Annotated in this window: 54 protein-coding genes and 1 tRNA gene (2 of these 55 only partly in view); 17 read left to right on the plus strand and 38 right to left on the minus strand. The window is 69.0% G+C overall.

All coding sequences use genetic code 11. From position 1 onward, the window contains the following. The 3 genes from ACYQZ5_RS10835 to ACYQZ5_RS10845 all read right to left on the minus strand — a co-directional run. A protein-coding gene (locus tag ACYQZ5_RS10835) for a PINc/VapC family ATPase (RefSeq protein WP_379818109.1) crosses the window boundary here: on the minus strand, positions 1–1205 show its 5' portion. Its footprint begins 661 nt before the window's first position; the window shows 1205 of its 1866 coding nt (coding positions 1–1205); it begins with the start codon at positions 1203–1205; its stop codon lies beyond the left edge, outside the window. A gap of 312 nt (positions 1206–1517) precedes the next feature. Then, positions 1518–2966: a S8 family peptidase gene (locus tag ACYQZ5_RS10840; RefSeq protein ID WP_379731373.1), complete on the minus strand. Its 1449-nt coding sequence runs from the start codon at positions 2964–2966 to the stop codon at positions 1518–1520. A 135-nt stretch (positions 2967–3101) separates the two neighbouring features. Further along, positions 3102–3389, minus strand: a complete 288-nt coding sequence (locus ACYQZ5_RS10845) for a translation initiation factor eIF-1A (protein ID WP_379731374.1) — start codon at positions 3387–3389, stop codon at positions 3102–3104. A gap of 154 nt (positions 3390–3543) precedes the next feature. Between ACYQZ5_RS10845 and ACYQZ5_RS10850 the strand changes: the two genes are divergently transcribed. Further along, entirely contained in the window at positions 3544–4722 is a 1179-nt protein-coding gene (locus ACYQZ5_RS10850) for an aspartate kinase (protein ID WP_379731375.1), read from the plus strand. Between the two features lie 20 nt (positions 4723–4742). Here ACYQZ5_RS10850 and ACYQZ5_RS10855 read toward each other — a convergent pair whose 3' ends face one another. From ACYQZ5_RS10855 to ACYQZ5_RS10875, 5 genes are all read right to left on the minus strand, one after another. Further along, a complete protein-coding gene (locus ACYQZ5_RS10855; protein ID WP_379731376.1) occupies positions 4743–5192 on the minus strand; it encodes an acyl-CoA thioesterase in 450 nt (149 codons plus the stop codon). Further along, positions 5186–6181 carry a ribonucleotide-diphosphate reductase subunit beta gene (locus ACYQZ5_RS10860; RefSeq protein ID WP_379731377.1) on the minus strand — a complete coding sequence of 332 codons (996 nt, stop codon included), beginning with the start codon at positions 6179–6181 and terminating at the stop codon, positions 5186–5188. Before ACYQZ5_RS10860 ends, ACYQZ5_RS10855 begins: the two co-directional genes overlap by 7 nt. After that, entirely contained in the window at positions 6181–8619 is a 2439-nt protein-coding gene (locus ACYQZ5_RS10865) for a ribonucleoside-diphosphate reductase subunit alpha (RefSeq protein WP_459846157.1), read from the minus strand. The genes ACYQZ5_RS10860 and ACYQZ5_RS10865 overlap by 1 nt, the downstream gene beginning before the upstream one ends. 273 nt (positions 8620–8892) lie before the next feature. Then, the gene (locus ACYQZ5_RS10870) at positions 8893–9552 is read right to left on the minus strand and encodes a metallophosphoesterase family protein (protein ID WP_379730959.1); all 660 of its coding nucleotides are present in this window, start codon (positions 9550–9552) and stop codon (positions 8893–8895) included. A gap of 37 nt (positions 9553–9589) precedes the next feature. Continuing rightward, positions 9590–10171, minus strand: a complete 582-nt coding sequence (locus ACYQZ5_RS10875) for an IMP cyclohydrolase (RefSeq protein ID WP_379818112.1) — start codon at positions 10169–10171, stop codon at positions 9590–9592. A 127-nt stretch (positions 10172–10298) separates the two neighbouring features. Here ACYQZ5_RS10875 and ACYQZ5_RS10880 point away from each other — a divergent pair, with 127 nt between their 5' ends. Beyond that, positions 10299–10853: a DoxX family membrane protein gene (locus ACYQZ5_RS10880; RefSeq protein WP_379730957.1), complete on the plus strand. Its 555-nt coding sequence runs from the start codon at positions 10299–10301 to the stop codon at positions 10851–10853. A gap of 246 nt (positions 10854–11099) precedes the next feature. Then, positions 11100–11172, plus strand: a tRNA-Gln gene (locus ACYQZ5_RS10885). A gap of 44 nt (positions 11173–11216) precedes the next feature. Here the strand turns inward: ACYQZ5_RS10885 and ACYQZ5_RS10890 are convergent. The 13 genes from ACYQZ5_RS10890 to ACYQZ5_RS10950 form a co-directional block, all read right to left on the minus strand. Further along, positions 11217–11378, minus strand: coding sequence for a hypothetical protein (locus ACYQZ5_RS10890; protein WP_379730956.1), 162 nt, complete (start codon positions 11376–11378; stop codon positions 11217–11219). Positions 11379–11443: 65 nt separating this feature from the next. Further along, positions 11444–11947, minus strand: coding sequence for a KEOPS complex subunit Cgi121 (cgi121, locus tag ACYQZ5_RS10895; protein WP_379730955.1), 504 nt, complete (start codon positions 11945–11947; stop codon positions 11444–11446). After that, positions 11947–14343, minus strand: a complete 2397-nt coding sequence (locus tag ACYQZ5_RS10900; protein ID WP_379730954.1) for an ATP-dependent DNA helicase — start codon at positions 14341–14343, stop codon at positions 11947–11949. The genes cgi121 and ACYQZ5_RS10900 overlap by 1 nt, the downstream gene beginning before the upstream one ends. Positions 14344–14415: 72 nt before the next feature. Further along, positions 14416–15816: an amidohydrolase gene (locus ACYQZ5_RS10905; protein WP_379730953.1), complete on the minus strand. Its 1401-nt coding sequence runs from the start codon at positions 15814–15816 to the stop codon at positions 14416–14418. Positions 15817–15861: 45 nt separating this feature from the next. Continuing rightward, positions 15862–16098 (minus strand): hypothetical protein, encoded by a 237-nt coding sequence (locus ACYQZ5_RS10910; protein WP_379730952.1) that lies wholly within the window; start codon positions 16096–16098, stop codon positions 15862–15864. Between the two features lie 59 nt (positions 16099–16157). Continuing rightward, positions 16158–16445: a GYD domain-containing protein gene (locus ACYQZ5_RS10915; RefSeq protein ID WP_379730951.1), complete on the minus strand. Its 288-nt coding sequence runs from the start codon at positions 16443–16445 to the stop codon at positions 16158–16160. 39 nt (positions 16446–16484) lie between these two features. After that, a complete protein-coding gene (locus ACYQZ5_RS10920; RefSeq protein WP_379730950.1) occupies positions 16485–18410 on the minus strand; it encodes an ABC transporter ATP-binding protein in 1926 nt (641 codons plus the stop codon). A gap of 61 nt (positions 18411–18471) precedes the next feature. Continuing rightward, complete coding sequence (locus ACYQZ5_RS10925; RefSeq protein ID WP_459846162.1) at positions 18472–19239, minus strand: SAM hydrolase/SAM-dependent halogenase family protein; 768 nt, start codon at positions 19237–19239, stop codon at positions 18472–18474. A 38-nt stretch (positions 19240–19277) separates the two neighbouring features. Next, the gene (locus ACYQZ5_RS10930; protein WP_379731012.1) at positions 19278–20327 is read right to left on the minus strand and encodes an ABC transporter ATP-binding protein; all 1050 of its coding nucleotides are present in this window, start codon (positions 20325–20327) and stop codon (positions 19278–19280) included. Further along, positions 20328–22103, minus strand: coding sequence for an ABC transporter permease (locus tag ACYQZ5_RS10935; protein WP_379818117.1), 1776 nt, complete (start codon positions 22101–22103; stop codon positions 20328–20330). 1 nt (position 22104) lies between these two features. Next, positions 22105–23250, minus strand: coding sequence for a thiamine ABC transporter substrate-binding protein (locus ACYQZ5_RS10940; RefSeq protein WP_379731010.1), 1146 nt, complete (start codon positions 23248–23250; stop codon positions 22105–22107). An 80-nt stretch (positions 23251–23330) separates the two neighbouring features. Then, positions 23331–24467: an SPFH domain-containing protein gene (locus ACYQZ5_RS10945; RefSeq protein WP_379731009.1), complete on the minus strand. Its 1137-nt coding sequence runs from the start codon at positions 24465–24467 to the stop codon at positions 23331–23333. A 73-nt stretch (positions 24468–24540) separates the two neighbouring features. After that, a complete protein-coding gene (locus ACYQZ5_RS10950) occupies positions 24541–25209 on the minus strand; it encodes an NfeD family protein (protein ID WP_379731008.1) in 669 nt (222 codons plus the stop codon). A 163-nt stretch (positions 25210–25372) separates the two neighbouring features. On the opposite strand from ACYQZ5_RS10950, the gene secF reads away from it, so the two are divergent. From secF to ACYQZ5_RS10975, 5 genes are all read left to right on the plus strand, one after another. Continuing rightward, the gene (secF, locus tag ACYQZ5_RS10955; RefSeq protein WP_379731007.1) at positions 25373–26242 is read left to right on the plus strand and encodes a protein translocase subunit SecF; all 870 of its coding nucleotides are present in this window, start codon (positions 25373–25375) and stop codon (positions 26240–26242) included. Then, the gene (locus tag ACYQZ5_RS10960; RefSeq protein WP_379731006.1) at positions 26242–27843 is read left to right on the plus strand and encodes a preprotein translocase subunit SecD; all 1602 of its coding nucleotides are present in this window, start codon (positions 26242–26244) and stop codon (positions 27841–27843) included. The genes secF and ACYQZ5_RS10960 overlap by 1 nt, the downstream gene beginning before the upstream one ends. A gap of 41 nt (positions 27844–27884) precedes the next feature. Further along, entirely contained in the window at positions 27885–28148 is a 264-nt protein-coding gene (locus ACYQZ5_RS10965) for a hypothetical protein (RefSeq protein WP_379731005.1), read from the plus strand. Between the two features lie 43 nt (positions 28149–28191). After that, positions 28192–28596, plus strand: a complete 405-nt coding sequence (locus tag ACYQZ5_RS10970; RefSeq protein WP_379818118.1) for a methylated-DNA--[protein]-cysteine S-methyltransferase — start codon at positions 28192–28194, stop codon at positions 28594–28596. 87 nt (positions 28597–28683) lie between these two features. Beyond that, the gene (locus ACYQZ5_RS10975) at positions 28684–29211 is read left to right on the plus strand and encodes an NUDIX domain-containing protein (protein ID WP_379733067.1); all 528 of its coding nucleotides are present in this window, start codon (positions 28684–28686) and stop codon (positions 29209–29211) included. Here ACYQZ5_RS10975 and rnhB read toward each other — a convergent pair. From rnhB to ACYQZ5_RS10990, 3 genes are all read right to left on the minus strand, one after another. Then, positions 29208–29858 (minus strand): ribonuclease HII, encoded by a 651-nt coding sequence (gene rnhB / locus ACYQZ5_RS10980; protein WP_459846168.1) that lies wholly within the window; start codon positions 29856–29858, stop codon positions 29208–29210. The genes ACYQZ5_RS10975 and rnhB overlap by 4 nt on opposite strands. Then, a complete protein-coding gene (locus ACYQZ5_RS10985) occupies positions 29858–31141 on the minus strand; it encodes a tRNA pseudouridine(54/55) synthase Pus10 (RefSeq protein ID WP_379732623.1) in 1284 nt (427 codons plus the stop codon). Before ACYQZ5_RS10985 ends, rnhB begins: the two co-directional genes overlap by 1 nt. A gap of 138 nt (positions 31142–31279) precedes the next feature. Then, the gene (locus ACYQZ5_RS10990) at positions 31280–31588 is read right to left on the minus strand and encodes a hypothetical protein (protein WP_459846170.1); all 309 of its coding nucleotides are present in this window, start codon (positions 31586–31588) and stop codon (positions 31280–31282) included. 421 nt (positions 31589–32009) lie between these two features. Between ACYQZ5_RS10990 and ACYQZ5_RS10995 the strand changes: the two genes are divergently transcribed. The 3 genes from ACYQZ5_RS10995 to recJ all read left to right on the plus strand — a co-directional run bounded on the left by ACYQZ5_RS10995 (position 32010) and on the right by recJ (position 36008). Further along, positions 32010–33200 (plus strand): amidohydrolase, encoded by a 1191-nt coding sequence (locus ACYQZ5_RS10995; protein WP_459846172.1) that lies wholly within the window; start codon positions 32010–32012, stop codon positions 33198–33200. Positions 33201–33203: 3 nt separating this feature from the next. Beyond that, a complete protein-coding gene (locus ACYQZ5_RS11000; RefSeq protein WP_379732278.1) occupies positions 33204–34484 on the plus strand; it encodes an MFS transporter in 1281 nt (426 codons plus the stop codon). A gap of 87 nt (positions 34485–34571) precedes the next feature. Beyond that, positions 34572–36008, plus strand: a complete 1437-nt coding sequence (gene recJ, locus ACYQZ5_RS11005; protein WP_379818121.1) for a RecJ family nuclease — start codon at positions 34572–34574, stop codon at positions 36006–36008. On the opposite strand, the gene ACYQZ5_RS11010 is transcribed toward recJ, so the two are convergent. Further along, positions 36005–36616: a HalX domain-containing protein gene (locus tag ACYQZ5_RS11010; protein WP_379731320.1), complete on the minus strand. Its 612-nt coding sequence runs from the start codon at positions 36614–36616 to the stop codon at positions 36005–36007. The two genes, recJ and ACYQZ5_RS11010, sit on opposite strands and share 4 nt — an antisense overlap. A gap of 141 nt (positions 36617–36757) precedes the next feature. On the opposite strand from ACYQZ5_RS11010, the gene ACYQZ5_RS11015 reads away from it, so the two are divergent. Continuing rightward, positions 36758–37486 (plus strand): RAD55 family ATPase, encoded by a 729-nt coding sequence (locus ACYQZ5_RS11015; protein WP_379731321.1) that lies wholly within the window; start codon positions 36758–36760, stop codon positions 37484–37486. On the opposite strand, the gene ACYQZ5_RS11020 is transcribed toward ACYQZ5_RS11015, so the two are convergent. From ACYQZ5_RS11020 to ACYQZ5_RS11040, 5 genes are all read right to left on the minus strand, one after another. After that, a complete protein-coding gene (locus ACYQZ5_RS11020; RefSeq protein ID WP_379731322.1) occupies positions 37483–37818 on the minus strand; it encodes an ArsR/SmtB family transcription factor in 336 nt (111 codons plus the stop codon). The genes ACYQZ5_RS11015 and ACYQZ5_RS11020 overlap by 4 nt on opposite strands. A gap of 125 nt (positions 37819–37943) precedes the next feature. After that, the gene (locus ACYQZ5_RS11025) at positions 37944–38363 is read right to left on the minus strand and encodes an iron-sulfur cluster assembly scaffold protein (RefSeq protein ID WP_379731323.1); all 420 of its coding nucleotides are present in this window, start codon (positions 38361–38363) and stop codon (positions 37944–37946) included. A gap of 336 nt (positions 38364–38699) precedes the next feature. Beyond that, positions 38700–39974, minus strand: a complete 1275-nt coding sequence (locus ACYQZ5_RS11030; protein WP_379731325.1) for an aminotransferase class V-fold PLP-dependent enzyme — start codon at positions 39972–39974, stop codon at positions 38700–38702. A gap of 264 nt (positions 39975–40238) precedes the next feature. Then, positions 40239–40538, minus strand: a complete 300-nt coding sequence (locus ACYQZ5_RS11035) for a DUF424 domain-containing protein (RefSeq protein WP_379731326.1) — start codon at positions 40536–40538, stop codon at positions 40239–40241. Continuing rightward, positions 40538–41281, minus strand: a complete 744-nt coding sequence (locus ACYQZ5_RS11040; protein ID WP_379731327.1) for a tetratricopeptide repeat protein — start codon at positions 41279–41281, stop codon at positions 40538–40540. The genes ACYQZ5_RS11035 and ACYQZ5_RS11040 overlap by 1 nt, the downstream gene beginning before the upstream one ends. An 83-nt stretch (positions 41282–41364) precedes the next feature. On the opposite strand from ACYQZ5_RS11040, the gene thpR reads away from it, so the two are divergent. Next, entirely contained in the window at positions 41365–41940 is a 576-nt protein-coding gene (thpR, locus tag ACYQZ5_RS11045) for an RNA 2',3'-cyclic phosphodiesterase (RefSeq protein WP_379731328.1), read from the plus strand. A 73-nt stretch (positions 41941–42013) separates the two neighbouring features. Beyond that, a complete protein-coding gene (locus ACYQZ5_RS11050) occupies positions 42014–42292 on the plus strand; it encodes a hypothetical protein (RefSeq protein WP_379818122.1) in 279 nt (92 codons plus the stop codon). A gap of 46 nt (positions 42293–42338) precedes the next feature. Here the strand turns inward: ACYQZ5_RS11050 and ACYQZ5_RS11055 are convergent, their stop codons facing one another. Next, the gene (locus ACYQZ5_RS11055; RefSeq protein WP_379818123.1) at positions 42339–43097 is read right to left on the minus strand and encodes an NRDE family protein; all 759 of its coding nucleotides are present in this window, start codon (positions 43095–43097) and stop codon (positions 42339–42341) included. 55 nt (positions 43098–43152) lie between these two features. Here ACYQZ5_RS11055 and coaBC point away from each other — a divergent pair, with 55 nt between their 5' ends. Beyond that, positions 43153–44316 (plus strand): bifunctional phosphopantothenoylcysteine decarboxylase/phosphopantothenate--cysteine ligase CoaBC, encoded by a 1164-nt coding sequence (gene coaBC / locus ACYQZ5_RS11060; RefSeq protein ID WP_379732410.1) that lies wholly within the window; start codon positions 43153–43155, stop codon positions 44314–44316. Positions 44317–44389: 73 nt separating this feature from the next. On the opposite strand, the gene mutL is transcribed toward coaBC, so the two are convergent. The 5 genes from mutL to ACYQZ5_RS11085 all read right to left on the minus strand — a co-directional run bounded on the left by mutL (position 44390) and on the right by ACYQZ5_RS11085 (position 52099). Further along, on the minus strand, positions 44390–46672 hold the full coding sequence (mutL, locus tag ACYQZ5_RS11065; RefSeq protein ID WP_459846178.1) for a DNA mismatch repair endonuclease MutL: 2283 nt from the start codon (positions 46670–46672) through the stop codon (positions 44390–44392). Positions 46673–46674: 2 nt separating this feature from the next. Then, positions 46675–47061 (minus strand): NUDIX domain-containing protein, encoded by a 387-nt coding sequence (locus tag ACYQZ5_RS11070; RefSeq protein WP_379732227.1) that lies wholly within the window; start codon positions 47059–47061, stop codon positions 46675–46677. A 73-nt stretch (positions 47062–47134) separates the two neighbouring features. Continuing rightward, positions 47135–49819 carry a DNA mismatch repair protein MutS gene (mutS, locus tag ACYQZ5_RS11075; protein WP_459846180.1) on the minus strand — a complete coding sequence of 895 codons (2685 nt, stop codon included), beginning with the start codon at positions 49817–49819 and terminating at the stop codon, positions 47135–47137. A 231-nt stretch (positions 49820–50050) separates the two neighbouring features. Further along, entirely contained in the window at positions 50051–50701 is a 651-nt protein-coding gene (locus ACYQZ5_RS11080; RefSeq protein WP_379818424.1) for a DsbA family oxidoreductase, read from the minus strand. A gap of 51 nt (positions 50702–50752) precedes the next feature. After that, entirely contained in the window at positions 50753–52099 is a 1347-nt protein-coding gene (locus ACYQZ5_RS11085) for a GTPase (RefSeq protein WP_459846183.1), read from the minus strand. A gap of 87 nt (positions 52100–52186) precedes the next feature. Between ACYQZ5_RS11085 and ACYQZ5_RS11090 the strand changes: the two genes are divergently transcribed. Continuing rightward, the gene (locus ACYQZ5_RS11090; protein ID WP_459846185.1) at positions 52187–53650 is read left to right on the plus strand and encodes an amidohydrolase family protein; all 1464 of its coding nucleotides are present in this window, start codon (positions 52187–52189) and stop codon (positions 53648–53650) included. Between the two features lie 9 nt (positions 53651–53659). Here ACYQZ5_RS11090 and nikR read toward each other — a convergent pair whose 3' ends face one another. Beyond that, positions 53660–54163, minus strand: a complete 504-nt coding sequence (gene nikR / locus ACYQZ5_RS11095; RefSeq protein ID WP_379732206.1) for a nickel-responsive transcriptional regulator NikR — start codon at positions 54161–54163, stop codon at positions 53660–53662. 93 nt (positions 54164–54256) lie between these two features. Here nikR and ACYQZ5_RS11100 point away from each other — a divergent pair, with 93 nt between their 5' ends. Next, positions 54257–54562, plus strand: coding sequence for a putative quinol monooxygenase (locus ACYQZ5_RS11100; protein ID WP_379732207.1), 306 nt, complete (start codon positions 54257–54259; stop codon positions 54560–54562). A 24-nt stretch (positions 54563–54586) separates the two neighbouring features. Here the strand turns inward: ACYQZ5_RS11100 and ppsA are convergent, their stop codons facing one another. Then, positions 54587–55246: the final stretch of a pyruvate, water dikinase gene (gene ppsA, locus ACYQZ5_RS11105; RefSeq protein WP_379732208.1), read on the minus strand. It continues 1608 nt past the right edge of the window; only the last 660 of its 2268 coding nucleotides appear in the window; its start codon lies off the right edge, out of view; the stop codon is at positions 54587–54589.

Below are 55246 nucleotides of genomic sequence, written 5' to 3' on the forward strand. Positions count from 1 at the left end.
TGGATCTGCCCGGCCTCGATGTAGACGACGGTGTCGACGACCTGCGGGATCATCCCGAGTTCGACCCGGCCGACCAGTCGCTGGAGCGCGTCGATGGCACGGGTCGCGTGGACGACGCCGATCATGCCGACGCCGGCGAGTCGCATGTCCGCGAACGTCTCGAAGTCGCTGGACTTGCGGACCTCGTCGTAGACGGTGTAGTCCGGCCGGACCATCAGCAGCGAGTCGGCGGTGTTCTCCATCGAGCCGCCGAGCTCGGTGTACTGGGTGATCTCGGGGCCGACCTGCAGGTCGCGGGGCTTCTCCATCGTCTTGACCGCGAAGTCGTTGTCGTTGAGGTACTCCGCGACCGCCTGCGCGAACGTGGACTTCCCGGCGCCGGGCGAGCCGGAGATGAGCACGCCGCGCTGGCGCTCGGTGAAGCGCTGTTTGAGCTCGTCGGCCATCGCGTAGTCCTCGAACGTGGTCTTCGCGACCGGCCGGACGGCCGTGATCTCGATGGCGTCTGCGAAGGGGGGTCGGGCGACCGCGATCCGGTAGTTCTTGTACTGGACGATGTCCATCCCCTCCTCGCTGAGCTCGATGAACCCCTCGGAGGAGGCGCGGGCGGTCTCGATCACCTCGGTCGCCCACTCCTCCATCTGCTCGTCGCTGGTAGGCTCGTCGGCGATGTGCTCGTAGGACATCTCGCCGATGCTGCCCCGCTTCGCTTTCGGGCGCGTGTCCGAGCGGAGGTGGAGGCTCATCGTGTCCTCGGTGAAGAACTGCTCGATGGCCAGCCCCTCGCTCTCGGGCTCGGCGGATTCGGTGTCGACGACGGGCTCGACGTAGTCCACGTCGATCCCCTTCGCGCGGGCGACCTCGGCCTGCACGCCGTCGCTGGTCAGCAGCGTCGCGCCCTGCCCGGCGGCGATGTCGCGGATCAGCGCGTCGATGTCGCCCTCGCCGGCGCCCTCGGTCTCGGCGGCGTTGGGTCGGCGGCCGACGTACTCGACCTCGATCTCCCCCTCGGCGGCGTAGTCGGCGAGCCGCTGGAGCTCCTCCAGCCCCTTCCAGCCGGGGTCGTACCCGGCGTTGGCCTGGGCTTCGAGCTCGCCGACGACGGCTTCGGGGACGTAGACGGTGACACCCTCGTAGCGCCCGTCGGCGACGCGCTCGGAGACGCGGCCGTCGACGACGACGCTGGTGTCGGGAACGACGTTCACACGCGAGATAGACGGCGGAGGCTCAAAAGGGTGTATACCACGTTGGGGTGTCGCGCCGGGCGGCCAACACCGGCCGCCCGGCCGCTTCGACGTGCGTGCTCGGCGTCGCTGGGTCTAATCAGTCGGTCGCCGGTACGCCTCCCGTCCGCTACGACGGTAGTTCCCGTCGGAACCCGCCTCAACGGGGTTCACTTCCATGTTAGAGACTGTCACACAAAAATCTGGCGGTCGCTGGCACACCGCTCACGACTCCAGAGCGGACCGAACACCGCAGAAGGGACGCCGATCGCCGCGCGGGGACCGGAGTCGGGGTTACTTGGCCGTGCCGCTCGCGGCGTCGACCAGCGCCTGCAGGTCGAGGTGGCCGGCGCCGTGGTACGTCTCGCCCTCGTCGGGCATCGACGCGGTCTGCTTGATCAGCGACTCGACCTCCTCGACCGTCGCGTCGGGCTTCAGCGAGCGCACCAGCGCGACCGCGCCCGTGACCTGCGGGGCGGCCATCGAGGTGCCGGCCTTCCAGCCGTAGGAGGCGATCTGCTCGCCGTCGGGACCGGTGGTGTTGATCGTGGAGTAGACGAGGTCGTTGTACGCATCCAGATTCCCGCCCAAGATGGCCTCCAGATCGTAGTTCCCGCCGCCGGCGCTCACGTCGACGGCCGAGCCGTAGTTCGTGTACGGCGCGGGGTCGGTCGTCGGTTCGTCGAGGCGGTTGCCGGTGAGCCACTTGGCCTCGTTGTCGCTGTGCTTGCCGCCCCAGCCGTAGCCGAGTGGGCCGGTCGCGCTCACGCCGAAGACGCCGTCGGCCTCCGTCGGGAGGCTGAGCGTGTTCTCGGCGTCCATGTCCAGCGAACCGTTGCCGGCGGAGTTGACGATCACCGTCCCCTGCGAGCGGACGTACTCCGCGACCTGACTGATGATCTGCTCCAGCGCGATCAGGCTCGGGTACTTGACGGTGTCGGCGACCGTGTAGCCGACGCTGTAGTTGATCGCGTCACAGCCGATCTTTGCGGCGTACTCCCAGCCGGCGAGGCCGTCGCCGGCGTATCCTTCAAGCCCGGAGAACATCCGGACTGCGACGATCTCGGTGTCCGGCGCCGTCCCAAGCACACCGCCGGCAGGGCCGTCGTTGTCGTTCGTCGCGGCGATCGTGCCCGCGACGTGGGTGCCGTGACTGCCCGCGCCGTTGGGCCGGAAGTCGAACCCGTCGCCGGTGATGTTGATCGAGAGATCGGCGTTGACGACCCCTTCGAGGTCCGGATGGTCGTCGTACACCCCGGAGTCGACGACCGCGACGCGGGTGCCCTCGCCGGTCGTCGTGTCGTGGACGAACTTCCCGCCGCCGGGCTTGTCCGTGAGTTCGCCGCTGACCGCCTGTTCGCGCTTGTCCCACTGGTACTCGGTGTTGCTCGCCGCACCGTCGTGGTTGTGGCTCGCGGAACCGTCCGCGGCCGCCGGTCCCTCGGCTTCGAGCACCGCGCCGGCCTCGTCGTCGCTGCGGTCGATCTTCACGTCCGGCGCCGTCGCCGTCGCACCGCCGACCCGGGACTGGTCGCCACGGGCGACCAGCACGTCCGCCGCCGAGAGGTCGTGGACGATCTCCACGTCGTCGGGGATCTCGCTCCGGTCGACCTTCCGGAGGTTGATCAGGAACCGCCCCGTCTCGCCGTCGCCGGTCGCGACCGCGCTGCCAGTCGTCAGTACCGAACCGCCGATCACGCCCGCTGTGCCCTTGAGAAACGTCCGCCTGCTACTGTTTGGCATCCACACACTATGGTGGAACTAATCGCTAAAAGCTTACGTAAATCCTACTCGAATGGAAAACAGTTCACTCGGAGGACAGCAGTCGGCTCGGCGGGCGCTGTCGGTCGGCACTCAGAAGCCGCAGAGAACGGCAGATCAGTCGATGTGGCCTTCGCGGCGGAGCTGCTCGGCGTCCTGTTCGTCGTAGCGCCACTCGATGTTCCCCTTCTCGTCCTGCCAGTCCCAGGGCTCGAGGATGACCACGTCGTCCTCGTTGATCCACGTGCGGTACTTCATCCGACCCGGGATGCGCCCGAGTCGCGTCTCGCCGTCGGCACACCGAACCCGGACGTGGTTGCCGCCGAGGTGCTCGGTGACGACGCCGAACACCTGGTCGTCGTCCGGCATCCGGAGGTTCTTCCGGCCTGATGAATCGTCGCTCATACAGGTAGTACGGAACACCCACGGATAAGCCGTGGGATACGTCCCCGAAAGGGAGTCACACACCCCGATCGAAGCACCGAGAGAGACAGCGTTAACCCGCCCCTCCGAGAAGCGGGCGTATGAACGGAACGCACGACACCGGGGGTGTCCACCGGTGCGCGTAGTCGCGAAGTTCGGCGGCACCTCGCTGGGCTCGGGCGACCGGGTCGACCGGGCGGCCGACTCCGTCGCCGACGCCGTCGCGGCGGGCCACGAGATCGCCGTCGTCGCCAGCGCGATGGGCTCACAGACCGACGACCTGCTCGACGAGATCGCCTTCGACGCCAGCGACGAGGACCGCGCCGAGATCGTCTCGATGGGCGAACGCACCTCGGTCCGGATGCTGAAGGCCGCGCTCGCGGCCCGTGGCGTCGACGCGACGTTCTTCGAACCGGGGGACGAGGGCTGGCCGGTCGTCACCAACGAGCGCGGCGAGATCGACGCCGCGGCGACCAAACGGCGCGTCGACGCGCTCGCGGAGACGCTGGACGACACCGTCCCCGTGATCACCGGTTTCCTCGCGGAGGACCCCGAGGGCAACGTGACCACGCTCGGTCGCGGCGGGTCGGACACCACCGCGATGATGCTCGGGAACTACCTCGACGCCGACGAGGTGGTGATCGTCACCGACGTGGAGGGCGTCATGACCGGCGACCCCCGCGTGGTCGAGGGCGCGCGCAACGTCGGCTCCATCACCGTCGACGAACTGCGGAACCTCTCGTTCCGCGGCGCCGAAGTCGTGGCACCCTCCGCACTCGTCTACAAGGACGAGGACCTCGGCGTTCGAGTGGTCCACTACCAGCACGGCGACCTGCTCTCGGGCGGCACCAGCGTCGAGGGGAGCTTCGAGCACCTGATCGACATGGAGGAGGCGCCGCTGTCCTGTCTCACCGTCGCCGGGCGGGCGATCCGGAACCGACCGGGGATACTCGCGGAGGTCTCACAAAAACTCGGCGACGCCGGGATCAACATCGACGCCGTCGCCAGCGGGATGGACTCGCTGACGTACTACGTCGAAACCGAGGTCGCCGAAGAGGCCGAGGCGACGCTGCACGACGCCGTCGTCGAGGACGAGTCGCTCTCCTCGGTCACCGTCGAGGACGAGATCGCCGTGATCCGCGTCACCGGCGGCGAACTTCCGAACCAGCCGGGCGTGATCCGCTCGCTGGTCGACCCGCTGGCGGAGGCGGGGATCAACATCCACGACCTGATCACCTCCGCGACCTCCGTCGCGATCTTCGTCGCGTGGGAGGACCGCGAGGAGACGCTCGACATCGTCCACGAGCAGTTCTGATCGCGGGGGCGGCGCCTGCGTTACGGCACCGGCGACGACTCCGCGTCCATCGCCGCCTCCCGGAGCCGCCGTTCCTCGTCGGTCTCGACCGTGAGCTCCGGGACGGGCTGGACCGACTCCTCGCCGTCGATCGCGACGAACGTGAGGTGTGAGGAGGCGGTTTCGCGCTCGACGCCCTCGCTCGGGCGTTCCGCGGTCACGTCGACGCGCACCTGCATGCTCGTCTCGCCCGTGTCGTAGACGTAGGCGGTGAGCACCGCGATGTCGCCGAGGTCGATCGGCGCGTGGAAGTCGACGCGCTCGATGCTCGCGGTGACGACCTGCGAGCGGGCGAACCGCCGGGCGGCGACGACGCCCCCGAGGTCCATGCGGTGGAGCACCCAGCCGCCGAGCGCGCGGCCGAGGTTGTTGGTCGCGTCCGGCATCACCACCTCGCTGGTCTCGGTGTAGGAGTCGATCAGCCTCACCATTCGAGCGACCCCCCGGAGCGGTACTCCGTCACCTGCGTCTCGAAGAAGTTCTTCTCGCGGTTGAGGTCGGCGGCCTCCGAGAGCCACGGGAACGGGTTCTCGGTACCGTACGCCTCGTCCATGTCGAGTTGGGTGAGCCGCCGGTCGGCGACGTACTCGACGTACTCCGCGAACTGCGTCGGTCCCATGCCGAGGATCTCCTCGGGGCAGGCCTCGCGGGCGTACTGCTGTTCGAGGTCGACGGCCTCGAGGATCAGCTCCCGGATCTCGGCCTCGAACTCGTCAGTCCACGCGTCGGTCTCCCCCCGGATCGCGTCGATCAACTCGATCCCGAAGCCGAGATGCAGCGACTCGTCGCGCATGATGTACTCGAACTGCTGGCCGATCCCCTCCAGCTTCCCCTGCCGCTTGAGCCCGAGCATCATCGCGAAGCCGGCGTAGAAGAAGATCCCCTCCATGATGACGTAGAAGCCGATCAGGTCCCGGAGGAACGCCCGCACGTCGGCCTCGTCGTCGATCGTGAACTCGGGGTCGTCGACGACCCGGGTGAGGTCGACGACGAACTCGTCTTTGGCCTCGATCGCGGGGATGCGGTCGTACATCCCGTAGAGGTAGTCGGGTTCGAACCCCAGCGAGTCACAGCAGTAGATGAACGTGTCCGTGTGGACCGCCTCCTCGTACGCCTGCCGCAGGAGGTACTGCCGGCACTCCGGCGCCGTCACGTGGTCGTACACCGCGAGCACGATGTTGTTCGCGGTCAGCGACTCCGCCGTCGAGAAGAAGCCGAGGTTCCACTCGACCAGCTGTCGCTCGGCGTCGGTGAGTTCGTCGCCGTTCCACTGGGTCACGTCGTTGCCCATCGGAATCTCCTCGGGCACCCAGTTGTTGTCGACGCCCGCCTCGTAGTACTCGCGGGCCCACTCGTAGTCGATGGGCAGGATCTTGTTCGGGTCGTGCGTGTCGCTGTCGGAGAGGTAGTCGATCGGCATTACTGACAGGCCTCGCAGGTGGGGTCCTCGACGCTCGGTAGGTCCGAGCCGTCACTCACGTCGCAGGCGTCGCCGCCGTCGGCGGCCGCCTCGTTCTGGTCGTCGTCCGCGTCTCGTCGCTGTGTGCGCCCGTACTCCTCCATGTCCAGCGTCGACTTCTCGAACTGGCTGGCGCCGAGGGTACGGAGGTAGTACGTCGTCTTCAGCCCCAGCTCCCACGCCCGCTGGTACACGTCGTCCAGCAGCGTGCCGTCCGTCGACGGGAAGAACACGTTGTGGCTCTGGGACTGGTCGACCCAGATCGCCCGCCGGGCGGTGAGCTCGAGCTGGTGGCGCGGGTCGATCTCGAAGGCGCCGCGGTGGCGCTCCTGGATCGCCGGCGGGATCGACTCGATCTCCTGGATCGCGCCGTCGTGGAACTTGATCTCGTCCAGCATCTCGTCGGTCCAGAGCCCCAGTTCGTCCAGTTCCTCGACGAGATGTTCGTTGACGACCGTGAAGTCGCCGCTCATGTTCGACTTCACGTAGAGGTTCGAGTAGCGCGGCTCGATCGAGGGGGTGGTGCCGGCGATGGTCGAGATGGTCGCCGTCGGCGCCACCGCGGTGGTGTTGGAGTTGCGCATCCCGTGTTCGACGACGTGCTCGCGCACCTCGCTCCAGTCGAGGCGTTCCTCGGGCTCCACGTCGACTTCCTCGCCGCGTTCCTCCTCCAGTAGCTCGACGGTGTCCTGCGGGAGCAGCCCGCGGTCCCACTTCGACCCCTCGTAGGAGTCGTACGTGCCCCGTTCCTTCGCCAGCCGCGACGAATTGAGGATCGCGTGGTAGGCGACCTGCTCCATCGTCCGGTCGGCGATCTCGAGCGCCTCCTCGCTCGCCATCCCGACGCCCCGCTGGGTGAGCATCTCGTGGAACCCCATTACGCCGAGGCCCACGGGCCGGTGGCGCGTGTTCGCGCGCTCGGCGCGGTCGGTCGGGTAGAAGTTCAGGTCGACGACGTTGTCGAGCATCCGCATCGCCGTCTCGACGGTGTCCGCGAGCGCGTCGCCGTCGAGACCGTCGCCGTCGACGTGTTTCGCGAGGTTGACCGAGCCGAGGTTGCAGACCGCGGTCTCCTCCTGTGAGGTGTTGAGCGTGATCTCCGTACAGAGGTTCGAGCTGTTGATCGTGCCGTAGTGGTCCTGCGGGGAGCGGACGTTACAGGGGTCCTTGAACGTGATCCACGGGTGGCCCGTCTCGAACAGCCGGGTGAGCATCGTGCGCCAGAGCTCCTCGGCCTCGACGCGCTCGTACTGCCGGAGCTCGCCGTCGTCGGCCGCCTGCTCGTACTGCTCGTACAGCTCCTCGAACTCCTGGCCCGTCGCCTCGTGGAGGTCGGGCACCTCGTCGGGCGAGAACAGCGTCCACTGCTCGCCGGCGCGGACGCGCTTCATGAACAGGTCCGGCACCCACGCCGCGGTGTTCATCTCGTGGGTGCGCCGACGCTCGTCGCCGGTGTTCCGCTTCAGGTCGAGGAAGGCGGGGAAGTCGAGATGCCACGCCGCGAGGTAGGCACAGGCCGCGCCGCGGCGCTTTCCGGAGCGATTGATCGCGCCGGTCACGTCGTCGGAGATGTTGAGGAACGGGATCACGCCCGTCGACTCGACGCCGGTGGACTCGATCAGCGACCCCTCGGCGCGGACGTTGGTCCAGTCGTTGCCCAGCCCGCCGGACCACTTCGAGAGCTTCGCGTGGGCCTTGTAGGAGTCGAAGATGTCCTCCAGATCGTCCTGTACCGTCGTGAGGTAGCAGGAGGAGAGCTGTGGATGGGTCGTCCCGGCGTGGAACAGCGTCGGCGTCGAGTGGACGAACCGCAGCGTCGAGAGCGCGTCGTAGAACTCCACCGCTCTGGCCTCGCGGTCCTCGGGATCCTCCGCGAGGGCGACGCCCATCGCGACGCGCATCCAGAACGCCTGCGGGAGTTCGAGTGGCTCGTCCTCCTCGACGGTCCGGAGGAAGTACCGCTGGACCAGCGTCGAGACGGCCATGTAGCTGAACTGTTCGTCGCGGTCGGGCACGAGCGCGTGGGAGAGCGACTCCAGATCGTAGTCGGTCATTCGCTCGTCGAGCAGGCCGCGCTCGACGCCCGTCTCGATCGCCTCCACGAACGACGCGCGGTACGTCTCCCCCGAGAGCGGGCCGTCCGTGCCGGTCACGTTCCGGGCGTGGCGCCAGCGCGCGACCCGCGCGGCCGCCTGATCGTGGGCGGGGTCGCGCTCGGTGCGCGCGGTCAGCACGCCGATCAGCGCCTCGTCGATCTCGTCGGCGTCGGCGCCGTCGTAGCTGTCGCGCTCGGCCGCGCGGGCGAGCGCCTCGCGGTCGCTCGCGAGGTCGAGATCCGCCGTCGCCGCGGCGAGCCGCGATTCGATTCGGTCGGTCGTCGGTGGGTTTGCCTGAGTCATGTCCGCGGCGGACCCGCCGGGAGCGACCGACAGCGTTGCCACTCACGGCACCGCCCTCTGTCGGTTTCGGCTCGCTCCCGCGAACCGGGTCTCGCCGTGTGCCCGGTTTTCGGCGACGGGGTTAAGACTTTCCCAGTTAGATTGTAGTAGTACAATTGTAGTTTACTAACGCCGGATAGACGGGTCGACGCGTCGCTGTTCGACGGGTACTGGCGTGGGAAAACGATGGCAGCGAATCCGGAGAACGACGGCAGGGCGTCGGGTGAACGGCCCTCAGCGACCCTCTCGGAGCCGTTCCCCGATTTCGGGCGGGAGGTCGGCGTCCGCGACGGCGTCGACGACCCGATCGACGTCGTAGCTCACGCGGTGCTCCTCGACCGAGCGGTCCTCGAGGTCGACGACCGCGTACGCCGCGCCGGGGTCCCGATCCCGGGGCTGGCCGACGCTGCCGGGGTTGAGGACGATCCCCTCGTCGAACACGGCGTGGTGTTGGACGTGCGTGTGGCCCATGATCAGCAGCTCCTCGTCGTCGAGCAGGTCGGGCGCGAACTCCCGCGGGTACGTGTAGTGATCCGGATCGTCGGGGTGGCCGTGGACGATCTTCACCCGGCCGTCGGCCACGCGGCGCTCGGTCGGCAGCGCGCCCAGCCAGCCGATCGGTCCGGCGCCGAGCTGGTCTCGGGCGTAGTCGACGCCCGCCTTCGCCATCCCGTTGAAGCCGGCGGCGTCGCCGTTGGCGACCGCGCGGTCGTGGTTGCCCTGGACGGTCGGGATCCCGCGGTCCCGAACCGTGTCGACACACGCCGCCGGCCAGGGGTTGTAGCCGACCACGTCGCCGGCACAGACCAGCAGGTCGACCGACGGCATCGCCTCGAGCACCCGCTCCAGCGCGGGCAGATTGCCGTGAACGTCAGAGATGACCCCGAGTTGCACGGGGGGCGAAAACAGCGCGATCGGGAAAAGCGCCGCGCTACTCCCCGTTGTGGATCGCCGTCTCGATCCCCGCGGCGTCGACGCTCACGCCCGCCGCACAGACGGCGTGCTCGAACGAGTGGTCGTACAGTTCGCTGGCGGCTGCGGCGGCGCCGTCGGCGGCGAGCGCGAACGGCTCGGGGTCGTCCTTCTCGTAGGTCGCCACCAGCGTCGGCTCGTCGACTTCGCGGACGAGCAGCGCGTCCCGGCGGACGGTGCCGACGACCGCCGAGTCGGCGCCGACCACCGCGGCGATTCGGGGCGTGTCGTAGTCGTCCTTCTCGAAGTCCAGCGCGAACAGCGCGCTCACGAGCGCGTCCCGGGCGGGGTAGCCCAGTTCCAGTTTCTCCGCGACTGGATCGACGTGAGAGCCGTTGCCGACCACCGCGAGCTCGCGGTCGTCGACGGTCCGGACGCAGTTGTAGGAGACGTAGGGGTTGTCCGTTGGCTCGGCGTCGTCAGTCGGGACGACCGTGAGGCTGCCGTCCCGGTCGATGACCTTCCGGTTCGGGAACGAACGCGAGGAGACGCGGTAGGCTGCCAGTCCCGGGGCGGCGACGAGGAAGCGGCCGACGTACATACCGTTTCTGTGGCGTAGACCGGCAAGTAGGTGGTGATTCCTGCTCGGTGAGAACCGGGTTCACGCCGGTTCCCACGGGGCGGGAACCGCCATCGTGGCTAAGCCCGTACGGGTCGAACGTACAGATATGGCAACACAGGAAGTCGAACTCCGAAGCACAGTCGCAGGGTTCACCGCGGAGGGGAAGCTCCACACGCTCAGCGTGTGGTTCATCCTCGCGCTGCGGTTGATGATGGGGCTGGCGTTCCTCCAGAGCGGCCTCGATAAGGTGCTCAGCGGGAGCTTCTCGGCCGCGGGCTACCTCAACAACGCCCCGCGGGCCAACGGGAGCCCCGTCGCCGGCCTGTTCGAGGCGATGGGGTCCTCACAGCTGTTCCTCGACTTCGTGAACGTCGCCGTGCCGTGGGGTGAGGTGCTCATCGGGCTCGGCCTGCTCGTCGGTGGCCTCACCCGCCTCGCCGCGTTCTGGGGCGCGTTCATGATGCTCATGTTCTACCTGGGCAACTGGAGCGTCGACCACGGCTACATCAACGGCGACTTCGCGTACATGCTCGTGTTCCTCGCCGTCGCCGCGTTCGGCGCAGGTCGAATCCTCGGGCTGGATCAGTACATCGAGCAGTACGAGGTCGGCGGCCGGCCGTTGATCGAGCGCTACCCGTGGATGCGCTACCTGCTCGGGTAGCGTCGCGGACCTTTTTCGGAGAAGTCGGAAAGGAACGACAGTGATCCGCCTCATCTCGGTGGATACGGGACACCGTGAGCTACCGCGAGATATAGCGGTGTGGGGTCCCGTGTGCGACTGCCACCGGACCGGGTAGCACACCGACCGCCGGCACCGTGATCGACTCCGAAACACTCATACTTCCCAGCGGACTACCGTTGATTGCGAAGCGCGCCGCCGAACGAGGGGCGGCAAGCGTGGCAGAACAGTTCCATGGGGTAGCGGCCAATCCTGGAGCCTTCTGGGGGCTCCGACCCAGGTTCGAATCCTGGTGGAACTACTCACTTCTTCCGAACCGACTCGAAGAGCGACGGCGCCGTGAAGCTACTCCAACTCCACGAGTCGCTTCACTTTCGACCAGTGGCCATCGCCACAGCGCCACTCGTCCTCGACGCCCTCCGCTTGGGCCTCGACGAGGTCGACCTGTTTGCCACAGACGGGACACTTCGGGTTGCTGGCCTGGAGGATGACCGTCTCCTCGTCCATGGATGATCGTTCGGGGCTGCGTCGCAAAGTCGTTGTGGCAGTGCCGGAGACAGCGTGCTACGAGATTACTTCTCCACGTCCAGCAGCGCGACGCGTTCGAGCACGAGATCCGCGAGGTCGCCGTCGACGGCGCTGATTTCGGCGTCGGAGACGTCGAAGAACGCGCGAACGGTCCCCTCGTCGTACGCCCCCAGTACCGGCGCTTCCTCGACGTGGTCGCGGAGTCGTTCGACGGCCGCGGCCTCCGCCTCGTCGTCGCCCGCCGGCGAGTCCACGAGCACGATCACGCGGTTCTCGCCCTCCGAGACCCCCATTTCCAGCGCGCGGTTGATCTGTCGGCGCCCCGCCGCGTAGCAGAGTACCTCGACCGCACGCTCCCGGGCGACGTTCTCCCCGCGGGCGATCGCTCGGTCGGCGCGGTCGAGCGCCCGTTCGAGGTGCTCCGCGGAGACGACGTAGTCGGCGTCGAACGCCTGCACGGTCGTTCCGGTCGCTTCGGCCACGTCGTCCAGTGTCGCGAGGAACGTGTCGAGGTCGTCGACCGTCGCCGTGCCGTCGAGCAGCCGCATCAGAAATCACCCAGCGAGGCCTGCCCGCCCTCCTCCTCGCGGCCGGCACGTTCCGCGTCGGCGTCGGCGGTCACGCCGTCCATCGACGGGTCCTCGCGGCCGACGTTCTCGAGGATCGTCTCCGCGGTCTTCGTCCCGCGGAGCGCGCCAAGCACGACCGACTTGTCGGCATCGCGGAGATCCGCGCGGGACTCGATGCCGGCCTCGAACAGCCGCCGCGCGCGCTTGCGGCCGACCCCGCGGACGCCCGTGAGGTCGAGTAGCTCCTCCCGGACGCCGTCCTCGACGCGCTTCTTCGCCTCCCGGACAGCGACCACGTTCGAGAGATCGAGTTCGCCCGCCAGCCGCTCGGCGGCGTTGAGCAGCCACTCCGCGGTGTCGACCTTGCCGCGGATGTCGCCCGGGCCGATCCCGTAGCGCTCCGCGATACGGCCCTCGTCGACCTCGCTGGCCCAATCTTCGAGCATTCTGGCAGTTTTGAGCGCGGCGAGCCACTCCTCGAACGCCACGTCGTCGTACTCCGACGGCGTGCGCCCGAGCAGTTCCGTCTCGCGCTCGAACAGCACCTCCTCGTACTCCTCGCGGTCGCCGGACTTCAGGTAGAGCTGGTACATGTCCGGCGTGCGGGAGACGAGGTGGTAGAGGCCGAGCGCGGAGACGTCGTCGGCGTCGTCAGTCAGTTGGTCGTCCGGTTCGTCTCCCGCCTCACTGTCGGTGTCGGCCAGCGGGTCGTCGTCGAGCAGTTCGTTCCCGGAGACGAACCCGGCCGACTCGTCGGCGTCGCCGGCGTCCATGGCACCGCGAGAGCCGTACTGGCCGCCCGAACGGCCGCCCTCGGCGTCGCGCAGGCCATCGATTATCTCCGCGGCACTCATCGGGTCGAGGTAGAGCCGCGAGACGGTGTGCCCGATCTCGGTCGCGGTGATCGTCCCGTCCTCGCGCTCGACGAACTCGTTGGCCGCGAGGTAGTCGAGCACCGTGTCCGTCACCGACTCCAACTGGGCGCTGCCGGCGCTCTGGACGGCGTACAGCGTGTTGTCGAGGAACGAGAGCAGCTCCTCGCGCGTGTTCGCGAAGCCGGACGCGACGGTCGCGAGCAGGTGGGTTCGCAGCGCCGGCTCCGCGGCGAGCTTCGAGCGTACCGGCTCGGGCTCGCCGTGGACGTAGCGGTCGAACAGCTCCTCCTTCGTGTCGTTGTTCGACGCGAGCAGCACCGCCTCGCCGTAGGGGTCGAGTCCGGGCCGGCCCGCCCGGCCCATCATCTGGTGGACTTCGAGCGTGTCAAGCGGCTTCATGCCGCCGAACTCCGGGTCGTAGCGTCGCCAGTCCCGGACGATCACCCGGCGGGAGGGCGTGTTCACGCCGGCGGCGAGTGTCGGCGTCGCCGCGATCACCTTGATCAGCCGGTCGCGGAACGCGCCCTCAACGAGGTCGCGGTGTTCGCTCGAGAGGCCGGCGTGGTGGAACGCCGCGCCCTTCGCGACACACTCCGCGAGGTCGTCGCTGGTCGCGGTGTCGGAGACATCCCGGATCGCCGTCGCGAGTTCGCGGAGTTCGCCGCGCTCCTCGTCGGTGAGATGGTCGCTCGTGACGCCGCCGAGTCGGCTGGCCGCGGACTCGGCGTTCCGCCGGGAGTTGACGAACACCAGACTCGAACCGCCCTCGTCGAGCGTATCGTCGACGAGCGCGGGCGTCTGCTTGCCGCCGCTGTCGACGGGGACCTCGCGCTGGGAGCCGTCGGCGAAGTTGATGGCGTTCCCGAAGTGGACGCCCGTCTTCAGGTCGATCGGGCGCCAGTCGGAGTCGACGAGTTCGGCGTCGAGCCAGTCGGCGATCTCGCCGGCGTTGCCGACCGTCGCCGACAGCGCGACCGTCTGGAGGTTCGCGTTGATGCGCCGGAGCTTCGCGAGCGTGACCTCGAGCGTGGGGCCGCGCTCGCGGTCGTCGACGAGGTGGACCTCGTCGCTGACGACACAGGAGAGGTCGTCGATCCACGGCGCGCCGTTTCTGACGAGCGAGTCGACCTTCTCGCTGGTGGCGACGATGATGTCCCGCGAGCCCAGCCACTCGCCGTCGGATTCGTAGTTGCCCGTCGAGACGCCCACGTCGATTCCGTACTCCTCCCAGCGCTCGAACTCGGTCTTCTTCTCGCTGGCCAGCGCGCGCAGCGGGACGATGTACAGCGCGGTGCCGCCGCGTTCGACCGCCGACAGCATCGCGAGTTCAGCGATCAACGTCTTGCCGGAGGCGGTCGGCACCGCGGCGACGACGTTCTCGCCGTCGGTCACGCCGCGCTCGACGGCCTCGGCCTGTGGCGGGTAGAGCTCCTCGATGCCCTCGCCCTCGAGGTGGTCTGCGACGCCGTCGGGGAGTCCCGACAGCTCCGTCGGCTTCATTAGGTGAGAGTTGCCCGCTCTCGGGGTTAAGTTGTCGGGTCCCGGGCGGGCCGCGGGCGGCGGCCCCCCGTCTCACCGCTCGGCCAGCTCGTACGGGTCGGCGTCGGACGGCAGCGGCGACTCGTACTCGCGGTCGCCCTTGCGGTGTTCGTACTCCGCGCGGGCTTCGGCGAGCAGTTCCTCGTCGGTCAACAGGTCGTACAGCGAGCCAGCGACGACCTTCCCCGCGAACAGCATCCCCGCGGTGCCGAGATCCTTCCCGGCCGCGACGGCCTGCCACGAGTGCAGCGGCGTCCCCGCGGGCCACGTCGCCGCGCGGAACCGCCCGAGGGGAGCGTTCCACGACACGTCCCCGGAGTCGGTGGAGTAGGCGGCGGTCTCCCCCGCGTCGGGCGCGTCGATTGGGTCGGTAAACATCGCCGACTCGGTGGCCTCGTCGCGGTGTTCCGGTGGGACAGACTCGTACGAAGGATCGTCGAGCGTCGCTTTCAGGTCGGCCGCGAACGACGCCTGTTCGTCGGAAAGGGGGAACTCGGCGGCGTCCATGTTCTCGCGGATCGAGTCCGCGAGCGTGCCGTTGGGGAGGACGCCGTACATCCCGGTCGTCTGGGTCACGTCGGCGTCGGTCCCGGACATCAGCGCCGCGCCCTCGGCGGCGTCGCGCACGCGATCGGACACGCGCTCGACGGCCGCACGGTCGGGCGCGCGGACCATCACCTCCATCGCCGCCTCCTCCGGGACGACGTTGGCCGCCTCCCCGCCCTCGGTGACGACGTAGTGGATACGGACCGGGTCCGGGACGTGCTCGCGCATGTACTCGATCCCGGTGCCGAGCAGTTGGACGCCGTCGAGCGCGCTCCGGCCGGCTTCCGGCGACTTGGCGGCGTGGGCGCTCTCCCCCGTGAACTGCACGTCGAAGGCGTCCATCGCGAGCGTGGAGCACTCGTTGGGCGCGTTGTACCAGTCGGGGTGCCACGTGATCACGGCGTCGACATCCTCGAACGCGCCGGCCTGAATCATGTACACCTTGCCGGCGCCGACCTCCTCGGCGGGCGTGCCGAAGTAGACGACCGACCCCTCGCAGTCGCCGCGCTCGATCGCGCGCTTGACCGCGATCGCGCCCGCGAGGCTGCCGACGCCGAAGAGGTTGTGCCCGCAGCCATGGCCGGGCGCGCCCGCCTCGATCGGTTCGCGCTCGGCTGTCGCCGCCTGACTCATCCCCGGCAGCGCGTCGAACTCACCCATCGTGCCCACGACGGGGTCGTCGTCGCCGTAGCGTGCGACGAACGCGGTGTCGATACCGGCGACGTCGGACTCAACGGTGAACCCCTCCTCGCGGAGCGCGTCTTGGAGGGCGGCCGCGGAGTCATGTTCTTGCAGGGAGAGTTCGGGGTTCGCCCAGAGCTGTTCGGCGAGACCGGTCAGGCGGTCGGCGTCGTCGTCGATGTCGTCGAACAGGGCCTGTTTACTCACGGCCGTGCAGTGTCGGCGTAACGCGAAAAACGTTCCTTCGGGTCGCTACTCCTCGTCGCCGAGTTCGATCCGAACGTAGTCGTCGGTGACCTCGACGACCTGCTCGGCGTCGATCGCCAGCGCGTCCTCGTCGGGCGAGGCCGCCGCGTCCATCCGGGACTCCACGCCGGTCTCGGGCTCGAGGCGGGCCTCGCCGTCTTGGACGCCGGCGACGCGGCCGAGTCGTTCGCCCCGCGCGTCCACGACGGGCATGTTCGCGTGCTCCTGTGTGAAGTGCTGCATGTGTGCCGGGTGGAGCGCGTGAGTGAAAAGACTACTCGCCGTCGTCGCTGGGTTCCGGCTCAGATGTCCTGAACGAGCTCGCCGAGATCGTCGACCGGGATGAGCTCCATGGTCTGCGTGTCGAGACCGTAGCGTTCGATCGACACCGAGGTCTGGAACGCCTCGTCGCGGCCGTCGGCCTCGAAGATGACGAGGTAGTCGTGCTCGCCGAGGATCGCGTAGGCGTCGACAAGCTCCCCGCCCAGCGTCTCGATGTCACCGGTGAGGTCGCCCCAGACGGTCGCGAGGTCCTGCACGTTCTGGACGGTCTCGTCGGTCACGTCGACCAGCGCCATGTACGTACCCATAATTTCTCGATTTGGCGCCTCCCACCGAAAAGGTTCGGGCTACTCCGCCCCGAGGCTTCGCTCGACGAACTGCTGGGGCAGCGCCTCCATCTCGCCGACCTGGACGTGCCAGAGGTTCGCGTACAGCCCGTCGCCGTCGATCAGTTCGCCGTGGGTGCCCTGCTCGACGATCTCGCCGTCGTCCATCACGAGGATCTGGTCGGCGTCCCGCACCGTGGAAAGGCGGTGGGCGATCGCGAACACGGTCCGGTCCTCGGTCAGCGTCTCGAGGCTGTTCTGGATCACCGCCTCGGTCTCGTTGTCCACGTGGCTGGTCGCCTCGTCGAGCACGAGCACGTCCGGGTCCCGGAGGATCGTCCGGGCGAGCGCGATGCGCTGGCGCTGGCCGCCGGAGAGCTTCACGCCGCGCTCGCCCACCATCGTGTCGTAGCCGTCCTCGAGGTCGGCGACGAACTCGTGGGCACCGGCCTTCTCGGCGGCCTCGTGCATCGCCGCCTCGTCGTGGTCGGGGACGCCGTAGGCGATGTTCTCGGCGACGGTGCCGTAGAACAGGTACGGCTCCTGACTCACGTAGCCGACGTGTTCGCGGAGGCTCCGGAGGTCGAGATCCGCGAGGTCGTGGCCGTCGAGCGTGATCGTCCCCGAGTCGGGGTCGTAGAACCGCAACAGGAGCTTCATCGTCGTCGACTTGCCGGCGCCCGTTGGGCCGACGAGGCCGACGTAGTCGCCGGGATCGGCCTCGAAGCTGATCCCCCGAAGCACCGTCTCCTCGGCCTCGCCGTCCTCGTCGCGGTAGGCGAAGTTCACGTCGTCGAACTCGACGCGGCCGTCCACCGCCTCGAGTTCGGTTCCGTCGCTCTCGGCGCTGACTCGGGTGTCGTCGTCGAGCAGGCCGACGATCCGCTCGCCCGCGGCCTCGGCGTACTGGTAGCCGTTGATGATCTGGCCCATCTGGCGCATCGGGTAGACGAACCGCCGGGAGTAGTTCAGGAACAGCACGAGCGTCCCGGCGGTGAGCGTCGCGGTCGGGTCGCCGCCGGAGAAGAAGGGGTGGGGCGGCGTCCCCGTCACGACCCACCAGCCGCCGACGAAGAACACCGAGACGTAGGCGGCGGCGGTCGTTGCCTGCAGGCTGGGGAAGAACTTGATCCGGGTGGTGATCGCGTCCCACTGAGCGTCGAGATACTCCCGCGAGGAGTCCCGCACGCGGTCGGTCTCGAACGGCTCGGTGGTGAACGACTTCAGCGTCTCGATGCCGCCGATGTTGTTCTCCAGCCGGCTGTTGAGCTTCCCGACCGCCGAGCGCACCTCCTGGTACTTCGGGTGGATCGTCTCCACGAACCAGTAGCTCAGATAGCCCAGCGCGGGGATGGCGGCGACGGGGATCAGCGCCAGCCGCCAGTTGATCAGCAGCATCACCGCGCCCATCCCGCCGACGCGGACGACGATGGTGATGAGGCTGTTGAGGTTGTTCGTCAGGAACCCCTCGAGTTGGTTCACGTCGTTGTTCAGGATGCTCATCACCTCGCCCGTCTGGCGGTTGTCGAAGAACTCGACGCCCTGTCGCTGGAGCGCGTCGTACGTGTCCACGCGCACCGAGTGCTGGAACTGTTGGGAGAAACTGTTCCAGAGGTAGTTGTTCGCCCAACTGAAGATCGAACTCAGCGCGTAGGAGGTGGCGACCAGCCCGCCGGCGAGCAGGAACTGCGCCCCCTCGTTGCCCGGGATCCACGCGCCGGGAACGAGCGGCAGCGAGAACGCCCGGGTGTCGAAAAACAGCGAGTCGATCGCGATCGCGAGCACGAACGACGGGACGAGCGCCATCAGCATCTGGACGACCGCCGCGACGGCGCCGCCGACGAACGTCAGCAGGCGCTCGCGGCCGTACTCCAGAAACAGCCGGAGGATCGCGTTCCCCTCCTCGGCCCGCAGCTCCGCGAACTCGTCGTCCTCGTCCGGTGGCACGTCCCGTTACTCCGTCTCACGGGGTGAAAACTGTCCGGTGCCGGCGACCCGCGTGGGGTTCTCACCAGTCGATCGACACGTCGTCGCCGGCCGCGAGGCCGAACGCGTCGTCGCCGCGGCCCTGATTGACCGCGAACTCGACGTTGCCGTGGCTGCCGACAGTGACGAGGCGTTCGCCCGGCTCCATCTCGGCGTAGGCGTCCCGCACGGGCGCGGACTCGCCGTTCACCGTCACCGACGAGCGGCCGTCGAGGACGCGTCCGGGAACGTTGGTGATCGTGTTCCCGAAGTCGTCGACGACCAACACCTCGCCGGTCGCGCCGTCGTCCCCGATTTCGGGATCCGGGAACGCGAGATCGACCCACTCGTCGGTCGGGACGATCCGGTCGGCATCCGTGACCGCCTCAGCCTCGTGGACTCGCGCGGCGGCGGGCGCGAACACGTCCCGGCCGTGGAACGTGTTGCTCGCGGTCGTGTCGTCGTCGTACGCCACGTCGTACACCCGGATCTCGGGCGCCCCGTCCGCGCGGTCGGCCAGCCGTCGGGCCGCCGGGAGCGCGACACCGTTGTCCGGCGCGACGATCCGGTGGTCGCCGACTTCGACGACGACGGCGGCGCGGTCGGTGCCGACGCCGGGGTCGACGACGACGAGGTGGGTCGCCGGGGGGAACTCGGGCAGCACTTCCCGGAGCCAGAACGCCGCCGCGCGCACGTCCTGTCGAGGGAAGTCGTGTGCGATATCGACCAGTCGGGCGTCGGACTGCCGGAGGATGACGCCTTTCATCGCTGCGGGGTAGGGTGTGCCGAAGTCGGATGCGAGCGTGATCATACTGCTGGATCGTGCGGGCGTGGTCTGAAACTATCGGTTCAGAGGATCGTCGCCGCGGCCGGGTCGAACCCGACCGTGAGGGTGTCGTCTGCGGGCGGTTCGGGGAGTCTGAGCACCATCTCCCGGCCGGCCCACTCGCCGTAGAGCCGGGTGGTGCCGCCGAGATACTCCGCGGCGCCGAGCGCCATCCGGAAGCGGTTGTGGCTGGCGTCGGGGTCGAGGTGGGTCGGGCGGACACAGAACGTCACGTGGTCGCCGACGGCGTGGTCGGCGGGGTCGACGACGTGGAACTGGTGGTCCGCGGGCGCCTTCTCGTCGATCTCGATCGCCAGTTCGTCGCCGTCGCGGCCGACGACGACGCCGGAGAACACGTTGTTCTCGCCGACGAACGAGGCGACGAACTCCGTCGCGGGCTGTTCGTACACCTCGACGGGCGTGCCGACCTGTTCGACGCCGCCGTCGTGCATCACCGCGAGGCGGTCCGACACCGCCAGCGCCTCCTCCTGATCGTGGGTGACGTAGACGGTCGTGACGCCGAGTTCGCGCTGGATGCGCTTGATCTCGCGGCGGAGCTGCTCGCGCAGCCGGGCGTCGAGCGCGCTCATCGGCTCGTCGAGCAGCAGCACGTCCGGCTCGGGGGCGAGCGCCCGGGCGAGCGCGACCCGCTGCTGCTGTCCGCCGGAGAGTTCGTCCGGGTCGCGGTCGCCCATCTCCGGGAGGTCGACCAGTTCGAGCAGTTCCTCCACGCGCTCGTCGGCGGTGAGGCCGCGCGGCGGGTCGGTGAATCGCAGGCCGTAGCGGACGTTCTCCGCGACGGTCATGTGCGGGAACAGCGCGTAGCTCTGGAACACGACGCCGACGTTGCGGTCCTCGACGGGCGTGTCGCTCACGTCCTCGCCGTCGAAGCGGACCGTCCCGTCGGTGGGCGAGGAGAGCCCCGCGATCGTCCGGAGCGTCGTCGTCTTCCCACAGCCCGAGGGGCCGACCAGCGTGAAGAACTCCCCCTCCTCGACGGAGAGGGAGACGTCCTCCAGCGCGACGGCGTCGTCGAACGCTTTCCGCACCGAGTCGAGGTCGATGGCCACCATCTACATCCCCCTCCCTTCGCCGAGGCGGTCGATGACGAGGAAGCTGACGGCGGTGACGAACAGGAGGACACAGCCCATCGCCGTCGCGGGGCCGAGCCGTCGACCGAGGAAGCGTTCGATGGCGACCGGCATGGTGTAGGCCGAACTCCCGCTGGCCAAAATCACCGTCGAATCGAACTCCCCGATGCTGATGGCGAACGCGAAGGCCGCGCCCGCGACGACGCCGACGAACACCTGCGGGAGTTCGATGTCGAGCAGCACCCGGAACCGCGAGGCGCCGAGCGTTCGGGCGGACTCGACGACCGAGCGGTCGATCGTGGCCAGAAGCGGGGCGACGTTCCGAGTGACGAACGGGTACGCGCCGACGGCGTGGGCGGCGACGACCGCGACGGCGCCGGTGACGGTGAAGCGGTAGCCGAACGCGCTCGTGCCGAACACCAGCCCGCGGAGCAGGCCGAGGCCGACGACGACCCCCGAGACGGCAAAGGGCGCCATCGACAGCGTGTCGACCAGCTTGCTGCCCGGCACGTCACGGGTCGAGACGACCGCCAGCAACACGCCCATGGGGACGGCGATCACGAGGCTCGCGACCCCGTAGAGCAGCGAGTTCTGGACTGCGGTCAGCGGCTTGATCTGGAACGACGCCGCAGTCGCCTGCCGGTCGACGAGGAAGCGATAGTAGTCGAGCGTGAACCCGTTCGGGCCGGTGACGCTCTCGACGATCATGCTCGCCATCGGCGTGACGAACACGAGCAGCGCGACGGCGACGTACGCCCAGACGACCAGCCGGTCGAGGTCGAGTCGCCCGATCAACTGCTTCCGGGGCGCCGGCCGGGCGGCGCTCTCGGCGCGCTGGCGTGCCTCGTACCGGAGGTAGGCGTACGTCAACACGAGCGAGAACAGCATCTCGAGCGTCGCGAGCGCCGACGCGGTGGCGTAGTCGAGTTGGGACACCTTGTGGTACACCCACACCTCGACGGTCGCCAGCGAGAGGCCGCCCAGCGCGAGCACGATGGCGAAGGACATGAACGAGAAGATGAACGTCAGCAGCGCACCCGTGAGGATCGCCGGCAGCAGTTGGGGCAGCACCACGTCGAGGAACGCCCGTCGCGGCGAGGCACCGAGGCTCCGGGCGGTCTCGGCGGTGCCGGCGTCGACGCTCTCCCACGCCGTCGCCGTCACACGGGCCACCAGCGGCGCGTCGTAGAACGCGTGGGCGAGGACGATGATCGGCAGCGTGTACAGCAGTTCGATCCGGGGGAGTCCCAGTGCGGCCAGCGCGTCGTTGACGAACCCGTTCGCGCCGAACGTCGCGATGAAGCCGATCGCGACCATGATCGACGGCATCACGAACGGCACCGCGGTCAGCGAGCGCACCGTCTTCCGCCCGGGGAACTCGAAGCGTGCGAGCACGTACGCGCCCGGCAACCCGAGCGCGACGCTTGCGAGCGTCGACAGCAGCGCCTGATATGCAGTGAACCCGAACAGCCCCAGCCGGTAGTCCGGGAACGGAACCACGATAGGCCCGATTCGGTGGGGTTCGAAGGCGGTCCAGAGCACCGACGGGTTCTCGGCGGCCTGTGCGAGCACGCCGAAGAAAAAGGGGTCCGTGAGCACAGCCACCAGTGGCTCGACCGTGAGCCGTCCCTCGCGCAGCACGGCTTCGGAGAGCACTCGCCCCACCGGGTAGTAGAACAGCAGCGTCAGCAGCGCGAGCGTGGCGACCGCGGCCAGCGGGAGGGCGGCGGCCTCGAACCGTTCGCGGAGGACCGTCACGCTACTGTGATGCGACCTGTCGGGACCACTCGTCCAGCCACGTGTCCACGTTGCCGGAGAGTCGATCGTAGTCGAACGAGACCACCGTCTCGGGTTCCGGCGTCAGCTCGTCGAAGCTCTCGGGGAGTTCCGCGTTGTCGACGGCCGGCAGCGCGACGTTGCGCTGGGCGACCTCGGCCTGAATCTCGGGCCGGAGCATGAACGACATGAACGACTCGGCCAGTTCCGGCCGGTCGGTGTCCGAGAACCGCGCCATCGCTTCGAGGTAGGCGTACCCCTCGCCGTTGAGGAAGCCGATCTGGTGTTCCGCCATGTCGGCGCCGGACATATCGGCGAACACCTGGTCCGTCGAGTAGGAGACCACCGCCGGCGCCTCGCCCTCGCTGTAGGCGCCGTAGGCGGCGCCCCAGCCTTCGAGGATGCGCGCGCCGTTGTCGAGGAGGCGCTGCCAGTAGTCGAGGTAGCCGTCCTCGCCGTACTCGTTGATCGTCCAGAACAGGAACTCCAGCCCGGTCTCGCTGTTCTGTGGGTTCGGGATCAGCAGCGCGTCGCTGTAGTCGTCGGTCGTGAGGTCCTCGAACGTCTCGGGACCGCTCACGCCGCGCTCGTCGAGCATGTTCTGGTTGTACACCAGGCTGATGTACGCCGCCCCCATGGGGAACGCCCGCCCCTGGGGGTCGAACTGGTAGTCGTCGACGATGTGATCCGCGTTCGAGATGGCGCTCGGGTCCACCGCGTCGAACAGCGAGTCCCCGTCCTCGAGGTTGTCGTCGGCCCGGACCATGTTCTCCGGCGTGAGGCCGGCGAACAGGTCGGTGTCGACGGTGACGCCCTGGTTGCGACGCTGCAGGAAGTAGTCGATGCCGCCGTCGGGGGCGAACCACTCGAGGGTGGCGTCGTGTTCGGCCTCGAACTGCTCTTTGACCCACTCGCCGGGGCTGGTGCTGGGCGCGTCGATGAACGAGGTGTACGTGCCGACTCGCAGCGTCGGCGTCCCCTCGGTCGTGCCGACCGACGTTCCGGTCGCCGTATCGGTGCTCGTGTCAGTCGCGGGGTCGGTCTCGGTATCCACCGGTTCGGCGGAACAGCCAGCCAACAGCGCCGCCGCGCCGACGCCGGCAGTTCGGAGATAGCTACGTCGCTTCATGTCCACCCGTTTCTATCCGGACGATATATAACCATTGGAAATTATGAGAGGATTGCCGATTCGTGGGAGTGATCCGCCGCTCAGCCGGACTCCTCGGTCTCGACCTCGGCGTCGGGGATCTCCTCGTCGGCGTCGGCGACCACGTCGTCGGCCGACTGGATGTCGGGCTCGGTGTCGCCGGACATGATCTTCTCGGCCTCCTCCTCCATCGCGTCGGTGTCGAGCTCGGCGGCCTCGTCGATCTGACCGAGGATGTCCTCGATGTCGTCGAGGCCGAGCATCTCGCGGGTCTCGTCGTCGAAGTCGAGCGAGTTCAGGCTCTCCTTGGTCTTGGTGTCGCTGCCGGTCAGGTGCTGGCCGTAGCGACCCACCAGCGAGGTAAGCTCCTGGGGCATGATGAACGTCGAGGAGTCGCCCTGCCCGATATTCTCCAGCGTCTCCATTCCCTTGTCGATGATCGCCCGCTCGCCCATCGACTCGGCGGACTTCGCGCGGAGTACGGTGGAGATGGCGTCACCCTGCGCCTCGAGGATCTGGGACTGCTTCTCCCCCTGTGCGCGGATGATGTTGGACTGCTTCTCCCCCTCGGCCTCCTCGACGGCGGAGCGTCGCTCCCCCTGCGCTTCGAGAATCATGGCGCGGCGGCGGCGCTCGGCGGAGGTCTGCTGCTCCATCGCCTGCTGGACGTCCTTCGAGGGGTTGACCTCGCGGACCTCGACGGACTCGACGCGGATCCCCCACTCGTCGGTAGGCTCGTCCAGTTCCTTCCGGATCCGGGCGTTGATCTCCTGTCGCTTGTTGAGCGTGTCGTCGAGCTCCATGTCGCCCAGCACCGCACGGAGGGTGGTCTGGGCAAGGTTGGAGACGGCGGTCTTGTAGTCGTCCACTTCGAGGTACGCCTTCCGGGCGTCCATCACCTTGATGTACACCACGGCGTCGGCGGTGACCGGGGAGTTGTCCCGGGTGATCGCCTCCTGTCGGGGCACGTCGAGCGTCTGCGTCCGCATGTCGAACGCGTGGGTCTGGGAGACGAACGGGGGGATGAAGTTGATCCCCGGTTCGAGCAGCTTGCGGTACTCGCCGAACACGGTGAGGGCTTTCTTCTCGGTCGCGTCGACGATCTCCACGGCCTGCCAGACCGCGGCGACGACGACGAAGAGAAACAGCAAGCCGACGACGCCAGTGACGGCGCCCGCCTGGAGGGGTGCGATAACCATACCCCGGGGTTGGGGTGTTGGTGGCTTAATAGTTTCCCGCGAAAAAACCGAGACGGGCCGCCGACGCGATCGCTCAGTTCGTCTCGGTTTCGCGCTCCTCGTCGGCGTCCGTCGAGTCCGGCCGGCCGGTCCAGCCGGAGTCGGTCGGCGCGTCGTCAGTCGTCGCGTCGTCCTCGGCCGGATCGTCCGTCTCCCCGTCGTCAGCCGCCTCCTGGGCGTTCTCCGCGCGAGCGCGTTCGAGTTCGCGGTCGAGGCTCCCCTCGACGGCGCCCAGCGACTCGACGGTGACGACGTTGCCGCCGCCGGGGTCGATCACCATCACCTCCTCGCCCTCGGGGATCTCCCCCTCGATGGTGCGGGCGGAGTAGTATGGGTTGAAGCCGCCGTTCTCGATCTTGACCTCGCCCTCGCTGGGGGTGACACGCGAGGTGACGCGGGCGGTCTGGCCCTTCAGGTCGCTGGAGGAACTGGTCTGGGCCTGTCCCTTCCCGCCGTAGATGTCCAGTTCGCGGTAGCCGTACAGCGTGACGATCCCGAACAGCAGGACGAGGCCGGCGAGCACGAACGGCGTCGCGACGGGGCCGAGCAGCAGGCCGACCAGCCCCGCCCCGAGCAGCGAGACGCCGACGACGACGAAGTGTGCCCCCGGCGCCAGCGCCTCCGCGATCGACAGCGCGATCCCCGCCGCGACCAGCAGCAGGGGAAGCGTCTCTGGGCCGAGCAGCCCGGACTGGAGCAGCATCGTGCTGCGTATGGACCCCGCCACGTATCAACGTTGGCTCCGTCCGGGGGTCGTCGGTCAGCGAAGCCGTCCGGCGGCGATCGGTAAGAGAAGGCTTATTCGGCACGCGTGGGGACTCGGCCGTATGAATCAGTTCGTCCGGGAGGTGAGGTGAGTGCCCGGTGTGGATCTCCCCTTCGGGCTCCCGGAGGTGGACTACGCCGACTACTCGAACCGGCAGTTGGTGGCGGTTCCGCTCGCGGTACTGTTGGTGGCCCTCCTGATCATCGGCGGCGTCTGGGCGACGACCGGGGCGCCCGCCGATCTCGGGGTGGAGTTCACCGGCGGCACCGAGATCAGACTGACCGTCGACGGCGAGAACCCACAGCAACAGATCCGCGAGGAGATCGGTCCCGACCCGTCCAACATCCAGCCGGTGGCGAACAGTAACCGCTTCATCGTGACCTACGGTCCCGAAACGGACAGCGCGCGGTTGGAGCAACAGGCGTTGGACGCCGGCTTCGACGTGCAGTCGGTCGACGGCACCTCGCCGACGTTCGGGAGCGAGGCACAGGTCCAAGCGATCGGCGGCATCGCCATCGCGTTCGCGGGGATGAGCGTGCTGGTGTTCGCGATGTTCCGGACGTTCGTCCCGAGCATCGCCGTCGTCCTGTCGGCGTTCTCGGACATCGTCGTCCCGGTGGCGCTGATGAACGTCCTCGGCATCCCGCTCACGCTCGGCTCCGTCGCCGCGCTGCTGATGATCATCGGGTACTCCGTCGACTCCGACATCCTGCTCAACAACCACGTCCTCCGCCGGCAGGGTGGGTTCTACGAGTCGGCCTACCGCGCGATGGAGACCGGGATCACGATGACGCTGACCTCCATCGCCGCGATGCTCGTGATGACCATCGTCGCGACCGCCTTCGGGATCGGCCTGCTCTCCTCGATCGGGCTGATCCTCGTCTTCGGGCTGGCGACGGACCTGCTGAACACCTACATGCTCAACATGTCGCTGCTTCGCTGGTGGAAGTTCGAGGGGGTGAACCGCTGATGGCCGACGAGGGCGGAACGTGGGCCAGCATCAAGTCGAACTGGCGGGTCGTGCTGCTGGTCCTCATCGTGCTCGCGAGCGTGTTCGCGCTGTTCTCCCCGACGCTCGCGCCCAGTAGCGCCGCCGGCGGCGAGGACGGCGCTGCCGCCGAGAGCGGCGGGATCACCAACCTCCAGTACGGGATCGAGCTCTCCGGCGGCACCCGGATCCAGGCGCCGCTCGTGGGTGTGCACGCGACCGGGGTGGACATCCCGAACGGCACCGACACCTCGACAGTCCGCCAGCAGGTCGCCGACGGGCTCGAGAACGCCAGTACGGAGGACATCGCGGTCCGCTACCCCGGCGAGTACGGCGACATCACCCAACGGACGACCGTGGTCGAGGTCCGGACCACGAACGTCACCGCGGCCCAACTCGAGAGCGCACTGACCGCGGCGGGCTACGCGCCCGAAAACACGTACAACCGGGTGTCCGACGTGACGCAGTCGACCGCGGTCACCGTCCTCCGGCAGAAGGTCAACGAGGCCGGACTCTCCGGCGGCACCGTCAGCACCGTCGGCGGCGACGTGATCGTCGTCGAGGTGCCCAACGCCAACCAGACCGCCGTGCGTGACTTGATCGAGTCCCGCGGGCAGGTACTGATCCAGGCGTACCACCAGAACGAGAGCGGGGCGTACGTCCGGACCACCGTGATGGACGCCGAGGACCTCCGGCAGGTCGGTAACGCTCGCCGGCTCCCCGGGGAGAACACCGGCGCCGAGGTCAGCGTTGTCGTCGCCGAGGAGAGCGCCCAAGAGGTCCAGCAGGGGTTCGTCGACACCGGCCTCGCACAGGAGGGCGGCACTCGGTGTACGTACGAGGAGAACCCCAACGGAACCGAGCCCTGTATCTTGGTCGTGCAGGACCAGCAGGTGTTGAACTCCTTCGGCGTCGAGTCCGGGCTGGCCCAGCCGATGCGGACCGGCGAGTGGGCCGACAACCCGCGGTTCCGGCTGACGACGCGGAACCTCTCGACCGCACAGGAGGTCGCGATCAACCTCCGCGCCGGCGCGCTGCCGACTCAGCTCGATCTGGACTCGGACTCGATGCTGTACGTCGACCCCTCGCAGTCCGACCGGTTCAAGACTGACTCGCTGATCGCCGGGATCGCGGCGGTGTTGGCGGTCAGCGGCGTCGTGTTCGCACGCTACCGTCGGGTCGAGGTGGCGGGGCCGATGATCGTCACCGCGCTGTCGGAGGTCGTCATCCTGATGGGCGCCGCCGCGGCGCTGGGCTACCCGATCGACCTCTCGGTGATCGCCGGCTTCGTCGCCGCGATCGGGACCGGGGTGGACGACCTGATCATCATCGCCGACGAGGTGATGAGCGAGGGCGAGGTGAACAGCCGGCGGGTGTTCCAGAGCCGCTTCCGCAAGGCGTTCTGGGTGATCGGCGCCGCGGCCGCGACGACGATCGTCGCGCTCTCGCCGCTGGCGGTGCTCTCGCTCGGTCAGCTCCGCGGGTTCGCGATCTTCACGATCCTCGGCGTGCTGGTCGGCGTGCTGGTCACCAGGCCCGCCTACGGCGACATCCTGCGCTCGCTGCTGACCGGCGAGCACTGAGCGGGCAAACGCTTTTCTTCGGCTCCGCCGAACCGGGAGATATGTCCTCCACGAACGGCGACGCCGACGATCTCGACCCCGAGACCGAGGCCGCGATCCGGCGGGCGGTCCGCGAGGAGATCCGCGGCGCGGTCCGGGCGCTGCGTCAGGTCGGCGGCGGCCTGCTGTTCGGCTTCTTCGCGCTCCCCGCGCTCGCCGGCGTGCTGCTGGTGTTCAACGTCCCGATAACGATCGTATTCCTGCTGTGGGTCGGCGCGCTGCTCGTGCTCGGCGCGTACGCGTGGGAACTCCCGCCGTTCAACTGACCGACCGAGGAGCTTTTGCCCGCCGGACCGCTCCTTCCGGAGGATGCGAGTCGAGATCCACGGTGACGCCTACGAACTCGACACCGACCGCGTCGCCGAGGCGGAGGCCGAGATCCGCCGCCAACTCGCCGCGTACGCCGCCGGCGAGCGCGAGGCGTTCGACCTGACCGTCGACTACCCCGGCGGCCACCTCGGCGACGTGATGCGCGCGATGGCCGCGATCCCCTACGGCGAGACGCGCACGTACGGCGATCTGGCCGCCGAACTCGACTCCGGTGCCGTCGCGGTGGGACAGGCCTGCGGCGCGAACCCGCTCCCGATCGTCGTCCCCTGTCACCGCGTGGTCGGCGTCGACGACAGCGGTGGCTTCTCCGCCGCGGGCGGCGTCGACGCGAAGCGGCGGCTGCTGGCGTTCGAGCGCGGCGAGACGCTGGACCGGTTCGAGTGAGCCGCGTGCGCCGGGCGAGTCGTGCCGTCGTTCACGATCGTTCGAGAGGTAACAACCTCTACACGACTGGGCACTCGAGCGTGTACCATGGTCGCCGTCAATCCCGAGTTCTGCCACCAGTGCGGCGCGGAGCTGACCGAGCGACTCGTCCACGGTCGGGAGCGCCCCTACTGCGCGGCGTGTGACCGGGCGTTCTACCGGAACGCGGTTCCCTCCGCGGGAGTGTTCGTCCGCGACGGCGACGCCGTGTTGCTGATGCAGCAGGCCGACCGCGACAGCGAGTGGGCGACCGGGGGGGAGTGGACGCTCCCTGGCGGCCACCCCGAGTACGACGAGGCGCCGCGGGCTGGCGCAGTCCGCGAACTCGAGGAGGAGACGGGGATACGGGCCGATCCCGCGGACCTCACGCTGCTCGCGGCGCCGCACAGCACCCACCTCGGCTACCACTACTACATGCTCACCTACCTGCTCGACTACGACGACGCGCGCGGCGAACTGGAGCCGGGTGAGGAAGCGAGCGACCTGCGGTTCTGGACGCCCAAAGAGATGTACGCGGACACCGAGAACACTCGCGAAATCGACCGGCAGCGGCTCTCGCTCGTCTTCGAGGACTAGAAGTCGCTCAGCCCGGACTGCTCGGCGGCCGCGAGCGCGTCCTCGCAGGTCGCCCACGTCGCCCGCGCACAGGCGGGCAGTTCCCCGTGTTCCTCGACGTGCCCCGCGAGGAACGCCCGCGTCGTCGGGTCCGACGGGTAGCCGCTGCCGACCTCGCGGTCGTACCGCTCGTCGATTTCGGCCATCCGGCGGTCGCGTTCGACCTTCGCGACGACGCTCGCGGCCGAGACGATCGCGTGCGTCTCGTCGGCGCCGTGTTCGGCAGTCACGTCGACCTCGGTCCCGGTTTCGGCGACCGCATCCCGGAGCCGTCGGCCGAACCGCGCTTCGTCGGTGTCGGCGGCGTCGGCGAGCACGTCGTCGCCCGCTTCCGCGACCGCCGCCACCGCCTCCGCCTGTGCGGCGACGCCGAGGCCGTTCATGTCGGTGTCGGGTGCGTCGATCCGTTCGGGCGGGATCGCCGCCGCGGCGACAGCGATATCGGGATTGTCGCGGAGTTCGGCGGCCAGCTCCTCGCGGCGCGTCGCGGTGAGTTCCTTCGAGTCCGCCAGTCCTGAGGGAAGATCCTCGGGGGCGGCCCTAACCGCGCCGGCGACCATCGGTCCCAGCGCGGGTCCCTTGCCCGCCTCGTCGGCGCCGACGACCATCAGTCCCGGAAGTACGCCGAGTGCTCGAACGGCTCGTCCTCGCCGTCGACCCGGAGCACGTCCAGCGCCGTCACCTCGGCGCCGACGCCGAGCAGCCCCGCGAGCGAGGGCGTCGTGCGCCCCTCGTCGCTCGAGATCAGCTCCTTGATGTAGAGCCCGCCTGCGCCGTGGACCTCGACGGTCGCGGTCCTGCTTCCCTCGAGCTCGCCCTCGATCTCGTACACGTCGCGGGTCCGGACCTTGCTCGCGCGCCGGTGGTCGACGCGGTTCGGCGTCTCCTGTTCGATCGTCGCGCCGTCGAGTTCGGCGAGCGCGTCGGCGAACGACTCGGCGTCGACTGGCTCGTCGAAACGGACCTGCGCGCTGTAGCGTTTCGAGGCGTCGTGGCGCTTGACGCGCTCGACCATGTCGTGGGTCGCGAGTCGCAGCCCCTCGACCTCGACTTTCCCCTCCGCGAAGGCGTTGATGTCCTGCTGCAGGCGGTCGGTGTCGACCGTGCGGCGGCGGGGCTCCTCGATCTCGATCACGAACGGCCGGCCGGTGCCGAGCATCCGGGCGTCGACGTCCTCACGGCCCGCGCCGTGGAACGTCGCGCCGACGCCGTCCATCACGTCCTCGACGACGGGCGCGGTGAGCTGTTCGACGCTCTCGGGGTAGCGGTAGCCCGAGCCGTCACACTCCTCGCAGGGCTCCCGACCCTGCCGGCCGCTGCCGTTGCAGGCAGAGCAGGGCCACTTCGTCTGCGGGATGCCGCGCTCCAGCTTCCGGTAGCGGCCGTAGACGAACGCGGAGTTGATCTCCGCTGTCACCTCGTCTTCGGCGAGATCGAGCAGGAACTGCACGTCGGGGCGCTCGAAGTCGACCTCGGTGTCGGTGAGCCGGCCGACGCGTTTGCCCACCTCGCGATTGAACTCGCTCTTGAACCGCTCGCCCGCGTCGGCGTCGAGACCGGCGTCCTCCCGGAGCATTCGCTCGTTCTCTTCGATCAGCGCGGGCGGGCGAGTGCCCACCTGATAGCTCTCGAACTCCACGTCCTCGACCTTACTGGCGGCGCGCTCGGCCCACTCGTCGAACGCGTCGCAGTAGCCCTCACAGACCCAGCAGTCCGCCGCGTCGACGGACGCCGGCTCCTCGTCGTCCTCGAGACCGATAGCGGTCCGCAGCGCCCGCCCCCGTTCGCGGTTGGTGAGGCCGAAGCTTCGGTCGGCGAAGACCCGGCCCAGACAGGCGTCACAGACCCCGCCGACGGCGTCGACCGCGCGGGCGTCCTCCAGTACGCTCATGGGCGGAGTCGGGGGCGGAACGGGTAACTACCTTGCCCTTCCCCGACGGGGCTGGAGGGCCGGGACACAGCGGAGAAGAGGGAGGCCGACGAACGGCGCGGTGACCGTCACGATCGCGCGCCGCGACTGCCGTAACTGCTAGGGAGGCCCGGTTCGCAACTCCACCTCGACGTCGCTGACGCCGAACCGTTCCTCCAACCGCGCGCCGGCGTCGCCGGCGTCGTCGACCAGCAGCGAGGCCGAGACGGTGACCGTCAGGTCGTTCAGCCCCGGCCGGATGCCTTCGAGGTCAACCGTCTCGACGGCGTCGACGCCGTCGGCGCCGCTGAGGCGGTCGCGCACGCCGGCTTCGAGGTCGCCGGCCGCGTTCCGTGGGACGCTCACTGTACAGGCCACGCCGACGGGCTGGCGGCGAACCGCCGACCCCTCGGAGCTTTTGGTGCTCATCGCACGCTCCCACCACGACTCGAACGTGCTGGGGGGACCAGCTCCCGTGGGAGTTGGCCCACAACGTGAACAGACGGCTCCAGGAGAGTGCAGGTTCGCACCGACCGGGCCGCCGTGAACCGATTCACGCTGCGAGCCGACCGGACCGAACCTGCGGGCGTACGAGTGCGATAATCCCGACATACCCGAACCGGTCCGCTCCGGTAGACCCAGACTCACAGCTATTGGACGCTGTGAGCTTGGATGGGGATGTCGGGAGGCGCATCGTTCGACCTGTGAAACCCTCTATCGGCTTCCTACTTAATTCTACTCCGCCCCTGTGACGGTGTCGCATAGGGAGGGGAGTCGAGAAGGAGGCGGATCGTCCGGCACGGACTGCTACGAACCGAAACCATTTGTCCCCCCGCAGCGACTCGGGAGTATGCGAGTCATCCGCAACGGGATCGTCCACACCCAGACCGAGCGCGGGACGATCGAGGGCGACGTGCTGATCGAGGACGGGAAGATCGCCGACGTGGGCTACGCGGTCGACGTGCCTGCCGACGCCGAGGAGATCGACGTCGACGGCGCCCACGTCACGCCCGGGCTGGTCGACGCCCACTCCCACGCCGGGATGGCGGAGTGGGCCGAGCCCGAGGACAGCGACTTCAACGAGGGCACGTCGGCGACGACGCCCCACGTGAACGCGCTCGACGGGTTCCACCCCCGGGACGAGGAGCTCAAACACGCCTTCCAGAACGGCGTCACCAGCGTCTCCAGCCGGATGGGGTCGGGCAACGTCATCGGCGGCGTGATCGTCTCGATGAAGACCTACGGCGATCAGGCCGACGAGATGCTCATCAAGGAGGACGGGATGAAGGCCGCGATGGGCGAGAACCCGAAGCGGTTCCACGGCGAGCAGGAAGGGCGCCAGCCTTCCACCCGGCCGGGCGTCGCCGCCACGCTCCGCGAGCAGTTCACCGCGGCCGAGGACTACCTCGACCGCAAAGAGAAGACCGACGAGGACGAGGCGTTCGAGCGCGACATCGGGATGGAGAACCTCGCCCGCGTGCTCACGGGCGACCTCCCGCTGCGGGTCCACGCCCACCGCGCCGACGACATCCGGACCGTGTTCCGGATCGCCGACGAGTTCGGCATCGACGACCTCTCGATCGAGCACGCGACCGAGGGCCACACCATGGCCGAGGCGTTCGTCGAGCGCGACGTGCCCGCGGTCGTCGGCCCCTCGTTCTCCTCCGCCTCGAAGTACGAGCTCCGCAACATCACTTTCGAGACGCCGGGAATCCTCCACGACGCCGGCGTGAAGGTCGCGATCCAGACCGACGCGCCGATCCTGCCCCAGCAGCATCTCGACGTCTGTGTCGGGCTGGCCGTCCGCGAGGGGTTCCCGCCCGAGGCCGCACTCGATGCCGTGACCACGAACGCCGCGGAGATCCTCGGCATCGAGGACCGCGTCGGCACGCTCGAGCCGGGCACCGACGCCGACGTGGCGGTCTGGGACGGCGAGTTCTGGCGCGTCGATACGCGCACCCAGCACGTGTTCGTCGACGGCGAGCACGTGTTCGACCGCGCGGCCGACGCGACCGACCCCCGGGAGGAGTACGCCTGGTAACGCGTGCAGCTCCCCACGCTCTCCGCGCCGGCGATCGACGACGACGATCCGAGCGTCCCGGTCGTCGTCGGGGCGGTGATCGGCGGCGTGTTCTTCGGGGGCGTCGGGGGCGGCGTCGCGTTCCCGACGCTGCCCACGCTGGGGACGGTGCTCGGCATCTCCTCGTTCGTAGTGGGGACGATCCTCTCGATCAACCGCTTCACGCGGCTCCTGATGGCGACGCCGGCGGGGCAGGTGCTCGACAGCGTCGGCACCCGGAAGCCGATGCTCGCCGGCCTGTTCGTCCAGGGGCTGGTGCCGTTCGGCTACGTGCTGGCGCTCGACCCCGGCCCGGTTCCTCTCTCCAGCGCGGCGATCTTCTTCCTCTCGCGGGCCTGCTGGGGTATCGGCTCGGCGTTCGTGTTCGTCGGCGCGTTCACTACCGTCACCCACGTCACGACCGCGGAGAACCGCGGGAAGTGGGTAGGGTACATGCGCGGCGGACAGAGCCTCGGCTTCCCGATGGGCCTGATCCTCGGCGGTGTCCTGACCGACGTTTACGGCTACGGCGAGGCGTTCGCGGCGGCCGGCGCCACCGGCCTGTTCGCGGCCGTCGTCGCCTTCGTCGTCCTCCCGAACGTCGAGGGGAGCGCGACGGCGACGACCCGCCTGCGTGACCTCCCGGCGGTCGTGCGTGCCGACGCGCGCGTGCTGGGGATCGGCGCCACCAACCTCTCGGTGCGCTTTCTCTACGCCGGGGTCCTGCTCTCGACGGTCGTGCTGTACACCAACGAGTACGGCGTCTCGCTCGGCTCGCTGGCCGGCACCGGCGTCAGCGGCGTGGTGATGGCGGTCTCCGTGCTCGCGATGTCGGTGACGACGCTGTTCGTCGGCCGCCTCTCGGACAGGCTCTCCTCGCGGACCTACACCGTGATCCCCGCGTTGGGTCTGCTCGCCGCCGGGTTCGCGCTGCTCGTGTTCGTCCCCACGGTGGCGGGAATCGTCGTCGGCGTCGCGATGATCGGCGTCGGCGTCGGCGGGACGGGGCCGCCGCTGATGGCGTACCTCGGCGACATCGCGCCTGGCGAGGACGTGGGGAAACTCGGCGGCGTCTACAACGTGTTCGGCGACATGGGGTCGACGATCGGGCCGCTGATCGCGCTCCCACTGGCCTCCACTATCGGCGTCGGGATGGAGTACCTGATCTGTGCCGGCCTCGCCGTGCTGACGGCGATGATGGTGCTCGCGACGCTGGACGGCGATCCCGAACCGCTTCGCTCGCCCGAGGTCGTCCCGGACGACTGAGAGCGGGCCGCGGCGTGCCTCGCCGCCGTCGCCACCGGTCGCTTGCGAGGGCTTTTACCCGAAGCCGCGCCCACTCCAACCAGAGCGATGAGCGATCCCGTCCCCGCGATGGCCGAGCGCGCGGCCGCCTGCGCCGACCGACTGCTGGCCGCCGACTCCGTCGTGCTGGCCTCCCACATCGACGCCGACGGGCTCACCAGCGGCGCCATCGCCGCGACCGCGCTGGATCGGGCCGGGATCCCCTTCGAGACCACCTTCGAGAAGCAGTTGGACGCCGAGGCGATCGACCGGATCGCGGCAACGGACCACGAGGTTGCGCTGTTCACGGACTTCGGCAGCGGCCAACTGGACGATATCGTCCCCCACCAGCAGGCGGGCGACTTCGACGCTGTGGTCGCGGATCACCACCAGCCGGCGACGGGCGAGGAGAGAGCGGACCCGCCCGACATCGACCACCACCTCAACCCCCTGCTGTTCGACATCGACGGCGCATCCGAGCTCTCGGGCGCCGGCGCAACGTACGTGCTCGCCCGCGCGATGGAGACCGAGGGCGTCGACAACCGCGACCTCGCGGCGTTGGCGGTCGTGGGGGCGGTCGGCGACATGCAGGACACCGACGGCGGCCTGATCGGCGCGAACGAGGGGATCGTCGCCGAGGGCGTCGAGGCCGGCGCCATCGAGGAGGTGACGGATATCTCACTGTACGGCCGGCAGACGCGACCGCTGCCCAAGCTCCTCGAGTACGCCAGCGAACTCCGGATTCCGGGCATCTCCGGCGACGAGGAGGGGTCGATCCGGTTCCTCTCGGGGCTGGACGTGGACCTGAAAGTCGACGGCGACTGGCGGCGCTGGGTGGATCTCTCCTTCGAGGAGCGCCAGACCGTCGCGAGCGCGCTGATGCGCCACGCCATCTCCCGCGGCGTACCGCCCGAGCGCGTCAACGGCGTCACGACGACGACGTACACGCTCGCCGACGAGGAGGTCGGCACCGAGCTCCGGGACGTGAGCGAGTTCTCGACGGTGCTGAACGCCACCGCGCGCTACGAGCGCGCGGACGTGGGGCTGGCGGTCTGTCTGGGCTACCGCGACGAGGCGCTGGAGGAGGCGCGACGGCTCCTCCGAACCCACCGCCGAAACCTCTCGGAGGGGTTAGAGTGGGTGAAAACCGAGGGCGTCGAGCAGGAGGAGCATCTCCAGTGGTTCGACGCGGGCAGCCACATCCGGGAAACGATCGTCGGCATCATCGCCGGGATGGCGCTGGGCGCGGAGGGGATCCGCCGGGATCAGCCGATCGTCGCGTTCGCCCAAGAGAACAGCGAGGAGCTGAAAGTCTCGGCGCGGGGGAGCGGCTTCCTCGTCAGTGACGGGCTGGATCTCTCGGTCGTGATGTCCGAGGCTGCCGATGCTGCCGGCGGCGGCGGCGGCGGCCACGACGTGGCGGCGGGGGCGACGATCCCGCGGGAGAACCGGGACGCGTTCCTCGCGGAGGCGGACCGGATCGTCGGCGAGCAGCTCGGCGACTAAGCGCCGATGTCCTCGAACAGCTGTCGGTAGTCCTCGGTGTCGAGCTGGTCGGTGATCCGGTCGAGCTCGTCGTCGAGTTCGTCGAGCCTCGAGGTCAGCTTCCGGTACTCGTCGCTTCGTTCGAGCGCCTCGCGGGGCTTCTCGGCTTCGAGCGTCGCCCGCTTGGAGGCCAGCGACGCGGTGCGCTGGAGCCGGTCGTCGTACTGGCTCCGGGTCTCGAGGCGCTCGACGGCGTCGAGTAAGTCGCTCTGGGAGAGCGGCTTGAGCACGTACAGGTCGAACCCCATCTCCACGATGTCGAAGTCGGGCTCGACCGCGGTCACCATCCCGACCCGAACGTCGATCCCCCGGTCGCGGATCTCCGCGAGCAGGTCCTCGCCGTGGCCGTCGGGGAGCCGGCGGTCGAGCAGCGCGATGTCGTACCGCTCGTCGATCATCGACGACGCGTCGCCGATACTGTTCGCGACGTCGACGTCGTACCCCTCGGCCTCGACGGTGCTGGAGTAGAGCTCCGCCACGTCCTGCTCGTCCTCGACGATCAATACCCGGACGTCCTCCCTGTCGTCGGACCGGTCTCGCGCCCCTGCCTCGGTGCCCGCCTCGCTCATGATCCTATCCCTTCGGCCGCTTTGAGTTAACTTTACCGTCGTACGACTGTCGGACGGTGAGCGTTCGCGTCGGCGACGCCCGCGCCGCGGCCGGCGACCCGGTGGGCTTAATTCCCCCGGCACCGCTACCTCCCCGTACTCATGGTCGACGTGACCGAGACCGGCGTCGACGGTCTCGACTCTATTCTCAACGGCGGCATCGTCGAGAACTCGACGGTCCTGGTCAGCGGCAACCCCGGCACGGGGAAGAGCATCTTCGGCATCCAGTACCTCCACACCGGGGTGAAGGAGTTCGACGAGAAGGGGATCTACATCTCCTTCGAGGAGAACGCCGAGGACATCAGGCAGGCCGCGGAGTCGGTCGGCTTCGAGGACTGGGGCGAGATGGTCGAGCGCGGCGACATCAAGGTGTACGACAAGTCGACGATGCTCCGTGAGGAGGACTTCAACACCGCGATCGACCGCCTGCTGCAGGACTTCGCCGGCACCACGTACGACCGGCTGGTGCTCGACTCGCTGACGATGTTCAGCCTCTTCTTCGACGACGAGAAGGAGAACCGCACGTACCTGCTGAAGTTCTCGGACATCCTCAAGAAGAACGGGCTCACCTCGCTGCTGATCAACGAGCAGGGCGCGGTGTTCCCCGAGACCGAGATCGGGCTGGAGAACTTCCTCACCGACGGCAACATCTACTTCATCCAGACGCCGACGGACAACGGCGTGAACCGCTACATCTGGGTCGCGAAGATGCGAAAGCAGGACATCAACACAGACATCTTCCCGATGGAGATCGGCGAGGGCGGTATCACCGTCTACGAGCGTGCCGGCGGCTTCTCGATGATGGGCAGCGAGGAGCGGCCGGGGTTCTAGCTCTGGGACATCCGCCGCCAGACCTCGTCGAGCTTGTTGGTCACGTCCGACCGCTGTTCGAGGTCGACGCTCAGCCCGTCCCGGAAGTCGATCGACACCTCGTCGACACAGCGACGGTACACCTTGATCCGCCGGTGTTCCTCCGAGAGCGGCCGGTCGTGGAGTTCGAGCAGGTCCGCCTCCGTCAGCTCCTCGATCCGGCGGTAGCAGGTCGCGATCGGGACGTCGAGCTGGTCGGAGAGCTCCTGAGCGGACATCGGCTCGCCCGCCGCTTCGAGGATCTCTGGGTTGTACTTGTTCCCGAGCACCTCGATGATCTCGTCCGAGGCCATTCGTTATCGGGAATGAGACGGCGTTTCAAAAACGTACCGCCATTCTCGACGGGGATCGGGTCCCCGTTTGGCGGTTTGTATTAGTTTGAGTTCTGTCACGGTGTGGTATCAGTTCGAAGAACTGGCTACTCCTCGGTGATCGTCCGGTCCTTCTCGTCGATCTCGCCGCGGTAGAGCTTCGCCCCGTCCTGGGCGACCTGCCGGGCGAGCACCGCGCACTTGATCCGCATCGGCGAGATTTCGACGCCGAGCATCTCGACGATGTCGTCGGTGTCCATCTCGTAGAGCTCCTCGATGCTCGTGCCGGGCAGCTCCTGAGTCAGAAGCGACGCCGCGGCCTGCGAGATCGCACAGCCGTCGCCGCTGAAGGAGACCTCCTCGATCGTCTCGTCGTCGTCGGCCAGCTTCACGTCGACCTGGATGGTGTCCCCACAGGAGGGGTTCTCCCCGACGTGGGAGAAGTCGGGGTCGGCCATCTCCCCGTAGTTCCGGGGGTTCTTGTAGTGGTCGAGAATCTGCTGGCGGTACATGTCCGAGCCACTCATGGCTCGAAAGAGACGGTTTCCGGGGAAAAGGGTTCCGGGGTTCGTGGTCGAATACCGGGATCGCTAACGGGGTGTGGGAGAGTGTGAACGTCGTTCTGGAGTGGTTTCGAAGGGAACGGGGACGGCAACAGCGTCTCGTTCGTAGACCACTTGCGACCGCACCGCCCCGCACAGCCCACAGACCTCCCCAGCCGACTCGCTCCCTACGGTCGCTCGTCCTCCGAGAGAGCAAAGCTCTCTCGTGCCCTCGCTCGCGTTGCTCGCGAGGACCTCGCGCTCGTCGCGCGACGGAGCGCGCTCCGCATTCGCGCCACCGCCTTCCAGAATCAACGGCGACTACGCGAACAGTTCCCGCGCGGTGTCGACGGCGTCGATGAGTTCGTCGATCTCCTCCTTGCGGTTGTAGAGGTAGAACGAAGCCCGCGTGGAGGCGGGGACGCCGAGCACGTCGTGCAGCGGCTGGGTACAGTGGTCGCCCGCGCGGACCGCCACGCCGTGATCGTCGAGGATCGAGGAGAGGTCGTGGGCGTGGACGCCCTCGAGGTTGAACCCCACCAGCCCGCCGCGCTCCTCGCGCGGGCCGTAAATCTCCACGTCGTCGAACTCGCTCAGTCGGTCGTAGGCGTACTCCGCAAGTTCGGACTCGTGGCGCTCGATCGCGTCCATCCCCACGTCCTCGAGGTAGTCGATCGCGGCGGTGAGGCCGACTGCCTCGGCGATCGGCGGCGTGCCCGCCTCGAACTTCCAGGGCAGGTCCTCCCACGTCGAGCCCTCGAACTCCACGCGCCGGATCATCGCGCCGCCGACGAGGAACGGCGGCAGTTCTTCGAGGAGAGCCTCCTTGCCGTACAGCACGCCGATCCCCGTCGGGCCGAGCATCTTGTGGCCCGAGAAGGCGTAGAAGTCGGCGTCGATCTCGCCCACGTCGACCGGGCGGGTGGGGACGGCCTGCGCGCCGTCGATGAAGGAGAGCGCGCCGTGCTCGTGGGCGATGTCGGTGATCTCCGCGACGGGGTTGATCGTCCCGAGCGTGTTCGAGACGTGGACCGTGCTGACCATCGCGGTGTCCTCGTCGACCTTCTCGCGCAGGTCGTCCATGTCCAGCCGGCCGTCGTCGTCGATCTCGACGTACCGGATCTCCGCGCCCTGCTTCTCACAGAGCTGTTGCCACGTGACGAGGGAGGCGTGGTGCTCCATCTGCGTGGTGACGACGTTCTCGCCGGGTTCGAGTTCGGTCAGCCCCCACGTGTAGGCGACGAGGTTGAACGCCTCGGTCGTGTTCTTGGTGAACACGATCTCCTCGCGGCCGTCGGCGCCGACGAACTCGGCCGCGCGGTCGTGGGCGTCCTCGTAGGCGACGGAGGCCTCCTGACTCAGGCTGTGGATGCCGCGGTGGACGTTGGAGTTGTACTGGTAGTAGAACTCCGTCATCGCCTCGACGACCTGCTTCGGCGTGTGGCTGGTCGCGGCGTTGTCGAGGTAGTACAGCGGCGTGTCGTCGTTCTCGTCGGGACCGGGAACGGTCACGTCGCCGCCGACTTTCCGGTCGAGGATCGGGAAGTCCTCGCGGATGGCGTCGACGTCGAGCGCCGGCGAATCGTGGGTAGCCATTGGGTGATAACTGGGGCTGGAGGTGCAAGGGGGCTTCGGTAGCGGGACCGGGAAACGTCGCGAGCGAAGCGAGCGACGGCAAACGGTCCCGAAGTGAGCGGGGAACGAAGTGACCCGCGAGCCGCGGTAGCAGGCCGGAAACACCGCGAGCGAAGCGAGCGACGGCTAACGGTCCCGAAGCGAGCGGGGACGAAGTGACCCGCGAGCCGCGGGAGCAGGCCGGAAACACCGCGAACGAACCGAGCGTTCCCGAGAAAGCGACCCCTAAATCTGCAACAACTGCGCGTGCCGGGTATCTCCGATCTCCAGCACCGTCGCCTCGTCGATGATCCCGGCCTCGACGGCGACGCCGACCGACTCCTCGCCGACGAGGTTCGCGACCGAGGCGCGGCGCAGGCCGTCGATCACGGCGTCGGCGTCGGCCTCGACGGCGTCCTCGCCGGCGTAGAACGACGCCTCGACCGTCAGCGAGATCTCCCCGTCCTCGAACGTCTCCCCGACGAGGTCGGGGTCACAGACGGAGACGAGCAGCCCGCGTTCGGTCTCGCGTTCGCGGAGGAGCATCAGAACTCTTCGACCATCTGCTGCTCGGCCTCCTCGCGCATCTCCTCGGCCCGCTGCCGGACCTCCTCGGCCTCCTCCTCGCGGCCCACTTCTTCCAGCGCGCGGACCTTCTCCTCCAGCACCTCGGCGTTGCTCATCCCGAGGCGCTGAGCGTTCTCGAAGCAGTCGACGGCGTCCTCGGCGAGCCCGCGCTCGAGCATGAAGAAGCCGCGGTTGTACCACGCCTGCGCGAAGCGCGGGTCGATCTCCACCGCGTTCTCGGCGTGGCGCAGCGCCTCCTCGCTCTGGCCGAACTCCCAGAGCGCGTAGGCGAGGTTCGTCTCGGCAGTGGCGGCGTGCTCGGAGTCGTCGTCGATGTCGATCGCCTCCTTGTACGCGCCGATCGCCTCGTCGTACTCTTCCAGTTCGGCGTGGGCGGCACCCTTGTTCACCCAGGCCTCCTGCTCCTTGTGGGGGTCCTCGGCGTACTGCGCGGCGCGCTCGAACGTCTCCGTCGCCTCCTCGAAGCGGTTGATCTTCGTGTAGGAGACGCCAACGTCGATGAGCTGGTCGACGTCGACCTCGTCTTTCGCGATGTTGCGCTCGTCGAGCAGGTCCGCGAGCACGCGGGTGTCGACGGGGTCGACCTCGCCGGGGTCGACTTTCAGTTCGGGCGGGTCGATGTCGAACTCCTCGAACTCGTCGGGGAGTCCCTGACCCTCCGAGAACTGGTGATCGCGGTCCTCACGGGGGTTATCACTCATTACCCGCAGTTCGCGGTCGTCGGGGGTAAGGGTTACGCGTCCAGCCCCAACGCTTAGTCGTCGCCGGGACCTGCCACCCCGGTATGCGCCTGTTCTTCGCGATCGACCTGCCCGACGATCTCCGGGAGCCGTTCGCCGCGATACAGGACGACCTCGCGGCCGCCGAAGGGCTGAGTTTCACCGACCCCGAACAGGCCCACCTGACGATGAAGTTCCTCGGCGACACCCCGACCGAGGACGACGCGGCCGACGACCCGACCGTCGCCGACGCGAAAGTCGCCGGCGCGGCGGCGGTCGACGCGGCCGACCTCTCGCCGTTCGAGATGGAAGTCGGCGGCCTCGGCGCGTTCCCCTCCGCGGAGTACATCTCGGTGGTCTGGGCGGGCGTCCGCGACGGCGCGGCCGACCTCGAAGCGCTCGCCGCCGCACTCGAAACGGAGACCATCGACCGGGGGTTCGACGCGGCGGACAACCCCTTCACGCCACACGTCACCCTCGCCCGGATGAACGACGCCCGCGGGAAGGACCTCGTGCAGGACCGCCTCCGGAACACCGACCCCACGGTCGGTCGCTTCACCGCCGAGGAACTCCGGCTGAAGCGCTCGGTCCTCGGCGACGACGGCGCGGAGCACGAGACGATCGCACGCTTCCCGCTCTGATTTCTCGGAGTGCCGTGCTACTTTCTGTCCTTCCGCTCGGAACAGTTATCTCCACTGACAGCGAAGTAGGGGTATGGAACTCAGCAACGTTCAGCAGTACGCGGGCGACCGCGGCGTCGACAGCGGGATGGCCGTCGACGAACTCCGACGCCGCTACGCCGCGCTCCGTGCCCGGGCGGCCGACAGCGAGGAAGCCGCCGCGGCGCGCCACCGGCTGGCCGAGCGGACGATCGACCTGACCGAGGAGTACTTCCCGGAAGAGGTCGCCGCGCGACGCCGGAAAGTCGCCGCCGCGGGATTCGCCGCCGGCCTCGTCGTCGGTGGCGCCGCGGGCGCGATGCTCCGCCGGTAGCTGTATCCCTCCGACCGATCTTTTCTCGCGACGACGATAGTCCGAACTACGCTTCGTCGGCGTCGACTGCCGCCTCGACAGGCTCGAACGCCGTCTCACAGGGCGGCCCGTCGGCGAAGTCGAACCGAACCGTCCCGTCCGCCCCGATCGAGAGCAGGGACGCCGAAACCGTCCCGTAGCCGTTCTGGTGGACACAGACCCCGTAGTCGTGATCGCCGAGCACGCCCGTCGCGCGGTCGAGCCACGCGTCGCTGTCCTCGTCGGGTTCGGGGAGGAGTGCGGTCCGGACGGCTGCGGCGTCCTCGGCCTGCTCCTGCCCGCGCTCCGGATCGGACGCCGGGATCGCGGGCGCGTCACTGGCGCCGACGTTGACGACGACGTGGACGCCGGGCTCCAGTTCGCGGACCAGCAGCCGGCCGTCCCACTCCAGCAGGTACGCCGCGTCGGCGTCGGCGAGCACGAGGTTGAACCCCGCATACTCGTTCTCCTCGACAGCGGCCTCGACCGTCCTGAGCGCCTCCTCGGCGGAGCCTTCGCCCAGCGCGTCGCGTGTGAGTAGCCCCCGCGAGCGCTCGCCCGCGAGGTCGGCGTCGGTCCAGCGGTTCGTGATCCCGACGAACAGGCCAGCGTCGTTGTACCCCAGCCACGTCCCCCCGGCCTCCGCGTCGCGGGGCGCGACGACGGTCGGCTCCCCCTCGATCCGCCCCGGCGGCTCGGACGGCCGGTCACGTTGCTCGTCGCGGTTCGCGGCCACGGCCACGGGCGCGTCGTCGAACACCTGCCAAGCGAGCGTCAGCGTACACACGGTCCCGGGTAGGCGCGGGCGGTGTTTAAGCCCCCGGCGTCCCACCTCCCGAGGAATGCTCGAAGGCGTCAACGTCGCGCTCGGCGTGACCGGCAGCATCGCGGCGGTAAAGGTCGTCGAACTCGCCCACGAACTCCGGCGGCAGGGCGCCGAGGTCCGCGGCGTGCTGACCGAGAGCGCGCAGGGGATCGTCCACCCGTGGGCGGTGGAGTTCGCGACCGGCCACGAACCGGTCACGGAACTCACGGGACGCGTCGAGCACGTCGAACTCTGCGGCCGCGACGGCTGGGCGGACGTGCTCCTGATCGCGCCCTGCACCGCCAACACCGTCGGGAAGATCGCCGCCGCGGTCGACGACTCGCCGGTCACGACGACCGCGACGACCGCCATCGGTGCGGACGTGCCGGTCGTGATCGCCCCCGCGATGCACGAGCCGATGTACGACCACCCGGGCGTGCTCGACGCGATCGAGACGGTCGAGTCGTGGGGCGTCGAGTTCGTCGACCCGCGGATCGAGGAGGGCAAAGCGAAAATCGCGACGGAGGAGGCCATCGTGACCGAGGTCGCCCGTGCGACAGCGCCCGACACCCTCGCCGGCCGGCACGTCGTCGTCACCGCCGGCGCGACCAGCGAACCGATCGACCCGATCCGGTCGATCACCAACCGCGCGTCGGGGAAGACCGGCCGCGCGGTCGCGAAGGCGTGCTACGTTCGGGGGGCGGACGTAACGCTGGTCCACGACGGCGACGACGTGCCCTACGCGGCGGTCAAGCAGGTCGAGCGCGCGGCAGAGATGTGCGACGCGGTACTCGCGGCAGTCGACGACGGCGCCGACGCGCTGATCTCCGCGGCGGCAATCTCCGACTTCACCGTCGACGCCGCCGACGAGAAGATCAAGTCCGGCGAGGAGCGCACGCTGACACTCACGCCGGCACCGAAGCTGATCGACGACGTTCGAGAGGCGTACCCTGAACTCCCAATCATCGGCTTCAAGGCCGAGACCGCCGGCGGCGACGAGGGACTGGTCGACGAAGCCCGCCGGATTCTGGACCGAGCGGGGCTTTCGTTCGTCGTCGCCAACGACGCGAGCGTAATGGGCGACGACGAGACGCGGGCGCTGCTGGTGCGCGACGAGGGGTACGCGGAGTTCGCCGGCAGCAAGGCGGATCTCGGCACGCGGGTAGCAGAAGAGTTGGCCGAAGTTCTCGGGGAGGCGTAGCTACTCCCGTTGTCGGTCCCGCGGCCGACGCCGGCGCCTATCGCCGGCGTCCGCCGTGGTCGGCGGCGACTGACTACTGTCGCCGCCCACCGTGCCCCGGGTAGTCGCGCTCGAACCGCTCGCCGATCTCCTCGCCGGAGATCTCCACGATTACGGGCCGACCGTGCGGGCAGGCGTAGGGGTTCTCACAGTCGTCCAGCGCCGACAGCAGTTCGCTCACCGACCCCTCGGTCAGCGACGTGTTGCCCGTCACCGACGGGTAGCACGCCAGATCCGCGAGCAGGTCGTCGACGGCGTCGTCGACCGCCGCCTCGCCGTCGCCCTCGGAGACGAACGCCGAGAGGCTGTCCCGCAGGAGTTCGGGGTCCAGCGTCGCGTCGAACACCGCCGGGACGGCCGTCACTTCGACCGTGCGGTCGTCCCGCCGGTCCGCCTCGAACCCCATCTCCCCCAGCGCGTCGGCGTGGCTGGCGAACAGTTCGGCCTCGCGGGCAGTGAGTTCGAGCGTGACCGGCGACGCCAGCGCCTGACTCGCCATCCCGGCGTCGAACTCCCGCTGGAGGCGCTCGTAGTTGACGCGCTCGTCGGCGGCGTGCTGATCGATCAGGACGAGGCCGTCGTCGGTCTCCGCGACGACGTAGGTGTCCTGTAGCTGTCCGAGCACCCGTAGCGTCGGCAGCGAGTCGAACTCGCCGCCCGCCTCGGCGGTCCCGCCGCCCAGCGCCTGCTGGGTCGCCGTGGCGAACGAGCGATCCCCCTCCGGCGTTCGGGCGGGTTCGGTCCGTGACCGCTCGGTCGTTCCGGAGTCGGACCGACTGTGCGAGGGGTCGACTGTCTCCGGGGAGTCGGCCGAATCCGGCGTGTCGTCACGGGCAGTGCGGTCCCGGCTGTCCGGCCGCGAACGCGATCCGCCGGTCGATGTCGGTGAGTTCCCGGAGAGATCGACTGACCAGTCGTCCGCCTCGTCGGCCGCCGAGTCCGCGGTCGTCGCTCCCTCGTCGGTGTCGTCCGTTTCCGACCCGTTCTGCCAGTCCTCGAGTTCGGTTTCGGCCGATTCGTCGTCGGTCGATTCGCCGCCTCGGATGCCGCCCGAGGGTGCAGTCGAGTCCGTCGAGGACTCGATTCTCGAGTTCTCGGCCGGGGTGCCGCTACCGGTGGACCGGTTTAGATCGTTGTCGGGTCGTGTCCGGCCGGGAGACGGGCCTCGATCGCCGACGCCGCTCGCTTCCTCGTGGCGCGTGCCGGCGCCGCCGACGGCCTCCTCGTCGTCGACGCCGGGACGGACCGGCGTCTCGTCGGCCTGCGAGCGCCCGCGGGGCGCGGAGGTCCGGATCAGCCCCTCGGCCAGCAGCGCGTCCTCGACGGCCTCGCTCACGGCGTCCCGGACGCCCGCCTCGTCGTCGAAGCGGACCTCCAGTTTGCGGGGGTGGACGTTCACGTCGACGGTCGCGGGATCGAGTTCGACGAACAGCACCGCGAACGGGTAGCGGTCCGGCGCCAACTGCCCGCCGTAGGCGTCGAGCACCGCCTCCCGGAGCGCCGAGGCGGTGACGTAGCGATCGTTGACGAACGTCGAGAGGTACTCCCGGCCCGCGCGGGTAGTCTCGGGGTGAGAGACCAGCCCCTGCACGGAGTGAACGGGGGCGTCGTCGCTCTCTGCGGACCACTCCACGTCGACCATCGACTCCGCGACCTCGCGGCCGTACACCGAGAGCACCGTCGAGCGGAGGTTTCCGGTGCCGTCGGTCGCGAACACCTCGCGGTCGTCGTGCTCAAGCGAGACGGCGACGCCGGGGTTGGCCAGCGCGTACTGCGTGGCGACGGTGTTGACGTGGTCGAACTCGGTCGCGTCGGTCTTGAGGAACTTCCGCCGGGCGGGGACGTTGTAGAACAGGTCCTCCACTTCGACGACCGTCCCCGCCGGGCAGCCCGCCGGTTCGGGGTCGCCGATGTCGCCGCCGGTGACGGTGAGCTCGTGGCCCATCTCGCCGCCGCGGGGCTTCGAGCGGACCGTCGTCCGGGAGACCGCGCCGATAGCTGCGAGTGCTTCACCGCGGAACCCCAGCGTCCCCACGCCGGCTTCGAGGTCGGCGATGTCGCCGATCTTCGAGGTGTGGTGATCCCGGACCGCGAGGTCGAGTTCCTCGGCAGTCATGCCGACGCCGTCGTCGCGGACGCGGATGCCGTCCTTGCCGCCGCGCTCGACCGCGATCGAGACGCGGTCGGCGCCGGCGTCGATGCTGTTCTCGACCAATTCCTTGACGACGGAGGCGGGGCGCTCGACCACCTCGCCGGCGGCGATGCGCTGGACCGTCTCGTCGTCGAGCGCGGTGATGTCCGGGGTGTCCTCGGCCATGATCAGAACACCGCCCGCTCGATCGCGTCCTTCTGACTGCTGTTCAACTCGCGCTCGACGGCCTCCTCGGGGGCGAGCCACACCGCCCGGACGTGGTCGCCCGCGAGCGTCACGCTCTCGGTCGGGCTGTGGGCGCGGTAGATGGTGGCGAACGCGCCGCCCTCGTCGATCTCCCAGGCGGTACTCAGCACGGGATCGTCGACGGCCGCGTCGATCCCGGTCGTCTCACGGACTGCGCGTTTCAGCCCCGGGACCGGCTGCTCGCCCACCCGGAGCTGCCCGCCGGGAAGCTCCCAGACGCCGTCCTCGTTCTCCAGCAACAGCAGGCGGCGCTCCGGCTCGGGGCCGAGCAGCACCGCCTTCTGGGTGACCGCGAACCGGCGGCTCACGGTCGACCCCCCGCGTCGACTCGCTGTGTGTGCATGGAGACACCCACAGGGCGCGGGACAAAGAACGATGCGCTCACTCGTCGAGCCGGGACTGCCACTCCTCGACGCGCTGCATCAGTTCGATCGGCGAGATCTCCGCCACGTCGGTCCCGTCGAGTTCCTCCAGCACGTCGGCGGCCTCGGGATCGACCGCCTCGCCCTCGACGCCGCCACCGTCGCCGACGGTTTCCGGGGTCGTGTCGGCTGCTCCGCCGCTCGGCTGGCCGGCGCTCGTCGCGCCCGCGAAGCTCCCCGAACTCAGGTCGAAGACGGCCTGTTTCGTCTCGCCGTCCCCGCCCGAGCCGCGGGCCTCGATCGCCTTCTCCTCGCGCAGGCGGTCGAGCACGTCGCCCGCGCGGTCGACCACGGGGCCGGGCACGCCCGCGAGGTCGGCGACGTGAATCCCGTAGGAGCGGTCAGTCGGGCCGTCGCGGACGGTCCGGAGGAACGTCACGTCGTTCCCCTCGCCCGGCTCGCCGTCGACCGCGACGTGGACGTTCGCGACGCCCTCCAAGTGGTCCGCGAGCGTCGTGAGTTCGTGGTAGTGGGTCGCGAACAGCGTCTTCGCCCGGACCTCGTTGTGGAGGTACTCCGTCGCCGCCCACGCGATCGAGATGCCGTCGTACGTCGCCGTCCCGCGGCCCACCTCGTCCAGAATTACGAGCGAGTCCTCGGTCGCGGAGTGGAGGATGTTCGAGAGTTCCTGCATCTCGACCATGAACGTCGAGCGCCCCTGTGCGAGCTCGTCCAGCGCGCCGACGCGGGTGTAGATCCCGTCGACGAGGCCGACCTCCGCCGACCGTGCGGGGACGAAGCTCCCGGCCTGCGCCAAGAGGGTGATCAGCGCGGCCTGTCGCATGTACGTCGACTTCCCGCTCATGTTCGGCCCCGTGACGATCAGGAACCGCCGGTCGCGGTCGAGGTGGAGGTCGTTCGGCACGAACTCCGTCGTGGTCTCGACGACGGGGTGGCGGCCGGCCTCGACGTGCAGCGCGTCGCCGTCGGTGAGTTCGGGGCGGGTCCAGTCGTTGCGCGCGGCGTGGTCTGCCAGCGAGGCCAGTGCGTCGACTTCGGCGATGGCGCGCCCGGCGTCCTGCAGGAGTTCGGCGCGGGCGGCGACGCGCTCGCGGAGTTCTTCGAACAGTTCGTACTCCAGTTCCCCGCGAGCCTCCTCGACGCGCATGATCTCCCGCTCCTTCTCCTCGAGCTCGTCGGTGACGAACCGCTTGGAGTTCTTGAGCGTCTTCACCTCGCGGTAGTGTTCGGGCACCTGATCGGCGACGCTCTTGCCGACCTGGATGTAGTAGCCGTCGGTCTTGTTGCGGTCGACGGTGACGTGTGAGAGCCCGTGCTCCCGCTTCTCACGGTCGGCGAGCGTGTCGAGGAACCGCTCTAGCTCCTCGTGGCGCTCGATCAGTTCGTCGAGTTCCTCGTCGTACCCCTCGCGGAAGATCCCGCCCTGCGTGACCGTCTTCGGCGGGTCGTCGCGGATCGCCGCGTCGAGTTCCTCCCGGAGGTCGGCGGCGGCCGCGCGGTCGGGCTTCGCGAGCACGTCCGGCAGCGGCGAGGTCGCGAGCGGCGTGTCGTCGATCGCGTCCTCCAGCGCGGGCAGCACCGCGAGCGTCTGCTTCACCGCGAGCAGGTCGCCCGCGTCCGCGGAGCCGGAAGCGGCGCGGGACGCCAGCCGTTCGAGGTCGTAGGCGTCGTCGAGGCAGTCACGCAGGGCCTCGCGGGCCAGCGCCGCGCTCGCGAGCGACTCGACGGCGTCGTGCCGCCGGGCGAGCAATTCCTGATCGCGGCGCGGCCGCGTGATCCACTCCCGGAGCAGCCGGCGCCCGGGCGAGGAGACCGTCGCGTCGATGGTGTCGAACAGCGCCCCCTCGCTGCCGCCCTGCATCGTCTCGACCAGTTCGAGGTTGCGCTGCGTGGTCGCGTCGAGGTCGAGGTGGTCGTCGGGGCGGTAGTGCTGGAGCCGGCTCATCGCCGCCGAGACGCCGAGACCGGTGTCATCGACGTAGGCGAGGATCGCGCCCGCCGCTTGGACGGCGGGGGAGTCGTGGTCGAGGCCAATGCTCTCCAAGGTCGACTCCCCGAACCGCTCGCGGACGCGGTGGCGCGCACGGCCGGGGCCGAACTCGTCGCTCGGGCGCAGCGTGTGGGTGGCGTCGAGGCGTTCCTGCAGGCGCGAGAGCAGGGGATCGTCGGTCCGTACCTCGGGGCCGGGGAGGAGTTCGGTGGGGGCGAAGCGGTAGAGTTCGGCGCTCGCGGCGTCGGCGCCGTCGACGGCCGTGACGAGGAAGCGGCCCGTGGTGATGTCGGCGAACGCGAGGCCGTACTCGCCGGATTTCCCTTCGACGACCGCCGCGAGGTACTGCGCGTCGTCGTCGGTGGTCTCGACGAGCGTTCCGGGCGACGCGAGGCGGGTGATCTCGCGGTACTTCGAGCCGTCCTCGGCGTCGAACTGGTCGGCGACGGCCACGCGGTAGCCGCGTTCGACCAGCGCGGTCAGGTAGGGGGTGAGCTCCGAGAGCGGGACGCCCGCCATCGGGTAGGAGGAGCCGTGAGAGGACTTCTGGGAGATCGTGAGGTCGAGCTCGTCGGCGACGGTCTCGGCGTCGTCGGCGAACAGCTCGTAGAAGTCGCCACACTGCATCATCAGCAGATCCGCGTCGGTCTCGGCCTTCAGAGAGAGGAACTCCTCGACGATTCCCTGCGACATGGAGGTGTCTCGGTGGGTTGGTGGCTAAAGCCCTGCGGGTCGCTGGCGGTCGCTGTCTCGACCGTGGATAAACGGTCCGCCGTGGGTGAACGGCCACGTCTGGCCGACCGCACGGCGATGCGCGCATCGCCGCGGTGCCACCCCGATAAGGCCCCTACCCCGAACCGGGGCGACATCGCGACACCCGACCGAACGGAGTCGAGGTATAAGTGTTTCGTGGGATTCGGGCGTTCAGCCCTCGATCAGGCGCTCCAGCTGCTCGGGCGGCACCGCGCCGCGGGCGGCGTGGCCGTCGGCGGCGAACGTCGGCACGCCGGTGACGCCGCGGTCGCGGGCGGTCTGGAACTGCGCCTCGAGGCGGTCGGCCCACTCCTCGTCGGTCGCCGCCTCGCGGATCTCCTCGGCGTCGAGGCCGACCGACTCGGCCACGTCGGCGATCACGTCGGGGTCGCCGATGTCGCGGTGGTCGTCCCAGTACGCCGCGAACAGCGCGTCGTCGAACGCCTCGAACTGCTCGGGGTGCTCCTCGCGGACGTAGAACGCGGCCTGCTGGGCGTTCCAGGAGTCGGTGTCGGGCACCGCGTCGATGTCGAGGGCCACGTCGTACTGCTCGCTCAGGCGGTCGACGTTCTCCCGGACCTGCTCGAAGTAGTCGTCGTCCTTCCCGTCGTCGACGTCGTCCCGGATCTGTCGGTCTTCGTCCCGCTTGTACCCGCGGAGGTCGAACGGATGCCACTCCACCGCGAGCGGGGCGTCCCGGCTCTCGCGGTACTGCGCCAGCGACGCGCGACCCAGATAGCAGAACGGGCAGACGTAGTCGCTGAACACCACTACCTCGTCGGCCTCGGCGTCGGTGTCGACGACGCCGTCGGATTCGGACATACCGTGTCCAGACGCTGAACCGGGAAAAGGACCGGGGTAGCGGCCTGTGCGCTACGTCGACAGGCCGAGCGCGTCGGCGTGATCGTCGAGCAGGCCGGCGAACTCCCAGCCTTTGGGTTCGACCCGGTAGCGCACTCGAACCACCGGCACGTCCACGTCGACGACGCGACCGAGGTCGTGGGGGGTCCCCGCGAGCACGAGCTCCGGATCGGCGTTCTCGATCGTCGCTTCGAGGTCGGCGATCTGCGCCTCGCTGTACCCCATCGCGGGCAGCACGCGGTCGAGGTGGGGGTACGCCGCCAGCGTGTCGGCGACAGACCCGACCGCGTGCGGTTCGGGGTCGATCCGTGCGGCGGCGCCGAACTGCTCGGCGGCGACCGTGCCGGCGCCCGTGCTCGCGTCGCCGTGGGTCAGCGTTGGCCCGTCCTCGACGACCAGCACCTCGGCGCCGTCGACGACCTCGGGATTCTCGACGCTCACCACTGAGTCGGCGTGGAGGATCTCGGCGTCGGGGTTGACCGACTCGACGTTCTCGACCACCTGCTCGATATCTTCCTGCTCGGCGCTGTTCTCCTTGTTCACGAGCGCGTAGTCGGCCATCCGGAGGTTCGCCTCGCCGGGGTGGTAGCGCGTCTCCGCGCCGGCCCGCAGCGGGTCACAGAGCACGACGTGGAGGTCCGGCTCGACGAACGGGAGTTCGTTGTTGCCGCCGTCCCAGAGCAGCACGTCGGCCTCGTCGGCGGCCCGCCCGATCACGTCGGCGTAGTCGACGCCGGCGTAGACGACGTGGCCGCGCTCGATGTGTTGCTCGTACTCCTCGCGCTCCTCGATCGTCACGCCCGCCTCGTCGAGGTCGGCCATCGTCTCGAAGCGCCGGACGCGCCCCTCGACGAGGTCACCGTACGGCATCGGCTCGCGGACGACGGCGGTCTCGACGCCGCGGGACTGGAGTTCGTCCGCCAGCGCACGGCTGACCTGAGACTTCCCGCAGCCCGTCCGGACGGCGTCGACGGCGATCACCGGCACCGACGCCTCGATCATCGCGGTCTCTGGCCCGCGGATCTCGAAGTCCGCGCCCGCGGCGATCGCCCGGGAGCCGGCGTGCATCACCGTCTCGTGGCTCACGTCGGAGTAGGAGAAGACGACGGTGTCGACGTCCTCCTCGCGGACCAGCGCCTCCAGTTCGGACTCGGGGGAGATGGGAATCCCCTCCGGGTAGCCCTCGCCGGCGAGTTCGGGCGGGTAGCGTTCGTGGCCGCCCTCGGCCGTCTCGCCGAGGTTCTGTCCCGGCGCCGCCGTGAACGCGACGACACGGGCGTCGTCGCGGCCGCGGTAGGCGGTGTTGAAGTCGTGGAAGTCCCGCCCCGCCGCGCCCATGATGAGCACGCGTTCGGTCATTCGCTCCGGCGTTGGGCCGGCGGGGCGAAAAGGCTACTCGCCGCCCGCCGCCGAAGCTTCAAGCACGCCCCCGCCGAGGCCCCGCGCATGGACACGCTCGTCACGAACGGGACGCTGCTCACGATGCGGGGCGAGAGGCTCGGGATCGTGGATGGAGACTCGCCGGCGAGGGAAACCGGCGAGGGCGGTGGTGCCGTCGCGGTCGACGACGGCCGGATCAGCTACGTCGGCCCGGCGGCCGAGGGACCGGATCCGGGAGACGCCGAGGAAGTCGTCGACGCGGAGGGCGGCGTCGTCATGCCCGGGCTGGTGAACGCCCACACCCACATGGCCCACACGCTGCTCCGCGGCGGGGCGCAGGACGTGCCCGAGATCGAGTGGATGAACCGCGCGCTCGGCCCGCTGTCGGCCCACGCCGACGAGGCCGACCGCGTGGCGGGCGCGCGACTCGGCGTGCTGGAGGCGGTTCGCGCCGGCGCGACGACGATCTGTGAGTACGCCGGCGAAGTGGGGACGCTCGTCGAAGAGGTGTACCAGCCCCTCGGTGTCGACGTGGTCGCGGTCGAGACGATCAACGAGGTGCCCGACGAGCGCGGGGATCTCGGACCGCGGGAGCTCTACCCGTTCGACCGCGAGCAGGGGGAAACGGCGTTGGCCCGCGCGGACCGACTGTTCGAACGGTTCGGCGACGACCCGCTGGTGACGCCCGCCTACGGCCCGCAGGCGCTGGATATGGTGTCCCCGGAGCTTCTCCAGACGGTCCAGCAGCACGCCCACGAGCGGGGCGCGAAGCTCCACCTCCACACCGCGCAGGGCGAGCGGGAATCCATCCAGATCGAGGAACGCTACGGCGCCGAGGAATCGACGGTATCGGTGCTCGACGACCTGGGGATCGTCGACGACTCGCTCGTGGCGGTGCACTGCCACGGTGCGACGCCGGCGGAGCGCCGGCGGCTCGCGGAAGGCGGCGCGGCGATGCTCGGCTGTCCGTCCTCGATCGCCGCGATCGACGGGATCGTGCCCCCGGTGGCGGAGTTCCGCGAGTACGACGCCCCGGTCGGGATCGGCACCGATCAGGCGCCCGGGCCGGGCCACCACTCGATGGTCCGCGAGGCCCGCACCGCGGCGACGCTCTCGAAAGTCGAGCGGACCGATCCGACCGCCCTCACCGCGCCCGAGGCGCTGCGGCTCGCGACTGTCGGCGGCGCGGAGGCGCTGGGGATCGACGACGAGGTGGGGACGCTCGAAGAAGGGACGCGGGCGGACCTGCTCGTCGTCGAGACCGACCAGCTCTCGACCGCGCCCGCGGTCGAGTCGCCGCTGCACACCGCCGTCCCGAACCTCGTCTACTCGACGACCGGTCGGGAGGTCCGGGACGTGTTCGTCGCCGGCGAGCCGGTCCTGCGGGACGGGGCGTTCGTCGACGCCGACCCCGAGGCGGCCGTCGCGGAGGCGACCGAGCGGGCGCGGGCGCTGTACGAACGCGCGAGCGAGGACTGGCGCGCCGCGGACTCCGAACTGGTCGCCGCTGTCGACGACGGCTGGCTCTGAGCGCGGCAGTCAGTGGTCGTGGCCGGCGCCGTCTGCGGCGTCGCTCGTCGACTCGCCGTCCTCGCTCTCGCTGTGGCCCGAAAGCGCACCGAGCCCCGACGCGGGGTCGAAGCCGTCGACGGGGGTGACGGAGTAGTCCACGGTGAGGGTGTCCCGGGTCGCGCGGATCTTGCCGACGAACGTCGACACCTCCTCGAGGGTCCCCTCCAGCACGAACAGTTCCATACAGTGGCGCTCGCCGACGTGGGAGTGGAAGTTCGAGGCGACCAGCCCTTCGTGCTCGTGGCGGAGTTGCATCATGCGCTCCTCGACGCTCGTGGTCTCGTACTCGAAGAGGACGGTGACGACGGCCATGAGGTCGCGGTCCTCCAGCCGGCGGTCCTCGAACTCGCCCAGCAGGTTCCGGGCGGCCTCCCGGATCACCTCGCTGCGGCCCGTGTAGCCGTGTTCCTCGGAGAACGTGTCGATCCGTTCGAGCAGTTCGTCGGGCATCGAGACGCTGACGACGGTCATGTAGCAACCGAGACGCCTCTCGTTAATAATGATTAGCAGTCCCCGCGTGTGCCGACCCGAACGCGTATGCCGGGCGGCACCGAAGCGCCGCCGATGCTCGTCGTACACGCGACTTTCCCGATCGACCCCGAACAGCGTGAGGAAGCGCTCGACAGCGCCGCCGATCTGGTCGAGGCCACCCGCGAGGAGGCCGGCGTGATCGAGTACAACGCCGTCACGGATCTGGTGGAGTCGAACCTCCTGCGGTTCATGGAGGTGTACGAGGACGAGGACGCGTTCGCGGCCCACGTCGAGAGCGATCACTTCCAGGCGTTCGAAGCGGAACTCCCCGACCTGCTCGGGGGCGAGCCCGACGTGATGCGCTACGAGGTCAGCGACGCCTCGGAAGTGGAGGTCTGAGGAGAAAGGACGGATCGAACGGCGTTAGCGCACCGAGTCGAGGATCAACTGCTGCTCGACGCGCTTGACCTCGTGCTGGACGTCACGTACCGCGTCGATGTTCGCCGAGATGCTGCTGATCCCCTCCTCGACGAGGAAGTCGACCATCTCGGGCTTGGAGCCGGCCTGCCCGCAGATCGACGTGTCCACGTCGTGCTCGCGGCAGGTCTCGATCGTCTCGCTGATCAGTTCGAGCACCGCGGGGTGGAGTTCGTCGAAGCGGTCAGCGACGTGCTCGTTGTTGCGGTCGACCGCCAGCGTGTACTGGGTCAGGTCGTTGGTGCCGAAGGAGGCGAAGTCGATCCCCTGCTCGGCCATCTCCTCGACCATCAGCGCGCTGGCGGGCGTCTCGATCATCACGCCCCAGTTACGCTTCTCGGTGTCGATGCCGGCCTCCTGCATCAGCTTCTTGGCCCGGATCACGTCCTCGGCGTCGTTGACCAGCGGGAGCATGAGCTCGACGTTGTCGTAGCCCATCTCGTACAGTTTGCGGAACGCCGCGAGCTCGTGCTGGAACACCTCCGGCTTGTCGAGGCTGCGGCGGATCCCCCGCCACCCGAGCATGGGGTTGTGCTCGTCGGGCTCGTCCTCACCGCCCTCCATCGAGCGGAACTCGTCGGTCGGCGCGTCGAGCGTGCGCACCCG

The organism is Halolamina salina, from assembly GCF_054653455.1.

Excerpts from the sequence above, each read along its gene's own strand:
- ACYQZ5_RS10840 (WP_379731373.1), bottom strand. The coding sequence starts at position 2,966 with ATGCCAAACAGTAGCAGGCGGACGTTTCTCAAGGGCACAGCGGGCGTG.
- ACYQZ5_RS10845 (WP_379731374.1), bottom strand. The coding sequence starts at position 3,389 with ATGAGCGACGATTCATCAGGCCGGAAGAACCTCCGGATGCCGGACGAC.
- ACYQZ5_RS10855 (WP_379731376.1), bottom strand. The coding sequence starts at position 5,192 with ATGGTGAGGCTGATCGACTCCTACACCGAGACCAGCGAGGTGGTGATG.
- ACYQZ5_RS10860 (WP_379731377.1), bottom strand. The coding sequence starts at position 6,181 with ATGCCGATCGACTACCTCTCCGACAGCGACACGCACGACCCGAACAAG.
- ACYQZ5_RS10865 (WP_459846157.1), bottom strand. The coding sequence starts at position 8,619 with ATGACTCAGGCAAACCCACCGACGACCGACCGAATCGAATCGCGGCTC.
- ACYQZ5_RS10875 (WP_379818112.1), bottom strand. The coding sequence starts at position 10,171 with ATGTACGTCGGCCGCTTCCTCGTCGCCGCCCCGGGACTGGCAGCCTAC.
- ACYQZ5_RS10880 (WP_379730957.1), top strand. The coding sequence starts at position 10,299 with ATGGCAACACAGGAAGTCGAACTCCGAAGCACAGTCGCAGGGTTCACC.
- ACYQZ5_RS10890 (WP_379730956.1), bottom strand. The coding sequence starts at position 11,378 with ATGGACGAGGAGACGGTCATCCTCCAGGCCAGCAACCCGAAGTGTCCC.
- cgi121 (WP_379730955.1), bottom strand. The coding sequence starts at position 11,947 with ATGCGGCTGCTCGACGGCACGGCGACGGTCGACGACCTCGACACGTTC.
- ACYQZ5_RS10900 (WP_379730954.1), bottom strand. The coding sequence starts at position 14,343 with ATGAAGCCGACGGAGCTGTCGGGACTCCCCGACGGCGTCGCAGACCAC.
- ACYQZ5_RS10910 (WP_379730952.1), bottom strand. The coding sequence starts at position 16,098 with ATGCAGCACTTCACACAGGAGCACGCGAACATGCCCGTCGTGGACGCG.
- ACYQZ5_RS10915 (WP_379730951.1), bottom strand. The coding sequence starts at position 16,445 with ATGGGTACGTACATGGCGCTGGTCGACGTGACCGACGAGACCGTCCAG.
- ACYQZ5_RS10925 (WP_459846162.1), bottom strand. The coding sequence starts at position 19,239 with ATGATCACGCTCGCATCCGACTTCGGCACACCCTACCCCGCAGCGATG.
- ACYQZ5_RS10930 (WP_379731012.1), bottom strand. The coding sequence starts at position 20,327 with ATGGTGGCCATCGACCTCGACTCGGTGCGGAAAGCGTTCGACGACGCC.
- ACYQZ5_RS10940 (WP_379731010.1), bottom strand. The coding sequence starts at position 23,250 with ATGAAGCGACGTAGCTATCTCCGAACTGCCGGCGTCGGCGCGGCGGCG.
- ACYQZ5_RS10945 (WP_379731009.1), bottom strand. The coding sequence starts at position 24,467 with ATGGTTATCGCACCCCTCCAGGCGGGCGCCGTCACTGGCGTCGTCGGC.
- ACYQZ5_RS10950 (WP_379731008.1), bottom strand. The coding sequence starts at position 25,209 with ATGCTGCTCCAGTCCGGGCTGCTCGGCCCAGAGACGCTTCCCCTGCTG.
- ACYQZ5_RS10960 (WP_379731006.1), top strand. The coding sequence starts at position 26,242 with ATGGCCGACGAGGGCGGAACGTGGGCCAGCATCAAGTCGAACTGGCGG.
- ACYQZ5_RS10965 (WP_379731005.1), top strand. The coding sequence starts at position 27,885 with ATGTCCTCCACGAACGGCGACGCCGACGATCTCGACCCCGAGACCGAG.
- ACYQZ5_RS10970 (WP_379818118.1), top strand. The coding sequence starts at position 28,192 with ATGCGAGTCGAGATCCACGGTGACGCCTACGAACTCGACACCGACCGC.
- ACYQZ5_RS10975 (WP_379733067.1), top strand. The coding sequence starts at position 28,684 with ATGGTCGCCGTCAATCCCGAGTTCTGCCACCAGTGCGGCGCGGAGCTG.
- rnhB (WP_459846168.1), bottom strand. The coding sequence starts at position 29,858 with ATGGTCGTCGGCGCCGACGAGGCGGGCAAGGGACCCGCGCTGGGACCG.
- ACYQZ5_RS10985 (WP_379732623.1), bottom strand. The coding sequence starts at position 31,141 with ATGAGCGTACTGGAGGACGCCCGCGCGGTCGACGCCGTCGGCGGGGTC.
- ACYQZ5_RS10990 (WP_459846170.1), bottom strand. The coding sequence starts at position 31,588 with ATGAGCACCAAAAGCTCCGAGGGGTCGGCGGTTCGCCGCCAGCCCGTC.
- ACYQZ5_RS10995 (WP_459846172.1), top strand. The coding sequence starts at position 32,010 with ATGCGAGTCATCCGCAACGGGATCGTCCACACCCAGACCGAGCGCGGG.
- recJ (WP_379818121.1), top strand. The coding sequence starts at position 34,572 with ATGAGCGATCCCGTCCCCGCGATGGCCGAGCGCGCGGCCGCCTGCGCC.
- ACYQZ5_RS11010 (WP_379731320.1), bottom strand. The coding sequence starts at position 36,616 with ATGAGCGAGGCGGGCACCGAGGCAGGGGCGCGAGACCGGTCCGACGAC.
- ACYQZ5_RS11015 (WP_379731321.1), top strand. The coding sequence starts at position 36,758 with ATGGTCGACGTGACCGAGACCGGCGTCGACGGTCTCGACTCTATTCTC.
- ACYQZ5_RS11020 (WP_379731322.1), bottom strand. The coding sequence starts at position 37,818 with ATGGCCTCGGACGAGATCATCGAGGTGCTCGGGAACAAGTACAACCCA.
- ACYQZ5_RS11025 (WP_379731323.1), bottom strand. The coding sequence starts at position 38,363 with ATGAGTGGCTCGGACATGTACCGCCAGCAGATTCTCGACCACTACAAG.
- ACYQZ5_RS11030 (WP_379731325.1), bottom strand. The coding sequence starts at position 39,974 with ATGGCTACCCACGATTCGCCGGCGCTCGACGTCGACGCCATCCGCGAG.
- ACYQZ5_RS11035 (WP_379731326.1), bottom strand. The coding sequence starts at position 40,538 with ATGCTCCTCCGCGAACGCGAGACCGAACGCGGGCTGCTCGTCTCCGTC.
- ACYQZ5_RS11040 (WP_379731327.1), bottom strand. The coding sequence starts at position 41,281 with ATGAGTGATAACCCCCGTGAGGACCGCGATCACCAGTTCTCGGAGGGT.
- thpR (WP_379731328.1), top strand. The coding sequence starts at position 41,365 with ATGCGCCTGTTCTTCGCGATCGACCTGCCCGACGATCTCCGGGAGCCG.
- ACYQZ5_RS11050 (WP_379818122.1), top strand. The coding sequence starts at position 42,014 with ATGGAACTCAGCAACGTTCAGCAGTACGCGGGCGACCGCGGCGTCGAC.
- coaBC (WP_379732410.1), top strand. The coding sequence starts at position 43,153 with ATGCTCGAAGGCGTCAACGTCGCGCTCGGCGTGACCGGCAGCATCGCG.
- mutL (WP_459846178.1), bottom strand. The coding sequence starts at position 46,672 with ATGGCCGAGGACACCCCGGACATCACCGCGCTCGACGACGAGACGGTC.
- mutS (WP_459846180.1), bottom strand. The coding sequence starts at position 49,819 with ATGTCGCAGGGAATCGTCGAGGAGTTCCTCTCTCTGAAGGCCGAGACC.
- ACYQZ5_RS11080 (WP_379818424.1), bottom strand. The coding sequence starts at position 50,701 with ATGTCCGAATCCGACGGCGTCGTCGACACCGACGCCGAGGCCGACGAG.
- ACYQZ5_RS11085 (WP_459846183.1), bottom strand. The coding sequence starts at position 52,099 with ATGACCGAACGCGTGCTCATCATGGGCGCGGCGGGGCGGGACTTCCAC.
- ACYQZ5_RS11090 (WP_459846185.1), top strand. The coding sequence starts at position 52,187 with ATGGACACGCTCGTCACGAACGGGACGCTGCTCACGATGCGGGGCGAG.
- nikR (WP_379732206.1), bottom strand. The coding sequence starts at position 54,163 with ATGACCGTCGTCAGCGTCTCGATGCCCGACGAACTGCTCGAACGGATC.
- ACYQZ5_RS11100 (WP_379732207.1), top strand. The coding sequence starts at position 54,257 with ATGCTCGTCGTACACGCGACTTTCCCGATCGACCCCGAACAGCGTGAG.